The following is a 57533-nucleotide window of genomic DNA, read 5'->3' on the forward strand; positions in this document are numbered from 1 at the left end:
GGCTTCAATCGTTCCGGCGCAGGGGAGGGGTGACGCAGTGGGGGGAGTCCACCACACTGGACTGTGTGTCCCGCATGAGCATGAACCAGGCCTTCGCCCGGCGGTTCAATTCCGGCCCTGACGTTGAGCGCACCGCATTCTTCAGTGATGCCGTCTTCGCCATTGCCATGACCCTGCTCGCCGTGGACATTAAGGCTCCTCAGGTGTCCGGCGATGAGCTGGGCCGGGCCGTCGTCGAGCAGTTTCCGGAATTCGGCGCGTACCTGCTGTCGTTTGTGGTGACCGCTGCCTATTGGCTCAGTCATCATCGCCTCTTCCGGCTGCTCTCCGGATTCACAGTAGTGCTGCAGCGCCTGAACCTGGCCCTGCTGCTGATGGTTGCGCTCATCGGCTACGCCGCGGACATGATTGCCTTTCACGGTAACCAAGTGCTGGGGGTGGTGGTCTACGCGGGAATACTGGGTCTCATTGGAGTGGTCAACACATCGATGTGGATCTACGCCGGCCGCCGGGGGCTGTTTCGGGATGACGTGCATCCCCGGCTTCTGGCCTATGCCCGGACGCGTGTGGCGGTAACGCCGGCAGTGTTCCTGGTGTCCATTCCGATTGCCTTTCTGAGTCCTGCAGCCGCCACCTATTCGTGGGCCGCCATCGTCGTCGTAAACCTGCTGTTCCGGGTGCTTGGAAGCAGAGCCCCCGCACCGGCCGAAATAGCCGGCAACGCCTGACGATTCGTTGGATTAGCCATTCATCGGGTAGTCTTATATCTGCTTCTTCGGGAGCAATGCCTGGAGGATTCGCCTAGCGGCCTATGGCGCACGCCTGGAACGCGTGTTGGGTTAACGCCCTCGGGGGTTCAAATCCCCCATCCTCCGCCACTCAAGCCCCACCAGCCGGAATTATCCGGCCGGTGGGGCTTGTTTCGTTCTAGCGCTGGTACCACGCCCCCGTAGGGACAGGTCCTACTGCCAGGCCTGCTGCGCCGCATCCCCAAGCGCCTTGCAGCCATTGCTGACGAACTGGCGCAGACGGCCGGGAGACGGTGCCCGACGCCGGCTTCAGCACCTCCCTGGAGGAGATGGACGCCGGGATCAGCATCAACAACACAGTCTCCGGCTTTCCCGAAATCCAGGATGCCACCCCGCTCTTTGACTGCAGCGTGGTTCCGGCCGGTCAGCCCCAGCTTCGTAGCCTCACCGCTCACCAACAAGCCCGTCTGCGAAGTGGCGATGGATCTGCGCGTCCACGGGTCCTCAATGCCAGTGCCTGGCCCGGTGCGTCGGGCAGGTATGCGCTGCTGGTATTTATGCCGGACGCTGTTTGCGGGGGAGGCCGACGTCGTCATCGCCGGCGGTACCGCTGCGGCGATCACCTCGCGCAGGTGTTCGCGGAGCTCCTGGGCGGTGCGATGGCCAGCGACGGCTTTCATATAGTGGCACCGGAGCCCAGCGGGCAGTACGCAGCGCATGCCATTACCGGGCACTGCGCCGCTCCGGCGTGCATCCAGCGGCGTGGATCTGATCTCCGCCCACGGCACGCCCATCAGGGCGCCCTAGCCACAGCCGCCATCGGGTCTTTTGTGGCCGGTACCATAGCAACGGCGCTGGTCGCGTTCTTTGCCCCATGGATCGTTGATGTTGCAGTCAAGTTGGGGCCCCAGGATTATCTTGCCCTCATGGTTGTGGCCTTTATGACCGTCAGCGCGCTCGTTGGTAGTTCGCCACTGCGTGGCGTGGTCGCCATGGTTCTCGGCCTGGTCATAGGCATAGTGGGTATTGATTTTCAAAGCGGCCAGTCCAGGCTGACCTTTGGAATGGTACGTCTGCTCGACGGCGTTGACGTTGTCGTATTGATAGTTGCCCTGTTTGCCATTGGGGAAGTTCTCTATGTTGCGGCACATCAGGCGTCGAGCCATTTTGATCTGATTTCCATTCGGAGCCAGAAATGGATGACCCGCCAAGATTGGAAGCGGTCTTGGAAGCCTTGGCTTAGGGGGACTGCCATCGGTTTCCCATTGGGAGTGATCCCGGCCGGTGGTTCCGAGATCCCCACTTTCCTGTCCTACTCCTTGGAAAAGAAGCTTTCAAAGCATCCTGAGGAGTTCGGCAAGGGTGCGATCGAAGGTGTCGCGGGCCCGGAGGCCGCCAACAACTCTAACGTTGCCGGAGCCATGGTCCCGCTGCTGACCCTCGGGATCCCCACGTCAGCTACTGCAGCAGTGATTCTCGTAGCCTTCCAGCAGTACGGAATACAACCTGGTCCGCAGCTGCTCGAGACTCAGCCAGCCTTGGTTTGGGGGTTGATAGCAAGCCTGTTTATTGGGAACTTTATGCTTTTGGTTCTGAACCTGCCCCTTGTTGGTGTGTGGGTGAAGATTTTGCATATTCCCAAACCGTATCTCTACGCCGGGATCGCCACTTTTGCCCTGCTCGGTGCCTATTCCGTAAACGGATCCACCTTTGATGTTGGCTTGATGTTGTTCTTTGGCATCATCGGATATCTGCTTCGTCGGTATGGATTCCCCATCGCTCCTTTGATAGTGGGCGCGATTCTGGGCCCTTTGGCGGAGCTGCAGATGCGCCGGGCTCTCGACATAAGCGCCGGTGACCTTTCGGCGCTGGTATCCACGCCTTTTACTGTCGTGGTCTATGCCGTCCTTGCACTGGTAATCCTTGTACCGATGTTCCTGCGTGCAAGCAGGCGAAGGGCAGCGGGCAGGCCGGGGACAAAGGTCGCTGCGTGAATCTATTGGACCATCAGAGAGCGGCGCCGCCATCCGGTGCCTATGGACGTCTAAGGGATTGGATAATTAGCGGCAAGTTAGCGCCCGAGACTCAGGTTACGGAGCCCGGCTTGGCCCAGATGCTTGGCCTGAGCAGGACCCCCGTAAGGGAGGCTTTGACGATCCTGGTATCGGAGGGCCTCATGACACGGCTTCCCACGGGGCGGGTGATGGTTGCTGCGGTTTCGGTCGAGGAGATCCAGAGAATCTACGACGTGAGGTCCCGTCTTGAGGGACTGATCGCCAGAGATGCGTCGATGCGGATCACTCCGGAGGATCGGTCAGACTTGGAGCGGCAAGTCGTCCTGATGGAGCGTCTGAGTGATGATTACGCGGAAGTAGTAAGAATCGGCAAGAGCTTTCATCAGCAACTGGAATACATCTCCAGAAACCTGGTCTGTTCCAGCTTCCTCCAACAAATAAGGGGACATGTAGACCGGTACAGGGTCTTCACGACCCAAGAGCCAGGCCGTTCCTTTCTAGTGGCTGCAGAGCATAGGGGGGTGTTTGAGGCAGTGGTTTCCGGCACTCCCGAGACTGCGGAATCGGTTATGAGGCTTCACATTGATGAGGCAGGAAAAGCAGCCTCCGATTGGGCGAGAAAATGGTCAGCACCGGAAACATAAATCCACACCAGCTTTGTAGGGAGAGATGTGCAGGCGTCTCCGGGTGCCGCTTACCCGGGACGCCTGCAACTTGTTAAGCAATTGGAGCCAGATCAGTGCCGGTCGAGAGCTTGATCCAGGGGTTCCGAGATTTCGTTGTAGGCACCGGTCTGGAGCTGCACCTCGCGGTCCTTGTGGATCAGTGGGGCGTGTGGATCAGTGGGGCGTGTGCTGGATCTGTAGGTTCTGCGCATCCTGCAGGTTCCGGGGTGTGATTTCTATCCGCCCGACCGGTGGCGGGGGCCGAACGTCCTCATGGCCGGACCGCTAGAGGGGACGGAAGTAGTCCAGGACACCCGCGCTGTCCCAGATCTCGGCGTATTTGGCCTGCAGATCGTAGAGCGATGCATTGTGCACAGTTTCGTCCCGGTCCCCGACGGCGTCGCTCACCACGATGGGAATGAACCCGTGCTGGACAGCATCAACGGCGGTGGCACGGATGCAGCCGCTGGTGCTGGTGCCCACGATCACCAGGGTGTCCACCCCCTGGGCCTGCAGGTCCCGGGCGAGGTCCGTGCCGAAGAACGCGCTGGCATACTGTTTCACCAGCACGGTTTCGCCATCCTCGGGAGCAACTTCAGGCATGATCGAGCCCAGCTCCGAGTCTCCGATCAGCAGCCGCAGCGCAGGGACCTTCAGAATGAACACCCCGCCGTCGGCACCATCGGGGCCGTAGCTGACGCGGGTGTGCAGCACGGGAACTCCGCTGGCCCGTGCCGCGCCAATGACTGCGGCCGCCGTAGTGAGGAACTCCTGATCCGGCAGGCACAGCGGACTTTCCGGCTCGAAGTATGCCCGCATGAGGTCAACGGACACCACGGCCGGCGTGCGGCCGGGGGCCAGGCTCCCGTCGAATCCGTCGGCGAAACCGCTCACAGCATGGCCACCGGGGGAGTCGGAGCCTCCAGCCCTGTTTCAGCGAGGCTGTTGGCCAGCAGATCCGCCAGCTCACCGCCCCGGTTGAACAGCGGCAGCGGTTCCTTCCGGTCCCCGCGCAGCTGGGCGCGCAGATCCTCGGTGGCCCCGGCGTCGAGCGCTCCGTCGGCAGTGCACACCACACCGTAGCGCCGTGCGCCGTCGCCGGTGACCAGCCCGCGCCGCACCTCCTTGGCCACAAGCTCGGGGTCCCGCTCCAGCGGATCCCCCCATCCGCCGCCGCCCCAGGTGACAAAATGCAGCACGTCACCGGGAGCCACTGCAACGTCGTGGACCTTCGACGGCAGCACGGTGGTGGTGCCGTCGGCCTTGTCGATCCATTTCCGCCCGCGCGCACCCGGATCCCCGCCGCGGACGCCCCAGGGGTAGGTGAGCCAGCGGTCGTCATGGATGGCTATGGTGCCCGGCTCCAGGAACCGGTATGCGACGTCGACGCCGTTGCCGCCGCGGTGCAGCCCCGCTCCGCCGGTGTCAGCAATGGTCTCCCAGCGCTCGATGATCAGCGGGTAGTAGGACTCCAGGTACTCGCACGGGATATTCGTGAAGGATGGCCACAGCGAGTGGCCGTCCGGGCCGTCGCCCACCGGGCGGCCGGGGATCCCGCCGAAACCAATGGAGTACAGCTGGAACCACTCACCCTTGTGGTCACCGGAGCTGTAGTTCCCGGAGTACATGAAGTGGGGCGAGGAGGAGAATCCGGCACCGTTGAGCAGGTCCGGGTTGGCCTGGCCCAGGAGCCCGCCAAAGAGATCGAACAGCCGGCCAATTCCGTGGTTCCGGCCGTTCAGCGCCGCCGGATACCGCGGTTTCCAGAACGTGTCCTCGGGGATCTCCACGTCCACCAGCGGGTAGAAGCCGTCATTCCACAGGATCTGCGGGTCCGCGACCGTGATCATGTAGATGCCGAAGAACATCCGGATGAGGTTTTCGTTGATGTAGTAGTTGATTGGCCCCTGCGCCTGCGGGCTGCTGCCGGTCAGGTCGATCAGCACCTTGTCGCCGGTGCGGGTGATCGTCATCTTCAGTTCGTAGGGTCCGAAGCCCCGGCCGTCGTCGTCGATAAAATCGGTGAAGGACAGCGGCTTGCCCTCCTCGAAGACCACGGAGAGGAGGGTTTTCATGGCCCGGTAGTTGCGGTCCAGCAGGGCGTTCAGCGCTGAGGTGTAGGTGTCGACGCCGAAGCGTGCGCACATTTCCTGCACCCGCCGGGCGGCGGTGCTGCAGGCGGCAACCAGTCCGTTGAGGTCAGCGCGGTTCCAGTCCGGTTTGCGGACCTGGTTCAAGATGATTCCCAGCGACGTTTCGTCGCGTTCCCCGCGCCGGTACAGCTTGAACGGCGGAATCACCACGCCTTCTTCGAAGATGGTGCGCGCGTCGGTGGGCATGGAGGCCGGGGTTTTGCCTCCGACGTCGGTCATGTGGCCAAACTGGGAGGACCAGCCCACAATCCTGCCCTCGTAGAAGATGGGCATCACCACCAGCCAGTCATTGGCGTGGCTGATGGCCGCACCGCAGGAGTAGGGGTCCGAAGTCATCAGGACATCGCCCTCCTCGATGGTCCCGTGGAAGTTCTCCAGGAAATCCGGGATGGACAGGCCAAACTGGCCAACGATCATCTTCCCGGACGGGTCCGCGATGAGCGGGAACTCGTCATGCTGTTCGCGGATGCCCGGGCTCAGCGCTGTCCGGAACAGGGTTTCGTCCATTTCGTAGCGGGCGCTGCGCAGGGCGTTTTCAATCAGGTCGAGCGTGACAACGTCCACGTCCACCGGACGCAGCGCCTCGGTGGCGGTCTCCACAAGCTGTGCCATGGGGCTACTCCTTCGAATCTTCGGCGGGGCGGGCATCTTCGGCGGGGCGGATCAGCAGGCTGCCGTGTTCATGCACCGTGGCGGCGTGTCCGGGCAGGACCAGGGTGGTGGAGTCCATCTCGGCGATGACCGCCGGGCCGGGGACTACGTTGCCGGCCAGCAGCCGGTCCCGGTCATAAACGGTGGCTTCAACCGTGTTTCCGTCCACGTAAATGCTGGTCATGGTGCGTTTGGCGGCGGATGGGTCCGGTCCGCCGGTTTCCAGCGTGATCGATGCGACCTCCGGGTGGGGCCCGTTGACAGTGGCCCGGACGGTGACCAGCTCATGTTCGTTATTGAGCAGGAAGGAGAACAGCCTCTCGTGCTCGGCATCGAAGGCCGAGCGGAGACCGGCAAAACCGCCGCCGTCGTCGGCTGCGAACGCCGAGAAATCGATGGGCACGGGAATTTCGAAACCCTGCCCGTGGTAGCGCACGTCAGCGGAGTAGCTGACGGTCAGCTCATCCTCCGCAAGTCCGGCGGCCAGCAGTGTTTCCCGTGCCGTGGCCGCAAGCTCCTGAAGCAGGACCACCAGATCGGCGTCGGCGAAGTCGCTGAACGGGCGCACGAGGGTGCGGCCGGCTTCATCGCGCAGGCTTGTGGTGGCATCGCCGTAGGCGGAGAGCACCCCCGGCGACGGCGGGATGATGACGGGCCATGCTCCGGTCAGTTTTCCCAGCGCGTTGGCGTGCAGCGGACCGGCGCCGCCAAAGGCCACCAGGGCGAAGTCCCGCGGATCAAAACCCTGCTGGGTGGACACGAGCTTCAGCGCGCCGAACATGTTCTCGTTGACGATGTGCACAATGCCTTCGGCGGCACGTTCCACCTCGTTCAGGCCCGTGGCGTCCGCGATGGTTTTCACCGCTGCGGAGGCGGCTTCGGCATCCAGCCCAATCTCGCCGCCGGCGAGCTGCGACGGCAGATAGCCCAGGACCACATTGGCGTCCGTCACTGTGGGTTCGGTTCCGCCGCGGCCGTACGACGCCGGCCCGGGGGCGGCTCCGGCGGACTGCGGGCCGACGCGCAGCGCCTGGGTCAGCGGAGGAACGTGCGCGATGGATCCGCCGCCGGCGCCGATGGTCCTGACATCCACGGATGTTGCGCGGACGGTCAGGTCCCCCACCCGTGTTTCACGGCCGATCCGGGGCTGCAGGTTCTGCACCAGGGCAACGTCGGTGGAGGTGCCGCCCATGTCGAAGGTGAGGAAGTCCCGGTATCCGGCCTGCTCCGCAGCCCATGCCGCCCCGGTCACACCGCCGGCGGGTCCGGAGAGCAGCAGTGACACCGGATTCTCGGCGGCCACCGTTCCGGACACCAATCCTCCGTCGCTGCGCAGGATGGACAGCCGGGCGTCCATGCCGGCGTCGGCCATCTGGGCGTCGAGGTTCCGGACATACCCGGAGACCTGGCCCTGGACGTAGGCGTTGGCCACGGTGGTGATGGCCCGTTCATATTCGCGCAGTTCCGGCAGCACCACCGAGGAGCGGGACACCGGAATCCCCGGCAGTTCCTCAGCGGCAATTTCAGCGATCCGGGTTTCGTGGTCTCCGTTGGCGTAGGCGTTGATCAGGCAGATGCTCAGGGCTTCGATGCCGTTGTTCCGCAGCTTGCCGAGCTGGCGCCTGACGTCATCCTCGTCCAGCGGTGTCAGCACCGAGCCGGTGGTGGTGACCCGTTCGGTCACCTCCACTGTGTCTTCCAGATCCGCCAGCGGCTCGGGTTTGGGCCAGATGATCCAGCCGGCCAGGCCGCCGGGGACAAAGGACCTGGCGATCTGCAGGACCTGCCGGAATCCGCGTGTGGTCACCAGACCCACACGCGATCCCTTCTTTTCCAGAATGGCGTTGGTGGCAACAGTGGTCCCGTGCAGGACGTCGCGGACCGCGGACGGCTCGATGCCTGCTGCCGCGCACACCTGGCGGATGCCGTGCAGCACGCCCAGGGACTGGTCTTCCGGCGTGGAGGAGGTCTTGTACCGATGGGTTTCCCCGGTGTCCTCGTTGACCAGCAAAATGTCGGTGAATGTGCCGCCCACATCCACGCCTAACCGAAACGCCATCACTTCTCCTTGGGGGTGGCGCTGCCCGGGCCCGCGGATCCTGCCGGGTCGGTGCAGCGTGGGAATCGGGCTGGAATGCCGCGGATGGTGCATGCGTCGCATTCGGTGGCATCAGGCTAGGTTGGCTGCTGACCACTGTCAAGAGATTGCATACAACCCAACTTTCCCAAGCCCGGCGTTCCTTGACATTACTTCGCACTACCTGCGAAGTTGTATGCACTACGCGCCGCCTTGGCTGCGCACAACCATCACTCAAAGTGTTCACGGCGCAGCCCAGGAGGATCAGGATGACAGGTTCCGGACAGTCTGCGGGCCCGCTGGCCGGGGTGCGGGTGGTGGAAATGGGCCAGCTGCTGGCCGGCCCGTTCTGCGGACAGCTTCTTGGCGATCTAGGCGCCGACGTCGTCAAAATCGAGGACCCCGCGAAGGGGGACCCGCTGCGCCAGTGGGGCCGGCAGCTGCCCAAGGGCCAGTCACTGTGGTGGTCCGTCGTCGGGCGCAACAAGCGCTCCGTCACCCTGAACCTGCGCGAAGCCGAGGGGCAGGAACTGGCCCGGAAACTGATCGCGGACGCGGACATCCTGGTGGAGAATTTCCGCCCCGGAACCATGGAGCGCTGGGGGATGGGCTTCGAAGACCTGCAGGAAATCAACCCCCGCCTGGTGATGGTCCGGGTCTCCGGATTCGGGCAGGACGGCCCCTACTCGCAGCGCGCGGGATACGGCGCCATCGGCGAAGCCATGGGCGGACTGCGCTATGTGGTGGGGGATCCATCCACGCCGCCCTCGCGGGTGGGCATTTCCATCGGCGACACCCTCGCGGCGATGTTCGCCACCATTGGGGCTTTGGCCGCGCTGCAGGAGCGGCAGGTGAGCGGCCGCGGCCAAATGGTGGATTCGGCCATCTATGAGGCGGTGCTCGGCGTCATGGAATCACTGGTGCCCGAGTGGCAGATAACGGGTTATCAACGGGAACGGACCGGAGCCGTGCTGCCCAACATTGCCCCGAGCAATGTCTACCCCACGAAGGACGGGCAATGGCTGCTGATCGCGGCAAACCAGGACACCGTTTTCGCCCGGCTGGCCAAGGCCATGCAGGCACCCGAACTGGCTGCGGACGGCCGCTATGCCACGCACGGCGCACGCGGTGAACGTCAGGAGGAACTCGACGAACGGATTGCCGCCTTCACCTCCTCTCTGGATGCCGAAGCACTGGAAGCTGTGCTGGAAGAACATGGCGTTCCGTCCGGCCGGATCTTCCGCCCCGTGGACATGTTCACTGATCCGCAGTTCCAGGCCCGCGGCTCCATCACCGAAGTGGACCACCCGGCGCTTGGATCCCTGGCCATGCAGAACGTTTTCCCGCGCCTGAGCCGCACCCGCGGCAGCATCCGCTGGCCCGGCCCGGAACTTGGCGCCCATACCGCTGAAGTCCTCGCCGGCGTCGGAGTGGATCCGGCCGCGCTCCAGGACCTGCGCACCCGGGGTGTGGCATGAGCCTGCCCGGGCTGCCAGCCTCGGTCCGGCTGGTGGAGGTGGGGCTGCGGGACGGACTCCAGTCGGTGCCGGAACCGCTGTCGACGGCGGAGAAAGTGGAACTCGTCCGGCTGCTGATCGACGCCGGCGTGCGGGAAATTGAGGCGGTTTCCTTCGCGCATCCCAAGGTCCTGCCGCAGCTTGCCGACGCGGCGGAGGTGATGGCTGCCCTTCCGCGGATTCCGGGTGTGCGCTACCGTGGCCTGGCGCCGAATTACCGGGGTGCCGAGCGGGCCGTGGACTGTGGGCTGGATGAGCTCGTGGTGGTGGTCTCCGCGGATGAGGACGTCAGCCAGCGCAACCAGCGGCTCTCCGTCACCGAAGCGCTGGCCGGTCTTTCCCGGATTGGGCACCTCGCCGACCGGACCGGACTCCGCCTCGTCACCGCCGTCGCATGCTCCTTTTTTGCCCCGGCGCGGGGCCCTGTTCCCGACGCGGAGAGGCTGCGGGTGGTGCATGCAGCTGTCGACGCCGGTTCGGCGGGCGTATACCTCGCCGGCACGTCCGGACAGGAGGAGCCCGGTGAATTCCATGACGGGGTTGCCGAGGTGCGCACCCTGTATCCGGAGCTGGAGGTTGGCGTCCATCTGCACAACCGCAACGGCTTTGCGCCAGCAAACGCCATCGCGGCGATGCAGGCCGGAGCGGACTGGCTGGAGGGTTCCTTCGCCGGGCTCGGCGGGGACCTGTGGTTCCCCGGGGATCCGTCGGTGCTGGGCAACGCACCGCTGGAGGACCTGGTGCATCTGTGTGACGGGCTGGGTGTTTCCACCGGGATAGACCTGCCGAAGTATCTGCGGGCCGCAGACCGGATTGTTGAGCTGACCGGCCGGCCGTCCGCGTCCTTTGTTTCCCGGGGCGGCACCCGGGCCGACCTGGCGGCTGCGTCCTGGCCCGAGCAGTCGGAACCCGCCTCCGACCGGGGCTAACGTGGTGGGCATGGAACAACCCGAACACCCCGAACATCCCGTGCAGCCGGCTGAACCCGTTGATGACAGTGCCTACGCCAGGATCCGCGGCCTGATTGCCTCCGGTGACCTTGAGCAGGGGTCCTGGCTGCGGGAAACTGCCCTGGCCGAACGGCTTGGTGTCAGCCGCACCCCCATCAGGGAGGCTTTGAACCGGCTGGCCGCCGAGGGCATCGTGGAGATGAGCCGGAACAAGGGCGCCCAAGTGGTGAGCTTCAGCGGCAAGGATGTGGCGGATCTGTATGACGTCCGCGCCGGGTTTGAACCGCATGCGGCGCTGCTGGCGGTGCCCCGGCTCAGCGGCGCCGACGTTGACCGGCTCGCCGTTTTGGCCGCCGAAATGGAGGAGGCGGCCGCCGCCGGATCCTTGGAGATGCTTAGCACCCTGAACAACGAGTTTCACGGCATGTTTGTCCAGCGCTGCGGCAACCGGCACTTCGCCGCCGCGCTGCAGACGCTGATGCGCCCCGCCGTCGTGGCCCACACCTTCAACCGGTACAGTCCGGAAGCGCTGCAGCGCAGCATGTCCCATCATGCCGAGCTGGTGGCTGCGGCACGGGCGGGCGACGGCGAATGGGCCGAAGCGGTGATGCGCACCCACATTCTGGCCGCCCGGAATGCGGCGGGCGCCAGGCAGCCTGCCGTGTCCTAAATCTGTGGGTCCAGGTGCCGGGCCACTCTGCCCGGTGATTGAAGGACGACGCCGGTTACCGCGGCTGGACGCTGATGCGCATCACGGTCTTGCTCTTGCCGATGTGCCGCTCGAAGGTGAACCCGGCCTTCTCGAACATGGCCCTCGTGCCGTTGTGGAGGAACGAGGATGAGGTTCTCTTGCCGGGGGTCAGTTCGTTGGGGAACGAGACCACTTCGCCTCCGCCGGACCGTGCAATCAGGTCGAGCGCACCGTCCAGGGCTTCGCGGGCCACACCGGAACGCCGGTGGTCACGGTCCACGAAGAAGCACGTGATGCGCCACGGCGCAGGCCTGGTTTCGCCGGCGTCGTACTGCTTGCGGTGATAAATCCCGGGCAGCTCGGCCGGGCTGCCGTACTGGCACCATGCGATGGCGTCGTCGCCGTCGAAGACGAGTGCGGCGTGTGCTGCGCCTTCCGCGACGAGCCGCTGCTTGAAGGTGGGCCGGTCGTACTCGTTTTTGACGGTGTCTTTCGTGTCGCCGTGAAAGTACGAGCAATAACAGCCGCCCCAGACCCCGTTGTGCTTCCGTGCGAGGGCAAGCCATGCCGGAAAGGTCTCCGGGGTGAGTGGTTTGATGACGTGTGGCTGTGCCATGCCCGCCTCCAGGGTTTCCGCGGGTTTCAGGCAGCCCGCGTGTGCGGACAGTCAATCCGATGCCGTGCCCGCCTTCAAGGAGAATCAGCAGCTGCTGAACAGCATTACTTGTTTAATGCGGCGTCCAGCGGTTCGGAGATGGCGCTGTAGTCCACGGAATCCAGCATCAGCACCTCGTTGTTTAGCACCAGCGAGGGAGTGCCCGGCAAGTCCAGGTCCTGGGCGTCCCGCAGGTCCCTGGCCACCCGATCCTTGATCGCGTCCGAGTTGTAGTCGGCACGGAACGTCTCAGTATCCAGACCCAGATCCCCCGCATAGGAGACAAAAAGGTCTTCCACGTCTTCCTGGTTCTTCCAGTCCTGCTGGTGTTCGAAGACGACGCCGGCCATCTCCTCCAGCTTGCCCTGCTCTGCCGCGGCTTCCACCGCCCTGGCTGAGGTTTCGGCGTTCTGGTGCCTGGGCAGCGGGTAATTGCGCACCACGATGCGGACCTGATCTCCGTAATCGTCCTTGGCCTGCTGGATCAGATCGTCCATCATGGCGCAGTACGGGCACTGGTAGTCGGTGAAGAGCACCAGGGTGGCCTGCGGATCATCCGGGTCGGTGATGGTTCGAGCGTCCGCGGGTGCCACCTGATCAACGTGGTCAGACGCAACGGCGGTTGCTGCCGGAGCGCTGGTTGAGGTTTCCGGTGCCGGGGCGTCCGAGGACGTCCCGCAGGAAACCACGCCGCCGCTAACAAGCAGGCCGGCGATGAGCAGTGAGGGTAAAACCCTGCGCATAGTCCCCTTCCTGAAGTCGTGAAGCTTCCGAAGTGAAGCGCGCGCAGAGGCACGCTTCGGGTACCGGGTGCAGTTGGCTTACCCTTTAATGGTTTCACCCGGGTCCGGGGGACTGAAAGCGGGGTACGGCGTGATTTTCGTCCGGCAGACCTGTGTCCGGCGCAACGATTACTGCCGGGCGGACAGCCGCGCAATGCGCTCGCGGGCAGACCGTTCGCTGGGGCCCTGCGGCCCCAGCCCCAGCCGGATGACACCCAGCACTGCCTTCACGGGCAGGCGCATCAGGCGCGCTCGGCAGGAGGCACACCGGGGGATGACAACCAGTGCAGCGAGTCGCAGGGAAGGGCAGCAGGCGTTCCTTCCGGAATCAGTGATGTTGATCCGACGCCTACCGACCCGGTCGATGGCCGGGTCGGTAGGCAATTACCAGCGTCTCTGCACTTCCTCGACATGACCGGCGATGTTCGAGAAACGCACCACCCCACCATCCGACAGAGCAACCTCCCCTGAGTACCGCCCAAAGCAGGTGTCCGCCCGGCTCATCACAATCCACCTGTTGAATAGATGATGGAGATGGTGTTCCGGGACAAACTCGATCTTCGTGGTTGGCCCGGTAATCGTCCATGGGCTTAGCCAGTTCTTTGGATCGTATTGCCAATCCAGATGCTCGCTAATCTTATGGAGCCGCCCATCGACCCGGATCCAGTTTTCGGTCGACGGAGTACCATCGGTCCACTTTCCGCCGACTTGAAGGCCAATTTTGCGGCCGTCCTCCGTGTGTCCGCTGCCGGCCCCCCAGTTCCAAAACGTGAAATAGGGCCAGCGGCCACGCCCGCGGTCGTGAACCGCAGAGGACGTTTGCGGGGTAATGGGGTACTCGATGCCGTCCACCGTGGCCATTCCCGAGGCTCTGAGGCAGTTGTCCTTCTTGGTGTACTGGAACAACCGCTCCGTCCAGGGAACCACTACTCCCATCGATTCGTGGCCGGGTTCTGCCTCGATTCGGAGGGACAAACGAATCCGTGAAGAGGTGGCATCCAGCAGGGTATCGAGACCAACAGGGGTCAGAGTAACCTCTACATCCCGTCTGGTTGCATGCATGGGGGCCTTGTCCCGGGGATCACTGATGCCTCTGTGGCGCGGTAGCCAAGTGTTGCCACCCTGCCGGAGCTCAGTGTTCGATGTCTTGTTCCAGAAGGTGACGGATACATTTGCGCGGTAGTCGTGGTGCGAAATGTTGACGGAGAAGATTCCTTCTGGAACCGAGATGGACCAGTATTCAAACCGCTTGTTCCGGCCCCAACCTCGCAGATTGCTGCGATGAAGTGCTGTCCGTGTCCAACCCACCGCCTCTGGGTTAAGCCGACCGTTTGTCATGCATAAATCAACGGGTTGGGTGATTTCTTGTTCTCGGATCTGTTCTCCACCCGGAGAAACTTTTCGAGCCGGTAGCTGTATGAACCTCATCCTTTGGTGGCGCCTTCCGCTAGGCCTCGAATTAGCCACTTCTGGACCAGAAGCGACAGGATGACAACGGGGATGACGGTGACCATGCCGGCCGCCGCTAGAGCGCCCCAATTGGCTCCGCTCTCCGTATCGCCAACCATCCCGGCAATAGCTACGGGGAACGTTGTGGCACTGCGGTTAGTCAGGATGAGCGCAAAAAGCAGTTCTTCCCAGGCAAGGATGATGCTGAAGATAAAAGTAGACAGCAGTCCTGGCAACGAAATGGGCACGATAATCCTGAAAAAGGCGCCCAACCGGGAACATCCATCCAGCATTGCCGATTCCTCCAGCTCTTTGGGGAGAGAGAGGAAGAATCCCCGCATCAGCCACATAACGTAAGGAATGATGAATGAGCAATAGGCAAGAATGAGGACTATGTGGGTATCCGTGACGCCCAGCGACCGTGCGACAAGGAACATCGGCACAGCCAGGGCAATGGGAGGCACTCCCCGGGACACGAGGATGAGCGCACCAATGGTTCCGGCACCGCGGATGTTCAGGCGGGCAAGGGCATAACCTGCCATGGCTCCGGCCAGCAGCGAGAGCACCGAAGCGCCCACGGCCACAATCACGGTGTTCAGCATCTGCCCGGCGAAACCGCCGCGGGTAAGGACATCCACGTACTGCGTCAGAGTTGGCTCAAACAGCACTTTGGGCGGAACTGAAAAAATGTCTCGTTGGAACTTGAACGAGGTCAGGAGCATCCAGACCAGGGGTAGCAGGAACAATATGCAGGTTGCCACGCCGCCCCAGACGCGGAAGCGATGGGCAGCGGCTGAGCGTCGTTTGCGTCGCGGATTGTCGGGTTTTCTCGGCTGCGCCGTGAGAGGCGCTTCCAGTGTTGTCACAGCCGGTCCTCCATTTTCTTGCTGCTCCAAAGGAATACGAACGTCAGCGCCATCGTGATCACCAGGACGATCATTGCCATGGCAGAAGAGGTGCTGAACTGCAGCAGCTGAAAGGCCTGCCGGTAGATATAGAGGTTCACCACGTTGGTGTCCTGCCCGGGCCCGCCGTTGGTGGTGGACAGCACCACGTCGAACATCTTGACGGCACCAAGCCAGCGCACCACAAACGTGGCCGCGATGATCGGCGCCAGCATGGGCAGGGTGATGGATTTGAGTGTGTGCCACCAATTGGCCCCGTCCACGGAGGCAGCTTCGAAGACATCCTTTGGCAGGCTCAACATTGCCGCCGCGGCTATGAGTACAACAAAGGGAACCGAGCGCCAAGTGTCAATGATGACAATGCTTATCATCGCCACACCGGAACTGCCGAACCAGTCAATCGCTGAGACGCCGAACAGCCCCAGAAGCCAGTTCACGATTCCCCACAGGGGATCCAACATGATTTTCCAGACGCCGCCCGATACTACCGGGGCAACCACCATCGGGATCAGGAACAGGCCACGGATAACGCCGCGGCCTCTCCACTCCGCATTGAGCAAAAAAGCGATTCCAAATCCTAATAAAATCTGGAGCGGCAAGGCCATCACCAAATAAATTCCCGTTACGGTCAATGAGTTATGGAACGCTTCATCCCGAAGAACACGGGAGTAATTGTCCGCGCCTACCCATTCGGAGGGAGCGAACGTGCCTAGGTCAAAAGCCGAAAAACTGATTTGGAGTGTGTACAGGAGCGGGTACGCGAGCACCGCCACCAGAAGAAGCGTGGCCGGCAGCAGGAACACCCATCTGCCGGCCACGTCTTTGGCACGGGTGCGGGTCCTCAACCGCCGTGTATCGAGGGACTGGACGGCCATGGCTACTTGCCCAGCAGGTCGCGGATTTGCTCGTCCGCCTTCTCGAGTGCCTCACCTGCGGACTTGTCACCCTGGACGGCCGCACTGGTTTCGTTCGCGAGGATCTCCTGGATGGCGTTGGAATCAACGGCCCGGGGCCGCCACATTTCACCGCTGGCCGCAACATCGAACCCGTCTTGGGTTGCGGCGAAGACGGGGGCAAGCCACTCCTCTTCCGGTTCCGTACTCAGCGTGGATTTACGAGCGGGGAACGAGCCCAGATTGTTAGAGGCCCAAAGTTCGCCTTCTTTGGAACTCATCCACTGCAGGAAGGTCCACGCCGCCTCCGGGTTGTCGCTGTTCTTGAATACCGCACCGCTCCAGATCCCGCGGTGCGCGCCCGGCCCCTCACTACCGGCGGGCATGGTCTGGATCCCCACCCGCTCCGGTGTGAGCGTGGTGACCTCCGGATCCACTGCTGCGCTTCGATACGCACTTCCCCAAGTGAACAGTGTGGCCACCTTCCCCTGCCGGAAGGCATCCAGCGGTTCGGTGTAGTTGTACGTCGATGCTCCTGAAGGCGCATATTTGAGCAGATCAACCTGAGTCTGCAGCGCCTGTTCCCCCTCAGGGGTGTTGAAGGACGGGGTCATGTCTTCGTTGAACAGTTCACCGCCGTTGGAATTGAGCACAGTCTGCCAGAAGGGCGGCGAGAGCACTCCGCGTGCCCACGTCAGGCCGGCGGCCCAAGAATCTACGCTGCCGTCGCCGTCAGTGTCCTGCACCAGCTTCGGGGCCTGGGACATGTACTCCTCCCAGGTGAGGTTGGCTGTCGGTTCGGGCAGCCCCGCCTTCTGATACAGATCTTTGTTGTAAAGCATCAAAAGCAAGTTTGAGCGGAGTGGGACACCGTACTGGCCGTCGTCCCACTCTCCGGCAGCTAGGGGAGCGGTATTGAAGTCATCCCAGTCGTAGTCGTCCTCGGTCCACTCCGCAGCGTCATCTTTCAGCTCGAGCAACAACCCGGAGTCTGCCAGCTGGGGCGTCCACGGATCATCAAGGGTAATCAGGTCATAGTCAGGATCAGGGCTGGTTCCGTTCAACAGGCCCTTGGCGAGCAGGCTGTCGTAGGGCGTTGAATCGATGGTGACGTCGATATAGGGGTACTTCTTGTTGAACTCCGGGACCAGCTGGTCCTGCCACGTCTGAGCAAAGGCATCGTTAGACATCATGGTGATCTGCACATGCTCTTCGGCGGTGCCAAGCCCACCACCGTCCTGTGTCGATGGTGCCGGCCCGCCGCAGGCGGACAGCAGCAGGGCGCCGATTCCTGCAATTCCGGTAAGGGTCGATCGTCTGGGGAACCGTTGGGTTTGTGAATGGTGTGACATCGGGCTTCGTCTCCTCGTCATTGAAATGAAACGTCCGAACATGGGCTGAGTCAGTGTGCATAACAGGTCCGGACGACCTTCCGGTGGGGAAGAAGGGCTGGACTCGAGGCTGCTGTTAGTGACGCGAGCCATAACGCAAGACGGTATTGCAACGTGGAAATAAATACAACACATTTCATGCTTGACATATTGATGACAGCTCAGCGGGAGCCCCATATACCCGTGAATAAGCGGGGTCTACCTCAACCGGCCGTTGAGCCCCGGACAATGAGCCGGTGAGGGGCCGTTAATCCCACCACTTCCCTGGTCGGGTTTTCCATCCGGCCGAGCAGCGTTTCCACGGCCAAAGTGGCAATGCTGCGTAGGTCCGGTGCAATGGTTGACAGTGTCGGAGCTGTGAACGCCCCTTCGGGAGAATCGTCCCAGCCAATCACGGCGATATCCTCCGGGATTCGGATGCCATGTAGCCGAAAGGCATGCATCAACCCGATGGCGAGCAGATCATTGGCGCAGACGATTGCATCGAATTCATGGATGCGCGGGATGAGGTGCTCTGCTCGGGCAAAACCCTCCTCGCGAGAATAATCGCCCTCAGCGGTGACAGCATCAGCGGAAACTGACGCCGGACCCACCACCAGAGCGGGATCCAGAGGGATGCCCGCTGCCTGCAGGGCCTGCTGATAGCCCGCAAAACGGAGGTCTCCGGTGCCCAGTGTGCCTTCTGCCAGGTACCCAAGGAAGCCAATGCGGCGTCGGCCCAGCGACACGACATGCTCCGTAGCGGCACGCGTGGAAGCGATGTTGTCCACTATGACGTGGTCAATATCCGGGTTTGCCGTGTGCTGGCCAAGCAGGACCAACGGGGTGGAGTCCCGGAGGGATACCAATTCGCCCACCGGCACCGACAGCGGGCTGAAGATAATGCCGTCCGTCAGTATGCTCCCGTACCCCCGCGCCACCTGTTTCTCGCGTTCGGGCAGCCCGAGCGTCTCGTCAATGAGGACTACGTAGTTCTCCCTCCCAGCCGCTTCCACTACAGCATGGGCAAGGCTGGCAAAGTAGGGGTTGGCAATGTAGGGCACGGCTAGCGTCAGGAGTTGGCTTTTTCCTCCGCGGAGCTGGCGTGCCGCAACACGCGGCCGATACCCAAGTTCCTTAATGGCTGCTTCGACTTTTTCCTTAGTCTCCGGACGCAGGTAGCGGTGCCCGTGGATTACGTTGGAAACCGTGCGCCACGAAACGCCAGCAAGGGCCGCAACGTCCTTGATGCTCGGACGGCGCTCGGACGAGGGAGCAGAGCTGTCTTCGGTGGCTTCCATGTCCGTCATTCTAAGTGCGGACGGGGGTAGCTACCGTCCTCCGGACAGCCGCGCAATGCGCTCGCGGGCGGACCGTTCGCTGGGGCCCTGCGGCCCCAGCCCCAGCCGGATGACGCCGAGCACTGCCTTCACCGGCAGCCGCATGGGGATCCGGAACGGACCGATCCGCGGTTCCTTCAGGCCCAGCAGCTCCCGGTGCCGCGGCTCCAGCGATGAGACGGCGCCGGCAAAAAGCACCCGGTAGCCCATCAGCTGGGAGCGCGGCAGCGGCGGCCGACGCAGGAACCCCAGCGCCTCCTGAACGTAGGCACTGTCCCGCAGCTCGCCGTCGTACGCTGCCATCTGGGCCCGCAGTTCGGCCTCGGACCGCGGCGGATTATCGATGCGCATCAGTTCCCCGGCCACCGCCCACTCGGACACATAGGCGTCGGGCCCGCCGGGAATCGGACCGCCGAAGCGCTGATGGGAGCTGAGGAACGCATCGGTGAACGCCAGGTGTACCCAGCGGGCGATCTCCGGATCATTCGCCGAGTAGGGGCGTTCGACGCCGGCGGCGTCCTCGTACATGCCGTGCACGCGTTCATGCAGGCGCAGGACCCACTCGGATCCGGAGCGTGCCGCCTTGGTGTCCCCGTAGGTGACCGTGAAGATCCAGCGGATGGTGCCGGCGAGCCGGCCCAGCGGATCCTCCTTGTAATCGGAGAAGTCGTGCACGCCAGCCATGGCACCCGGATGCAGCGCCTGCAGCAGCAGGGCGCGGATGCCGGCGATGACCGGCGTCATGGACCCGTGCACCGCCCACACTGCCGATTCCGTGCCGAAATAGCCGGTGTCATCGCCCTTCGCCAGTTCCAGTTCCCACTGCGGAATTTCGGTGGCGTTGTTGCTGAAGGTGCCGATCAGCTGCCGGCGCCAGGTCTCAAGGATTTTTAGCACTCCACCAGTCTCCATCCCGGATGCCGTTTCCGGCTACCGGCCGGCGATGCCGCAGACAAGGTCGTGGACGGAGTGGCAGCCACGGCCGAGTTACTTCGTGCCGGCGTCGTGCGCAGCACGCTGGGCAAGGACGTCATCCATGTGCAGTTCGGCCCAGGACTTGATGCTGCGCACCAGTCCGTGCAGGGAGATCCCCAGATCGGTGAGCTCGTATGACACGGTTACGGGCACCGTGGCGGTGGCGGTCCGGGTGATGAGGCCGTCCCGTTCCAGGGAGCGCAGGGTCTGCGTGAGCATTTTCTGGCTAACGCCGGAGAGGACGCGGGACAGTTCGGAAAAACGCATTGGCCGCGGATCGCCGGAGCAGTCCGGCCCGCTTCCCAGCGCGGCGATCACCAGTGTGACCCATTTGTCGGAGATTCGGTCCAGCAGTTTCCGGCTGGGGCATGCCGCCAGAAAGGCGTTGTACGCGGACTTCTCCCGCGCACGCTTCTCTGCTGCCGTAATGGTGGGCATGGCGTCTCCTGATCTGTCGGGGGTAGCTGCCGGGGGTGACTAAGGCACTTCAAAGTGCCTACTTCCCCATGGGAAGTAACCCAACCATAGTGGAGTAACGCTCCTCGGAGCACCACCCGAACTCTCCGGCATTTCACGAAGACAAGGCAGCAAATGAACTCTTTGACAACCTCCCTCCCGGGCGGAACCTGGACCCTCGGCGACCTCAACGTATCCCGGTTCGGCTACGGTGCCATGCAGCTGGCCGGTCCCGGGGTCATGGGCCCGCCCGCCGACGTCGACGGCGCCCTGGCCGTCCTCCGCACGGCAGTGGAGCTGGGCATCACCCACATCGACACCGCCGAGGCCTACGGACCCCGCATCACCAATCAGCTTATCCGCGAGGCGCTGCACCCCTACCCCGAAGCACTGCACATCGTGACCAAGGTCGGGGCCGTCCGCGACGGGCAGGGCGGCTGGCCGCCGGCGCGCACGTCGGAGCAGCTGCGCCGCGCCGTGGAGGAGAACCTTGAAACACTCGGGTTGCCGGTGCTCGACGCCGTGAACCTGCGGATGGGCGACAGCAGCGGGCCCGTGGCGGAGTCCCTCGCAGAGGCCTTCGAAACGCTCGTCGAGCTGCAGGAGCAGGGGATGATCCGGCATCTGGGCCTGAGCAACGTGCTGCCGGAGCAGGTGGCGGAGGCGCGGGCCATCGCACCGATTGTGTCAGTGCAGAACATGTACAACCTCGCGTTCCGCTCTGACGACGCACTGATCGACGCCCTGGCGCGGGACGGCATCGCCTACGTTCCGTTCTTCCCGCTGGGCGGCTTCACCCCGCTGCAGTCCAAGGCACTCCTGGCCGTGGCCAACCGCCGGGACTCCACGCCCATGGCCGTCGCCCTGGCCTGGCTGCTGCAGCGTTCCCCGAATATCCTGCTGATCCCCGGCACCTCCTCAGCGGAGCACCTGCGCGAAAACGCCGCCGGCGCCGCACTGATTCTCTCCGCCGCAGACCTCGCCGAACTGGACCGGATCGGCGGGTAGCCGGGAGACGACGACGGCGGCAGCGGCCCGCCGTCGTCACCCGCCGTCGTCTGCCTACCGCAGCAGGATGTTCACCGGCACCGAACCGGAGCCGCGCCGGATGTCCCGTTCCAGCACCCCGGAACGGTTGGCGGCGTCGTCGCGCAGGATCTCGGTAACCGAGCCCAGGAACCGGGACAGGTCCACCTTGTCCTCGGGCGCGGCGAGCAGCAGCTGGAAGCCGAACTCATGCAGCGCATTGATGGACGCCTCCGCGAAGGACAGCGACGACTTCACAAAAGCCTCATCCATCATCACCGTGCCGTAGGTGCTGAAGCCCTGGCTCACGATGCCCAGCTGGTAGGCCAGCGCGGACGCCATGATGAACGCCGTGAAGCGCTGGCCTTCGCCGCCGGACATCAGCGACGCCTGCAGGTTGGTGTAGGCCTGGCCGTTGGCGAGGCGGTGCGTGCAGGTGATGGTCACGTGGGAGCGCACATCCAGGACCTCGGCCCGCCAGCGGCGCTCCTCCGGATCCTTCAGCCGGTCCACCAGGTTCTCCAGCGCGGTGTACCGGGCGTCCATGTCCGCCTTGTTCTGCCGCATCCCCATCATCGGCAGCGCGTTTTTCAGTTCGGTGCGGAACTTGTGCGCGGCGTCGGGAACCGTGGTTTTGACCTCGATCTCCAGATGGCTGTCCACATGGTATTCCACCCGCTGCAGCACCGAGTTCAGCGGCAACAGGCGCGAGGAAATGCTGCGCCGTTCCTCGTCCAGCAGCGCGAGCAGGTCGCTGAACCGCTCGTAGGTGCGGTTGTTGAAGTATTCGCGGAACTCGGTTTCGTGCTGCGGCAGGCCCTCGGAGACGATGCTCTCGAACCGCTCCGCGTAGGCACCGGCGGCGTCCACCGAGGTGCCGAAGTCCGAGCCCCACTTGTCCGTGTACGTCTCGAAGGTCCGCTCCAGCCGGTTCTTCGTTTCCAGCAGCGTCTTTTCCAGCCGGGCGCCCTCGGTGATCAGGGTCCGTTCCACCTCGGCGGCGGCCTCCTGTAGGCGCACGACGTCGGTGATCTCGCCGAAGGGGGCGAAGAGTTCCTCCAGCGCCTCCTGCAGGGACGCATCCAGGGCGCCCAGTGCCTTGGCGGCCAGGGTGTCCCGGCGGCCGGTGGCGGCGGCGAGCTGTTCGCGGGTGCGGGCCAGGTCGCCCTTGAGCACGCCGATCCGTTCGATCGCGGCGGTGGAATCCAGCTCGGCGGTGTCCAGTTCGAAGCGGATCTGGTCCAGGTCCGTGTTGGCGTCCCGGGCCGAGTCCAGCGCGTCGGTGGCGGCAGCGACGGCGTCGCGCTGGGCGGCGGCGGAGAGCTCCTCCCAGGGCCGGGTGTCGGCGGCGACGCGGCGGACGGCGGCGAGCCGGCTGACCAGTTCCGCCTGGGTCTGGGCCTGTGCCTGGGAGCGGGTGTCGGCTTCGGTGTAGCGGTCGCGCAGGGCCAGCAGGTCGTTGCCCAGGGCGGCGACGGTGTCCTTGTTGTCAAAGCCCAGCACGTTGTCCGAGGCCTTGGCGTGCCGGTCATCCTTCTCCGTGGTGGAGGAGTTGCGCTTGACCGCGCCGCCCAGGCTCACGCCGCGGGAGATCCCGGCCAGCTCGTCCGGATCCTCCACGCAGACAAAGTCGTAGTGCGCGGTGATCTTGCGGGCCACCCAGTCGCCCATCTCGGAGTCCTGCGTGACCAGCTTGGTGATCAGGTCCCGCGGTCCGGGCTCGGACGGTCCCTCCACCGGCACGCTGACGTCGATGCAGCGCAGGAAGCCGTTGAGGTTGGTTTCGGAGAGGTAGCGGGTGACGGCGCGCATGTGCTCGCCGGGCACCAGCAGGGCGGTGGCCAGGGAGCGCAGCGTGCGTTCGGCGGCGGGCCGCCACTGCTGCTGTTCCGGTTCCAGGTCGATCAGTTCGGCGGCGAAGGGCAGGTCCGCCTCGTCCAGGCCGGTGGCGGCGCAGATCCGTGCGCGCTGGTCCAGGGATTCCTGCCGGATGTTGGAGGTGCGGCGGCGGAAGGAGCCAATGTCGTTTTCCAGCTTGGCGATCTGCCCCTTGAGCTGCCAGGCCTGGCCGTGCGCGTCGGAGCTGCGTTCGCGGGCGGCCTCCACCTCGGCGGTCAGGGACTTCACAAGTTCGGCGGCGCGGCTGCGGGCGGTGACCAGCCCGGCGGGGGAGAAGTCGACGTCGATGCCGGCGGCGGCGAGTTCCCCGCGGGCGGTTTCCTCCAGCGCCACGCGGGAGTTCAGCTGCACGACGGCGGCGGCCAGTTCGCGTTCGAGCGTGGCGATGGTGCCGCCGCCCTCTTCGCTGTAGCGGGCGGCGAGGGCGTTGACCTTCTGCTTCAGGTCGTCGCGGCGGATTTCCGCGGCGGCCAGTTCGCGGGCGCCGGTCTCCTCCTGGGCGGTGAGCCGGGCGACGTCGCGTTCGTGGCTGGCCAGGGTCAGGCGCTGCCGGTACGCGGGCAGCCCCTCCTTGGTGAGGGCGCGGTTGTGCCGCAGTTCGGCGTCGGCGGTGGTGAAGAGCCGGTGCAGGTCCGGCACGTCGGCCAGGTGGTCGCGCTGCTGGCGGGCGCGTTCGAGCTGCCGGCGGATGCTGCGCAGGTGGCTGAAGTCCTCCACCGCTTCATCGGCGGCGGCCAGGGTCTTGGGGGTGTCCAGCACGTTGGTGCGGAAGAAGTCGTTGACCGTGCCGCCCAGGCCCTTGCCGGTCTGCAGGATGCGCAGCAGGCCAAAGGCCTTCTCGTCCTCCACCCCCAGGGCGGTGCGGAAGCGTTCGGCGAACATCTTGTGTGAATCGAAGACGGCCGCGCCGGGCAGCAGCGCTTCGAGGCTGCCCTTGGTGAAGCGGCCGCGCATCTCGGTTTCCAGGGCGCGGACGTCCAGCGGCCGGTTGTGCACCGCGTAGAACCGGCCAACATGGTGCTCGGTGCCGTTGGCGGGCAGGTCCATCAGGACCGAGAGGCTGGTGATCTGGCCCAGACCGTTGTCGAAGGTCAGGCAGACGGCGGACCAGGTGGCGCCGGGGCGCTGGTAGGCGGTGCCGTCGGCACCCGAGGCGGCGCCGTCGTCGGGCGCTGTGCCGGTTCCGCCGGACGCGGGCTGCCCGGAGCCCTGGGTGCCCAGGCGGCCGCGCATGTAGGAGAACGCGGTGCGCTTTTCCTCGGCCAGGGACCCGCCGTTGTTCTGCGCGGCCTCGTTCATTTTGGGCCGGGCGTCCATGACCTGGAGCATCGCGTCGAAGATGGTGGACTTGCCCACGCCGGAGTCGCCGGTGAGCAGGGTGCCGGCGCGGTCCACGTAGATGGTGTGTGCGCCGTCGAACGTTCCCCAGTTCACGATCTGCACGGAGGAGAGCCGGTTCTGGCCGGGGTTGATCAGGTCGCCCATGGGAAGGGTGGTTTCGATGCTCACGCGATGTCCTCGCCGTCGTTGGCTGATGCCGGTTCGGGCAGTTCGGGGTCGGGCAGTTCGGGCTGTTCGCCGGCGGCGTCCGTCAGGGCCTGCATGAAGGTGACAATGTCGCCGATGTGTTCATACGGCAGTGCCAGCGGCAGGGCGCCGGAGATGACCCAGACGTTCTCCACCTCGGTGGGCAGCAGCAGCCGGCGTTCCTGCACGAGTTTGCGGATGGCGGCGTCGGCCACGTCCTCGACGGACTTGGCGTCGCGCTGGCCGGGATCGACGTAGCCCTCGATGATTTCCAGGATGTCGGTGCGGGCAATCACGGCGTCGTTGCCGGTGCCGGCGTGCCGGTCCAGCAGCAGGCGCATGCGCAGCAGCAGCAGGGTTTCCTCGCGGGTCATTTCGCGCTGGCGCTGCAGGACGGCGGTGTGCGGCTCAGGCATGTCCACCGGGCGCAGCAGGGCAACCTTGCGGTCCTCGTCGATGACCAGGGTCAGGAACAGTTCACTGAGCCGGGTGCGCAGCTCGGCCTGGTTATCCACCACGGTGTTGTAGACGTTGTCGCTGCTGGTGGCATCCAGGTACGGGCCGCGCAGCAGCCGGATCAGGGCCTGGCGCAGTTTCAGCGGCAGGGTTCCGGTGTCGCCGGGGAACAGTTCGGGTCCGTCCACCAGGACGTTCCGTTCCGCGGGGGCCGGCGCGGCGGGGTAACCGTCCGCGTCAAAATCGGTGTCCTCTGCGGGTGCGGGGGCGTCCGCGGAGTCGAGGCTGGTTTCACTCATGGGTGGGAGCTTTCGCGACGGCGACGGCGGGCAGCAGCGCGGTGCGCTCGCTGCCGTCGATCTGGGTAAAGGTGATGGATTCAGGTTGTGCGGCCAGCCCGGCGGGGGTGCTGCCGCCGCGGGAGGCGGGGGAGAAGTCCGCGGAGCCGGCTTCCAGGGCTGCCGAGAGCAGGGCGCGGATGCTGTTCAGGTGCCGGTCCTCGGGGGCGAGTTCGGCGAAGATCTCGCCCACCGTGGCGGTGCCGCGGGTGCCGGCGGCGCGGGTGACGGCGTCGCGCAGGGCCCGGCGGTTGGCGCGCGGGGTGCGGACGGAGCGGTGGATGTCGGATTCAGTGAACGACGGCGGTGCCGGCAGCTTGGGCGGCGGCGCGTGGTCGGCGGGGTTAAAGAGGTGCACCATGCCGAGCGATTCAAAGGCCGCGCCGTGCAGCAGCGGTGCCGGCACGACGGCGGTGCGGCGTTTGCTGCGCGGAGCCTTGTGGATGGCGGTCTCTGCGGTGCGGATCAGCTGGCGCAGCTGGACCGATTCGCGGTACTCGTCGCTTTGGACGTAGGTGTGCATGGATTCGGAGAGCCGGCCGTAGATGCGGTGGATTTCGGTGGCCTGGCCGCGCATGTCGCTGATCAGCCGGTGCAGGCCCTGCCGGTCTTCGGGGCTCAGGTCCTCGGCGAAGTCCCGTTCCAGCACCTCGGCGATGGCGGCGCGGAAGCGGTCCTGCTGCTCTGCGTCATTCAGGAAGGCGGTGAAGCCCTCGTAGGTGCGGCCTTCGCTGGTGTTGCGCAGCTTCCGGTCCGCTTCGAGGATTTCGCCCATGGTCAGGCCCTTGGCGGCGATGGATTCCACCATTTCCTGGCGCAGGGCGTGCAGCATCTTCTCCAGGCCGTCGCGCATCCGCTTGAAGTCCGCCGGCAGGGCGGCGGCGAGGTCGAGGATGTCCTGGGCGGCTTCGACGGCGGTGTCCCCGTCCACCGGGGCCGGTGCCTCGCCGGATTCCAGGTCTCGGATCAGCTCTTCGCGCCGGGCGACCTCTTCTTTAAGGACGGCGATGCGGGCAGCGGGGTCCGGGTTGGTTTCGTGGGCGAGGTTTTCCACCCGGGAGAGCAGGGTGGCCAGCCGGGAGGAGTTCAGGCTGGTCTTGTCCGAGGTGTTGCCGTCCAGATAGGACAGGAACCGCACGGAGGATTCGGTGAGTTCGTAGACGAAGCGGCCGTCCACGCGGGGGCGGGCCAGGAAGCGGCGGGTGACCCAGTCATCGGCGTAGTTCTTGCCGGTCCAGTCCTCGCGCAGGCTGACTCCGGAGATCCGCAGCTGGCGCAGGAAACCGTCCGTCATGTTGTGGAATTCTTCTAGCGGGATCCGCGGCCGGGTGCGCCCGAACGCCTCCCGGAACAGGGCCAGCACCCAGGGGTTGGCCGTGGTCAGTTTCCAGCCCGGGGTGGCTTGGAGCCGCTGCAGTTCCGCCCAGCGGGCAACCGTGTTTTCGATGAAGGACATACTGCGCTTTCCGGCCAGGCGGTGGGGGTAAAACGGGCCTCCTCGATTTTAGCCGGGTGGGAGAGTGCATTGCGTTGGTTTCGAGTGTTGTTGATTTCTACCGACGGCTTGGAGCTACGGTGACGAGTTGAATATGGCCGATCTGACGAAACTCAGACCGTGGGATGGGGCACAGCTAGTAGGTTTAGGGGGGGGCTCGATTCCCTTGACCTGGACACTTGACGAAAACCATAGAGTCCCCAGGGCGCCGATTGCACGCCGAACACCCACGACGTCTGCTTGGCATACTCCATGCGCAGAATTGCCACCCACACATCCCTACGACTCATCTGCTCCATAGGAAACCTCAATCTCATGGGGCGGCGAATTCAGCATCTCTACGTATCTGGTTGCTTGGACAGGAAACTCATCAAGCGCTACCTTGGCTATGCGCCGGATTAGATTCTGAGACTTATCGTTACCAGAAAGTATCATCCTCAAGACCTGGTTAAACCGATTTGATTCGCCCCGCTCATAATCTATGCAGACTGAACGGATGCTGTCATCGTATGCACCGGATACAAGTTCGCTTTCGGATGCATTCATCAGTTGAGCCAGTTCAGCTAGCTGAGCTGCAGGCTTACACTCGCCAGCCTTCGACGCGATATACGCCAGCTCGTATTCTTCTAATTCGTGAACCAATCCGGGTGCATATGTAAAGGCCAATCGATACCGCTTCCAGCCTTCAGCCGAATAGGTCGCACCGCCTGTTACCCATGTTAGCTGGCCTGAGGGCATGATTGGAAATCGCACATTGAGCGCCATACCACCCAATTTCTCTAGCATTCTTGGATAATCAGAACGCTGTACGTTTACGGACTCATTCGAGAACGCCCAACCAGCCCAGGCAGGCACACCATCCGGCAGATCATGGCAGGTCTTTTCCAAGAAAGTTCGGAGCTCATCCCAAGAGTTGCCTTCGAGTGTCGCATTACTACCCAAGTCCTTTGAGCGATCCACACTCATCGATGCAACAAAAGACCCATAATGAAAAGCGGCGGCTATATGCATCCTGCCAGTTGCGGTCTTCAGTAATCGAACTAATTCTCGCAGTTCCGAGTCTACTTTCTCGATGCTTTCGGAAGAATCTGGCATTCTATATGAGAAATTGCATCCGAATAATGAAATTCCTTCTTCGGCTAGTCCGGGCCAAATCGGCAGTGATGCCTCCGGCTCCCTACCAATCGCAGGCCCTACTCGGCGGAGCCCTGCGTCGAAAGGTAAATTCGATAAACGTCTCTCCGCAGAACGCCAGTCATCGGGCGTTCCAAGATTCCCCCGTAGACATTGAGCTGCCAGATTATCCAGAGCTTGATCGATGCTAGCTGCACTAGACCCTTCCACATACCGCACTGCTGCCGTATGGCAGGCAGCCAGCACCCAAGGACCTGTCTGGGCAAAGCGGCGATCAGCAGTATCCAGCGTCTTCATCTCAAGTATTAGCTCGGCCAATTTTTCCATCGACGGGCTCTGGACAAACTTCCCTATATTTGCAAGAAACTTCCACCCAGGGTGATCGAATTTCAGTTCAGCGACAACCGCCCACTCGTCCACTTTTGCTGACAGTGGCATTATGGTGATCCTGAAGAGACTACTCTCAGACCCACCAAGGCTTATTATGTTGCGTTGTCCGATGCGACCCACAGCGCGTAGCGCTATTGTCATCCAATTGGCAGTACTCTTATCATCGCTCTTGGGACCTCGCCAAAAGACAGGTCTCATTTCTGAGAGAACAAGCGAGGGGCTGTATGTTCCGATGTGTTCTTCCAGCGACTCAAGGAGAGCTGGATCGTCTCTCTCGGAAGCAATACGTAGAATTCCCGATCGTGATGCTTCCCCCGCCAGCTCAAATATCGACAAAACATGAGAGCGCCGAACATCCGCATCTGTCAGCATCGGCCAGCTTGCTATGACACGGTTGATCCACCCACTTGGCGTAGTTTCGCCGAGGGACTGAGCGGCTCCTCTAAGTATGGGCGCAACAACGTAGTCCGAGAAACGTGAGAACTCGTCCACTCGCTGCTGTATTGGACCGTCGAGGAGGAGTGCGGCCCGTCGAGCTAGGCGCTTTGCAAACCTAGGCTGCGACTGAGATGCTCCGTCCAACAGTATGTCCAAGGCTAGCAACCCTCCGCTCCTAACAACAGCACCGTCGATATCATCATCGTCCAGCTCATCACATAGTTGAGGAATCTCAGCCTTCAAATGGTCCTTGCTGGTAAATACGTATCCGATAGCGAAAAGAACCACGTTGCGCCAATAGGGGATTCTTGCAAGGTCGCGAATAGTAGGTATTATCTCCGAATCCGGCAAATCTGAGACGTAAGCGCCCGCCATGAACTCTTGGAGGCTGCGTATTTCGAAGCCAATACGTCCCGATGAAACTACGGCGAGGAAGACAAGTCGATCGGTAACCAGCCTCAGAAATTCTTTGGTAAGGAACGCAACTTTAGCCGGTTCGTGATCCATTTCAGTTAGTCGATCACGAACAATCGCGAGAAACTCTTCTCGCGAAATTGTAGCTGACGTGTCGCCAACCCCGGCACTTCGACGTTGTAGCAGATTACCGATATGACGGTGTAAGTATACGACGTCTGTTTCGTAATCTTGCAGGAGCTCCGAAAGCTCGCCACCCTTTTCAAGTTCTCGCTGGTTTATAACATCGTAGTATCGAAGGAATAATTTCCAGCGGTCCTTCGGCACTTGACCAGATGTCTCGATTAGAACCGTCAAAATAGTCACTTGAAGCGGTGAGGAAAATAACTTGGAAGTACTTTCATCAGCACTGGCACGTAGTAGTCCTTTGAACACCGATTCCGCTCGTGTTGAACCGCCTTCCATGCGGACGGATATAAATCCTTTGGCGTAGTCCAAAGCAACGTCCAAGGGCAAGCTGGCAAGTTCCATGTGGGTGTACACCTTAGGATCAAATTCTTCGCTGTATCCTTGCGGTCGCGTTGTCGCCACGATGGTTACATCACCTCCGCATGCGGCAGACTTCAGCCCGAAATCACGTATAGAACGGATTACTTGATCACGGTTGCTGGAATTGGGAACCTCGTCTAATCCGTCAAGAATAAGCAACCACGGGAACGTGCCGAGCCATTCATGTAAGCGATCCACATGGATCACTCGCTCGGAGCTCTTCTCAATGAATTTAGTAATATATTCCAATAGGCCGTTAGATTCACCTGATGCGAGTGAATCCGCCAGGTGAGTCAGGTCGATCCGAAACGGCCAACGTCGGGCCTTCGGCAGCGGAACGGCAATTGTTTCCGCCCTTTTGAGAACCCGGTTAATATCGGGGAGAATATCCTGGTCATGCGCAAGTGTGGAATCAGCTATAAACGATGCCCGATAGATTTGGGCAAGGAATTGCGTTACTGTGCTTTTCCCTTGCCCTGGCCCGCCAATAAGCACACACTTTTTCTTGATCCCCTCTTCAGCATCCGTTGCGGTTGTAAGATAATCAAAACGTTGAATAAGTCCCGCCACTACGTTTAGCTCGATCGCCTCGAATTCGTCGTCGTGAGACACGCTTCCCAGTTGCAATGGTTCGTTTAAGGGCAGGTCTACGAATACATCTGCTACTGCTATACGCCTGTCACCATAAGTGCCAGTTTGCGATAGCTTGAGGTGGAAATCGTCACTGAACTCACTGGCTGCATGAAGGATCAGCGCATCAGCGAAGTTAGCCTCGTCTGCTTGGGAACGATCTAGAAGTTGAGTGATGAGGTCGCCTACGGTGATGAGAGACGAGTACTTGGCCCTGATACCCGGTGCATCGTCCAGCAGTCCGCGAATGTCGTCACGGTCCCACACCCGAAAGTCTCTGAGGGGCAGCTTCAGCTCGGATACTTGTTCATTTATGGTCTCCCTGATGGCATCCTTGCCAGACGGGGAGAGGCGTACGTTAGTTGCGAACAACAGAAAGTCTGGTTGCGGCGTTCTTTTCGTATCTGGCGCTGCCCAGGCGCGGAGTTCGCTCTTTACCTGAGCGGTCAACCACGAAAGGTTTCTGCCTGTGTCCTCATGATGGAGGTGCATTTTAGCTTGAAGCACCGCATATCCGTTCCATCTATCCAGCGATCCAAGCGAAGGGTTGTCGCCCTGCCACGTCGCTTCTCGTCCTCCATCTGGACCGTCTCCGAATACTGAGACTTTTGGACCAACAACCTTCAGGCAGAGTGCCTGAGTCATCTGTTCGAACTGCCGCCAGCTGAGAGCTTCAAGGTTGTAATCCATGTGTCAAACATCTCAGATTAATGACGCTTCTCATAGGTATGACAAGTTTTGATATTAAAGCGTGCCGTTCACAGTGTTTCTCTCATTATTGACCGCGGCTAGAAGCGCGACGACGACCCGCTCGCAGCGGCAACTGTAGACCAAAGATATCCTCCACCGTGACAGCGTCTTCCCTGACGCCGATGGACTGAAAGCGATGGCGAGCACGGGAACCCGGCTGCGGTGCGCGTCGTAGAGCCCGTTGATGAGGTGCATGTTGCCGGAGCCGCAGCTGCCTGCGCACACCGCGAGCTCGCCAGTCAGCGCCGCTTCACCTGCGGCGGCGAATGCCAATTCCTCCTCATGCCGGGTGAGCATTCCACTCGATGCCCTTCTCCCGGCGGATCGCCTCGGTCACCGCATTCCATGACCAGTAGGGCATCCAGATCTTTTTGCGGTCTACGCGCCGCGCACGCTGCTCGCCGGGAACGGCTGCGACCTCATCGACATCGCACGGGCAAACGCGCGGCAGCTGCTCTGAGGGCCCACATACAGGTGGTCCTGTAACGGATGTTAGTGGGATAATGAGAAATCAAGCGGTGGGCATGCAATTCAGTTTCCCTGCGTTGTGACAACGGTCCCGGCGGGGCTTAACTTCCATGTCCCGGAAGTTCTAGGTACGCTTAAGAGTAGAACAAGAGATTACCGGCGAGCATGAAGCTGGCGAGCGGTCACCCATCAAGTGACTAGTTATCCAGCAGTCTGGCAGATTGCCTCATAAGTTCCAAAGTCGTTCGTTCAAGCGCAGCAGGCCCCCACGGGGCCTTTTTTTATGCCCAAAATTAGGAAGGAACCAACATATCCACCCTTTTTGCCAGCCACATCGACACTGCCTATCGCAGAGCCATCACGCCATCAAAAGCAGGCAGTGGCGCCCAGAGCCGGAGTCCATTCGAAGTAGTCATGGACTCAGTAGCTGGACTGCTGTCGGGTCCCCGGTTGTTCACAGCGCGTACGGTCAACGAACTGCGCCGACATATTGCCCGCGCGGAAAACACAGCGGATCCCAGGTCCTCTCTCATCGACGTCTGGGAGGCCCTGCTGCTGGTAGCTGAAATACCCGACCACGATCAGTCCTTGGCAGCTCGCTGACTACTTGTTGTAGCCCCAGCGAAGATGCTGTGTAGCCCCGTCGAGATGCCTCTTCGTCAGCGCCAGCGCTATTGGGAAATCCTGAAGGCCTATCTCGCAGTGTTGGGACGCGCTCCTGGCTGCGAGGAGGCCCTGACACGAATCGACCAGCGCTTCCCCCTGTGGATTGACGCCCTGCACGCAGTTGTGCGGAACGGAGGAATCCAGCCAGTTACCGGTACATCGGAGTATGGGGCAGCCACAGGAACGTCGGCGCAGCCGGAGTGGACCGGGGGAGAAGCGTGTCGCCTAGTACTTCCTGCACCACATATGACAAGGCGCAATACTTCGGAAACACCTCGGACCACTGGAGGAGGCATACCTCCCACCGGTAATAATCAACTGCCCGAAATCCTTCGCCCGCCCCGCCTTCGTCAAGGTGAGGGCATTTTTGTTTAAAGGCCTTTGAAAGGACCCGCTTCATGTCTTTCTCATACCTTCCCTCGGATCCGGCCCTGTTCCTCTGGGCATCCCACCTCGGTCGCACCGGAGGCGACACTGACTCGTCCCGGCTCAATCGCGGAATTGCCGCGGTGTGGCCGCTCATTGAACAGTTCATCGACGGTTACCGACGCGGTGAGGGTCTGCCGATAATGACCATGCTCAGCATCCTGGAAATCTGCCGCTTCGGGCCTGAAGCTCCGCCCTTCTCCGACGGACGCACCAAGCTACTCACCGTCTGGGGATGCCTAGGCAACTTGTACGGTGTTCGCGGAACCCCGCTATCAATCCTGATGGCCCGCGTAGAGCTGATCCTCGCGCTCAATGACCTGCTTGTCACCGATGATTCGCCCCCCCAACGTGGAAATTTATCTCACCCTCTTGGATGCTGAATTGGCATCTATGCAATGGGAGCTTCTGGACCTGTTGCCTGCCGATTGTGCCCTGCAGATTCAACAGATAGATGAAGATTGGCGCGCATCCGCGGTGGAAATGCCCATTAACGAGATTGAGGAGGGCTGGTGAGGGTGGGCTCCGGCTCGGTTTGATTAGCTTGAGGGCGCGTTGCATCCCATAGGATGCGTTAGCGTATCTCCAACAGGTCTCATCAACGAGTATCCGAACGAGCAGCAACGGGGGAGCGGATTGCCTGCGAAGAGCCTGAAGTCGTTACAAAGTGCAGCTTCGGAGAAGCTGGATCGATATACGTCCCCGAAGCTGGGATATGCCTTCCATACCTATGATCGTCGAGGCGAATGGGAAGCCCCTCTTACTCCGTCAGATGTGTTGCTGGCCAATCTCCTGAGCCTACGACTTAGCGCCCGAGATATTATCCCGCTGTTCATGGATGATGACGGACCGGCGCAGCGCCTGCTTCAGGCGCTAAATAGGCACTCACTGAACTGAGTAGTGCTGATGCTTTCGAAACCTACGATGAATTGCCGGACCTTGAATGTGCTGTTCAAAGTCTGGCCGCTGCAAGTATGGCAGCGATACAGGTTAAATGGTGGACTGCGGTGTCGGTTTCCAAAGTCCTTCACCGGCGTCGCCCGCACATCGTTCCCCTGATCGATTCACGGATCAAGAATTTTACGGTGCTAAGCAACCCGAGTCAGTGCGTCAGGCCCTATGGCAGACAGCCGGGAGAACGCAGACTGGATGTGTGACCTTGCTGCGACGAAGTGGACACCGGATGGACACCAGTTGTCGCTCCTACGCCTGGCAGACATTCTGATTTGGACTCCCTGAGCGCAACTAATCGCGGTCGGGGCACGCGGCACGGGCGTCATCGTGTTCGCCCTGTCGCTCCGGTGCCGCCAGCACGGAGTTCAACGCGGTCTTCGGGGCTGATGCCACCACCGACGGGCGTGCGTAAATGCTCGCCCGACGGTGGTGCCACTCCCTCACCTGGTGCGGCGCAACCGCCGCCCGAATGACGAGCCCGGCGCGGTACCGCTGGGATGATGCGTCATCTGACCGATCCCGCCCGCCGCAACGACAGGGACGCGGCGAGGTACGGCCGCCCATCTGGATTCTGTTCGTGGTGTCCTCCTGTGGCTCGTGCGAACAAGCTAGTGAGGCGGAGTTTCGATCCTGTTCCGGAGGATGAACGGGGCGGGGCCGGAGATTCGGCCAGGCGTTACAGCTTGCCCTAGAAGCGCCGGGACTTGACCGCGATCACCGGGGCGTTGGCCTCGAGCAGGATCTGCTGCGCCGCACTGCCGAGCAGGAACTTGCCCACCTTGCTGCGGTGCCTGACGCCGATCACCACGGCCGAGGCGCCAACCTCTTCGGCGGCATCGAGGAAATCTCCCACGGCATCGCGGTCACGGGCATCGGGCATCCGGTAGGTGACCGGAACGCCCTGGAGCTCGCTGCCCTCAGGATCAAGCTGGGTGCCCTCGAGGTTGAAAACCACCAGGTCTTCCTGGCGGCGTCGGGCTTCTTCGAGCGCGGCGGCAAGAGCAGCTTCGCCCTCGGGGGTGCTGGTGCGGGCAACAATGACGGTCATGAATACTCCGAGGTAGGAGGGGGTGCAACAGGACGACGCGTTCACCCTGGGAGCGAATTTGTCCTTCAGGTTCCCCACACCCGATGGAAAAAAGCAAAACAACTGCAGTTTATTAAGGGCGGCCCCCGGGGCGACCCCCTCGATATGATGCATATCACTTAGGGTCATTAGGTGGTCCGCTCAATCCTGAGTGCAGGCCAGCTTTTATGTCTCTACCACCCCCACTAAGGACAGTTGATTTTGTGAGCTCATCACCAGATCGAGCCGGGTCCGGCGCACGTCGCAAGCATCCGATCTTAATGGCCGCCTATGGCATCGTGGCTGTCGCCACGATCGGTCTGGCCAGCTTCTTTTCCATCCAGTCCGCTTCCGGCGGTTCCGACATCCGCGCAAACCTCACCCTGATTGCCCCGGCAGGTGCCGGTGGCGGCTGGGATACGTTCATGCGCGAGCAGCAGCAGGCCATGCGTGCCAACGGTTTGGTGAATAACACCCAGGTGGTCAACATCCCCGGGGCTGCCGGCACCATTGGCCTCGGCAAGCTTTCCACCATGTCCGGCCAGGCCAACAACCTCTTGGTCACGGGTGCCGGGCTGGTCGCCGGAGTGGCGCAGCTGGACTCGGCAGTGACGCACGACGACGTGCGGCCCATCGCCCGCCTGGTGGAGGAGTACGACGTCGTTGTGGTTCCGGCCGATTCCCCGTACCAGACTCTCGAGGAGCTCGTGCAGGCTTGGAAGGCTGATCCGGCGGCGATTGCCTGGACCGGCGGCGGAACGTTTGACCAGTTGGTCATGACCGAACTTGCTCTGGCTGCCGGCGTGGATCCCTCGGACACCACGTACATTCCCAAATCCGGCGGCGGCGAGGCGACTCAGGCCCTCATCACGGACACCGCCAAGGCTGCCACCTCGGGATACAAGGACGTCGAAGACCAGATTGATGCGGGACGGCTGCGCGCCCTCGGGCTGGCTGCCCCGCAGCGGCTCGACGGCGTCGACATCCCTACCTTGACCGAGCAGGGCTACGACGTGGATCTGGCCAACTGGCGAGCCCTCGTGGCACCTCCGGGCATCACCGATGAGGAATTCGCCGAGCTGCGGACCCTGATCGAGGAAACCATCGCGACTCCCGAGTGGCAGGCCGCCGTGGAGCGCAACAAATGGGCCGATGTCTACCTGACCGGGGACGAGTTTGACGAGTTCATGACCTCGGAGCAGCAGCGCATTGGTGAACTAGTGAAGGAGATCGGCTGATGAGCACTTCAGGGCCCTCGTCCGCAGGTACGGCGGAACAGCCGATCGAAAACAGCACCAGCGCTGACGGGCAGCCTCCCGTCCGCACCTCTTGGTGGGACGGCCGCAGCGGGCTGCTCCTCTCCCTCGTCATGGTGGCCTTCAGTACTTATCTGCTGGTCGGAATTCTCACGATGGACGTGGGCGAGGGTGCGGACTTCCCCGGACCGAAGTTTTTCCCCGGCATCTTGATGGTCGCCGGTTATGTCCTGGCTGCCCTGCTGGCGCTGCACTACGTGCGGACTCCGGAGTACCCCACAGAGACGTCCTCGCGGAAGTACCGCACCTTCACGGACTGGTCGGCAGTTCTCTGGACGGCGGGAGGCTTCCTGCTCTTCGCCCTGACTCTGGAAACCCTGGGCTGGATCATTGCCGCCGCCCTCATGTTCTGGTTTGTAGCGAAGGGCTTCGGCAGCCGCCGCCCCATCTTCGACGTCTCACTTGCCCTGCTCATGAGCAGCGCTGTTTACCTGGCATTCTCAATCGGTCTGGGACTTAGCCTCCCGTCCGGCATCCTTGGAGGAGGTTTCTAACGTGGATTCACTCAATCTGTTGATGGAGGGTTTCTCCTCGGCCCTGACCCCGATGAACATGCTATGGGTGCTCGTCGGCTGCCTTCTGGGCACCGCCGTCGGCGTGCTGCCGGGACTGGGCTCTTCGATGGCGGTGGCTTTGCTGCTGCCCGTAACGTTTGCCCTCGACCCCACTGCCGCTTTCATCATGTTCGCCGGCGTGTATTTCGGCGGCATGTTCGGCGACTCCACCATGGCAATCCTCATGAACACCCCGGGCCAGGCTTCGGCCATCGCTTCCACGTTCGAGGGGCACAAAATGGCCAAGGACGGCAGGGCCCCGCAGGCCCTGGCCACCGCGGCGATCGGCGCGTTTATCGGCGGCATGGTGGCCTCCGTCCTCGTCGTGTTCCTAGCTCCCGCCCTGGCTGATTTCTCGGCCAACTTCGGGCCGGCTGAATTCTTTGCGCTGGCCTTGTTCGCTTTTGTTGCCACGTCCTCCGTGGTCTCGGACTCCGCGGTAAAGGGCCTCGCGGCCCTCGTGATCGGTCTGGGCATCGCCACCGTGGGTATCGACCCGTTCTCGGGCGCCGAGCGGTTCAGTTTCGGTGCGCCGCAGATGTTCGACGGCATTTCCCTGATTACCGTGACCGTGGCCATCCTGGCGCTGGGCGAAGTGTTCCATATCGCCTCCCGCATCCGCCGGGATCCGGCCGGCAAGCAAATCGCCTCCGCAGGCCGTCCCTTCCTCTCCCGTGCCGAGCTCAAAGAGGCAGCCCCGGCCTGGGCCCGGGGCACCGCGATCGGCTTGCCGTTTGGCGTCATCCCCGCCGGCGGGTCCGAGATTCCGACGTTCATCTCCTACGACGTGGAACGGCGCATTGACCGCCGCCGCAAGAACCCGAAGTTCGGCAAAGGCGCGATCCGCGGCCTGGCAGCTCCGGAAGCCGCCGGCAACGCCACCACCGGAACCGCCATGGGAGCACTTCTGGCCCTGGGTCTGCCGGTTTCGGCCACGGCAGCGATCATGCTCGCCGCGTTCCAGCAGTACGGCCTGCAGCCGGGTCCGCTGCTGTTCGACCGGTCCCCCGACCTGGTCTGGGCACTGTTGGCGAGCTTCTTCATCGCGATGGTGGTGCTGCTCATCATCAACCTGCCCTTCGCAGGGCTTTGGGCGAAGCTGCTCCTCATCCCGGCCCCTTACCTGTACGCCGGGATTACCGTTTTCTGCGGCCTGGGCGTCTACGCCACTTCCGGGGCGGTGTTCGATCTGCTGATGCTGCTTGGGCTCGGCCTGGTTGGCTTCATCATGCGCCGGCACGGGATGCCCCTGGCCCCGTTGATGATTGGTGTGGTGCTGGGCCCGCTGGCGGAAACGAGCATGCGCGACGCGCTGCTGTCCTCCAACGGCGATTACTCGGTGTTTGTGACCGGGCCGATCCCGCTGGTGCTCTACGGACTGCTGTTCATCGTGCTGGCGGCGACTGTGCGGTCCAAGGTTGTGAACCGGACCCGCCAGGACGTGTAGTTCCGCTCGGAACACTGCCTTCGAAGGGCCTCGCCGATCTGCGGGGCCCTTCGCCGCGTCTTGGCCTAGGTAGCGGCCTCGTGCCGGTGTCGGGCGGTGAGTGCGGTGAGCGGAAACAGGCCACCGGCTTTGCGGTCTGCGCGCTGCCCACGGTGATTGCCGGCAACGGCCGCGAACTCATCGACCTGGCAAAGGTCAACGCTCGTGAACTCTGGTTAGGACGAGTAACAGCTACCCTTGGCCAATGTGCCAGGAGGGCAGGAATAGAAAATCTGCTGGCCAGTGCTCATCATTCGTTATCTGTCCCCGGACGAGCTCGACGAGAATGCTGGGCATCACCTTCTCGAGGATGACCGAACGCGGCAGTTCGTCAGCAGCCCGCCACCCGGCACCACCTCTGAGCTGGTCCCAGCGATTGAGTTTCACACTCTCGACAACTGCATGCACCTCGTCGGGGGTCAGCCAGATGGGCGCCGAGATACGAGGAGGCATCGTTCGCCAGACGTCCAGCTTCGCGTGTGTCGTTTCCCGCTCCGCCAGGATCGCCCGAACCACCCTGACTCGGGCAGACACTACCCGCAGGTAGGTAGAAGCCCACGCGGTTTCAACTTGAGGGGAGAAGAACGCCGAAAGTGCGAGCTGAAGTCGCTGTGCCTTGATCTGGCGTTCGCGCTTCAACTGAGCCGCAAGCACAGTGTCGCCGACCCGCTTCACGTCCTCGTCGAGGGACGGCAGGGAAACGCCAATGTGTGCGGGTCTGTCCTCGAGTACAGCTACGGCTGCTGCACTCACGAGCTCATTTAGTTCGGCGTCATTCGCGAGGGGCGAGTAGCTGGAGTCAAGCTGGAACACAATCCGCTCGGGCTCTGGCTCGGGCGGCGCACCGGGGGCCTCTGACATGGACTGCTCGAGCCGGACAAGGGCCGGAGCAAGGGCGGAATCGAGGTGTGCCTTAAGCGCCTCAATCAGGTTCGGGATCGTTCGAACGGTCTGCAGAGTCTCGCCGGTCGCCTGAGACATTGCGGTGCGGTTCGGCTCCGCGTTAGTCGAGTACCACTTCGAGATGAGGTATGCGATGGACTCGGATACTGCATCAAGGTACGCACGGGTGTCCTCGGATGCGGCATCAACGTCGCGACGGTCACCGGCAGTCATCGCCTGCTCGGCTAGCCGTACGACTGCTTCTGCGCCAATTAGGCTTTCACCCATGACCCGATGCGAGGGCTCGGCGGCCAGTCTGATATACGTGCGAACCAGCACATCTTCGATCCACTGACGGTCCGCGGTAGACACGGCGGTGAACTCTGCTGAGGGTCTGTTAGCTAGCTCATTTTGTGCCGTTCGCACCAATGATTCGACACTCGCGTACCCCAATCCCGTCAGGTCACCAACCGCATCGGCAAGGTCGGCGAGCCGAAAGAGCCGAAGAGCAACCTTCGTTAGTGCCACAGTGGTGGTCGGGGACGAATTCCCGGGTAATGCAGATCGCACTCATCTTCTCCTTCTAGGCGGCTCGTGTCGTGTAACCAGTCAAGACTCACCCAGGTAAGCGCTAATCAACATGAGCAACACGGCCTTTCAACTACGTGTCTTCCGCTAGAAGTTCCCTCACTGCCTTGTCAATGAAAGCGATATTAGCGGCGTGCATTCCGCAGGGTCATGCCGGACTGCAGGGGAACACTATCCATTTCGAAGACTTCGTAATCGCTGCGAATGGTGTAGCAGTCCAGCCTGAAGCAGGCACAGTGTCAAGAGTTGAGCGGGTTCCGGAATTGCCCTCCCCGGCGTGTCCTGTTTACTTATCGAACGTCATTTAGGCGCCGGCAGCACTCGGGCCCATCCGCCGTTGGGCGATTAGCCAGGTTACCGCCCAACACGCGACTGGTATCAGGGCCAGCACCGAAACGGCAGCCAGGGGAACGGCGGCATTTGCGGTCCAGGTGAAGACCGGAATGAGCAGCGACAACGTGAGAGCCAGCGTGCCAATGACGACAAGATACTTTGAAGAGTTTTCCGTTCTTGCAAGATCAGCAACACCGAACGTGCCGGCACACACTGAGGCAAACGCTGTAAAAACTGACAGCGGAATTAATCCGTTCGCGCCAACAAAGACGGAGCCGATCGAGAAAAGTGCAGCCACCAGGATGGTGGTCCCAGTGGAAAGTCCCAGAAATTTCTGACGACTCATGGGTGACGCCTCCTTCGCTGTGATTGCAGTTCTTCGCCTTTTGCCCAAGCCCGTAGATGTCATCTCGGGTTGTAGGCGGCAACGCTAACAAGATTCAAAACTGCGGGCAAAGCGAAAAGGTCCCACCCGCGGACTGGCCCAACTCACCCCGCCCACAGGGGAATCGAACTACCGGTTCATCACGGAGAGCGGCAGGTAGGCACTGACAATCCAGTTGGGTGCGTCAACAACCTCGCTGATCTTCAGGTCCACAACAACCGAGGACAGCAGATACGCCTCGTGGGGTTCAACGCCGTAGGTGAAGCACAGATGGTCGATCATGTGCCGGAGTGCGTCCCGGGCCGCACCCAAAAGATCCGGCCCCACCCCGGTGGTGGCGTAGTACCCCTGGTCCTCGATGCCGGGCCGGAGCGGTCCGGACGTCTGGAACTGCGGTGACGGGATGGACCGTCCCCGGTGCAGCGTCACCTTCAGCGTTCCGCTCAGGGGTGCTTCGATGGCGGTGACGCACACTTCCCCGTCCCCCTGGGCGGCATGGGGATCGCCGAACATGAGACGCGCACCGGGAAGGCTGACCGGCAGGAAGATCTTGGTTCCCACCACCAGGTCGCGGATGTCCATGTTGCCGCCAAAGTTTCCCGGAGGCATCACGGGCAGGGGGTCCTCCGTTGCAGGCGTGCACGCCATCACCCCCAGGAAGGGCCGCAGGGGCACATTCGCGACATCAAGGAACGCGGTGGCGGGACCGGTGGACAGGTCCCATTTGTAAATGAACGCCTCCGTGAAATCATCCGGCAGGAGGCCGGCACCGGGACGGCTGGCCGTGAATCCCCACCCCAGAGGGGTGAACTCCAGCGGCTCGATCTCCAGCACATCACCGGGTTGGGCGCCGTTCACCATGATCGGACCGCGCAGGGGATAGCTTCGGGCGGGATCACGGTCGGGGATGGGATCGCCGTTGCGGTAGTTATCCAGCTGGCCGTCCGCGGCGTCCCTGACCTCAAAGCTGATGGTGTCACCGCTGCTGATCGTCAGGACCGGATCATGCCGGGGAGTCCACAGGCGGTTGTAGACGTCAGGTACGTCGTGGTGCGCCATCAGAGCGCCGCCAGCCCGTTGCGCCCATCGGCGTCCAGATAGCCGCCGTAGGTGGCCGTGATCGAGCGGCCCGCCTGGTCCCCGGCCGCGGCGCTGTTCCCGTCGGCGATGGCGGCGAAGAGCCGGCGGTCGCTGGCTGCGGCGTCGCGCATGGCCGCCTCCGGGTCGGGGGCCGAAGAGATCCGATCATTCATGAGGTCAAGAAGCGCACCGGAGACGGCCTGGCCGCTGGCCTGCAGCAGCTGGTTGCGGCTGGCCTCCCAGACGACGGCGTGAAACTCCAGATCCGCTGCATTGAACAGGTCCATGCGGCCGGCCGCGGATTCCATGCGCTCCACGGCGCCGCGCATAGCCTCGAGCTGCGCGGTGGTGTGCAGGGCTGCCGCGAGCCGGCAGGCGGAGCTTTCCAGGATGATCCGGAACTGGACCAGGTCCGAGAGGGACAGGGAGGCAATTCTTGCCAGCGTGGTGAAGGACTGCTGCAGCGCCTGTCCGGTGAGGGGCAGCACCTCCGGTCCGGAGCGTCCGCCGGGCCGGGACGCGATGAGTCCCCGGCTCTGCAGCACCCGCAGCGCTTCACGCACCGTGGGACGGCTGACCGAGAACTGCACCATCAGCTCGCGCTCACTGGGCAGGTGCTGCCCGGGCGGCACTTCACCGGAAACAATGACCGCTTCGATCTGCTCCACCACGCGTTCATAGGTCAGAACAGGGACTGCCGGGGAGAAACGGACTTTGCTCATACGGCCCTTCACAGTCGAAGTTTTTCTGAATCTACAGGCCCGCTGCGTGCCGGCGGAATACCTGCGCCCAAAACTTTCACTGGTAAGACCAGATAAATAGGTAGACAGGCTGGCACATCATGGGGTTGTCTGGTTCAAAATCGTTGGTCATGCCGGAGGACGGAGATCCCCAATGAATCGTGCATCTTCCCGCACTGCCGCTGCCCTGCTGGCCGCGTCTGCACTGTGCCTGTCTTCCTGTTCAGCCGGTTCGTCCGGGGAGGAGCCGGCCGAGTCCGCCGAGCGCTCCGGCATCACGGTGGCCCTCACCGGCGAGCCCACCAACCTCGACTTCACCACCACCGCCGGCGCCGCCATTCCCCAGGCGCTGATGACCAACGTCTATGAGGGCCTGGTGGAAATTGACCAGGACGGCGCCATCCAGCCGCTGCTCGCCGAGTCCTGGAACATCAGCGAGGACCGCCGCACCTACACCTTCACGCTTCAGCCGGACGTCACCTTCTCCAATGGTGAGCCGTTTACCGCCGACGACGTGAAGTTCAGCCTGGACCGGGTCACCTCCGGGGCCTGGGTGTCCAGCCTGAAGAACAAGATGGCCATTGTGGAGGCGGTCAACGTCCTGGGTGACACCGAAGTGGAGATTGTGCTGAGCAAACCCAGCAACGCCTGGCTGTTTGACCTCGGCACCCCGGTGGGCGCCATGTTCGACGAAAGCGGCGTGGATGACCTGGCCAACACCGCCGTCGGCACCGGGCCCTTCACCATTGAGGCCTGGAACCGCGGGCAGTCCATCGAGATGAAGGCACGCGACGACTACTGGGGCGAAGCACCACAGGTGGAGACCGCAACGCTGCGCTACTTCGCGGACGCCACGGCCACCACCAATGCGCTGCGCTCGGGAGATGTGGACGTGGTCTACAACATGCAGGCACCCGAGCTGCTCTCCACCTTTGAAGGCGACGACGCCTACCAGGTCCTGGACGGCACCTCCAACGGCGAAATTGTCCTGTCCATGAACAACAGGCGGGCACCCTTCGACGATGTCCGCGTGCGCCAGGCGGTCATGCACGCCATCGACCGGCAGGCGGTGCTGGACACCGCATGGAGCGGCTACGGCACCGTGGTGGGAGCAGCCGTACCGCCCACCGACCCGTATTACGAGGACCTGACGGACGTCAACGCCTATGATCCGGACAAGGCCCGTGAGCTGCTGGCCGACGCCGGAGCCGAGGACCTGAACATCACCTTCAGCGTTCCCACCCGCCCGTACGCCACTGCCGTTTCCGAGATTGTGGTCTCCCAGCTGGCGGAAGTGGGCATCAACGCCACCATCGAATCCGCCGAATTCCCCGCCGTCTGGCTGGACAAGGTCTTCACGCAGCATGACTACGACATGTCCGTGGTCCTTGCCGTTGAAAGCCGGGATTTCCTGACCATGTTCAACAACCCGGATTATTACCTGGGATATGACAACTCCAAGATCGCCGAAACGGCAGCCGCCGCGGACGCCGCGGACGAGGCCGGCTATGTGGACGGCATGAAGGACGTGGTCCGCACGGTGACTGAGGACGCGGCCGCCGGAGTCCTGTTCCTCTTTCCGAACATTGTGGTGGCCGACGCCGAAGTCACCGATGTGCCCGCCAACTCCGTCACCGAGGCCCTGGACCTCACCGGAATCGGCTGGAACTGAAACCGGCGGCAGAGCACCCCGCGGAGCCGGCGGCACGGACTGAAAAGAGGCACGCATGGGCATTCGACTGCTGATCAACGCGGCACGGTTTGCCGTCACCTTCATGGTGGCCACGGTGGCGGTCTTCATCTTCATGCGTGCCGTCCCCGGAGACCCGGCGCAGATTGCGCTGGGCGTCAACGCCACTCCGGAGCTGCTGGCCGAAACCCGGGCGGAATTCGGCACTGACCGGCCCCTGCCGGTGCAGTACTTCGACTGGACGCTTGGTCTGTTCCGCGGGGACTTCGGCACCAGCTACGTCACCCGCCGGGACATCACGCCGCTGATCCTGGACCGGGTGCAGGTCAGCCTGATCCTGGTGGGCCTGGCCATGGCCGCCGCCCTGCTGATCGCCGTGCCGCTGGGAACCCTGATGGCGGTGAACCACCGCAGGATCAGCGGAATCCTGCTCAGCGGGCTGAGCCAGGCGGGCGTGGCGGTACCGGGATTCCTGGCGGCCATCCTGCTGGTGGTGGTGTTCGCCGTCGGGCTGGGCTGGTTCCCGGCCAACGGCTGGACACCGCCGGGGGAGGACTTCGGCGACTTCCTCCGCCGGGTCTTCCTGCCCGTGCTGGCACTGGCCTCCGTCCAGGGCGCCATCCTCACCCGGTACGCGCGCTCCGCTGTCCTGGAGATCATGAGCGAGGATTACCTGCGCACCGCCCGCGCCAAAGGACTGGGACGGACCGAAGCACTGGTGAAGCACGGCCTGCGCAACGCCGCCATCCCCGTGCTCACGGTCACCGGGGTGCAGCTGGCAGCGCTGATCATCGGAGCCGTGGTCATTGAACGCGTCTTCGTCATCCCCGGGCTGGGCTCCCTGCTCCTGGATGCGGTGGGCAACCGGGACCTGCTGACCGTGCAGTCCGTGGTGATGGTGCTGGTGGCCATCACCCTCACCATCAACCTGCTGGTGGACGTCCTGTACACCGTGCTGGATCCCCGAATCCGGAAGAAGGCCTGATGAGCGATCCCACCCCGGCTGCCTTCACCGGAGCCGCTCCGGTCCCCGCCGGGCGTCCCGGCCGCGGCAAGCCTTCACCCACTCTGCTGATCGGCGCGGCGCTGGTGGCCGTCGTCGTCGCAGCGGCCCTGCTCTCCTTTTTCTGGACACCCTACGATCCGGTCCGGGCCTCGCCCGGGGACCGGCTGCTCGGCTCCAGCGCGGAGCACCTGATGGGAACGGACCGCTACGGCAGGGACGTTTTTTCGGGCATCCTCTACGGCGCCAGGATCACCCTGCTGGTGGGCCTGATCTCCGTGGGCATCGCGCTTCTCATCGGAACCCCGCTGGGCATTCTGGCCGGTATGCGCGGCGGCGCGGCCGAGGAGATCAGCATGCGCGCCGCAGACATCCTGATGGCGTTCCCCGCGCTGCTGGTGGCCATCATGTTCGGTGCCGTGTTCGGCGCGGGAACGACGACGGCGATGGTCGCCATTGGCATCGGCTCGATCCCGGGCTTCGCCCGGGTGGCGCGCAGCGGCACCCTGCAGGTGATGAGCACCGAGTACGTCCTGTCGGCGCGTGCTTCCAGCCAAAGCGCCCTGCGCATTGCCCGCCGGCACGTGCTGCCGAACATTGCGGGGGTGCTGGTGGTGCAGTGCTCGGTCACCTTTGCGCTGGCCGTCCTGGCGGAAGCCGCACTGTCCTTCCTGGGACTGGGCACACCGCCGCCCGTTCCCTCCTGGGGCCGGATGCTGCAGGAATCCCAGCAGTTCCTGGGCACCTTCCCGGCGCTCGCCGTCTGGCCCGGAGCCGCCATTGCGCTGGCAGTCCTGGGCTTCAACCTGCTGGGCGACGGGCTGCGGGACCGGTTTGACCCCAAGCTCAACGGGGAGGCGGGACGATGAGTGAGCATCTGCTGGAGGTGAAGGACCTCCGGGTGTCCGCCGGAGAGCGCACGCTGGTGGACGGCTTCAACCTGGAACTGGGCACCGGCGAACGGGTGGGATTGATCGGTGAATCCGGATCCGGCAAGTCCATGACGGCCACCGCCCTGATGGGGCTGCTGCCGGAAGGAGTTTCCGCCGCCGGGTCCATCCGCCTGGCCGGAACCGACCACGATCTGGTGGGTGCCCGGGACAGCCGTATGCAGCGGATCCGCGGCAACCGGATGGCCATGGTGTTCCAGGAACCCCTCAGCGCCCTGAACCCGCTCATGCGGGTGGGGCCGCAGGTGGCCGAGGTGATGCTCAAACACCGCACGGTGCCCAACCGGCGCGCGGCTGCGGCGAAAGCCGTGGAGATGCTGGCCTCCGTGCGGCTGCCCGATCCCGCGGAAGCCGCCCGGGCCTTTCCGCATCAGCTCTCCGGCGGGCAGCGGCAGCGCGCCATGCTGGCCATGGCACTGGCCAATGATCCGGCGCTCCTGCTGTGTGATGAGCCCACCGCGGCCCTGGACGTGACGGTCCAGCGCCAGGTGCTGGACCTCATCCTGGAATCCGTGAGCCGGCGCAGCACGGGCCTGCTCTTCATCACCCACGACCTCTCTGTTGTGGCCAGTATCTGTGACCGCGTCCTGGTGATGAACAACGGCCGGGTGGTGGAGGAGGGAACCACCGAACAGGTGCTCACCCGTCCCGCCCACGCCTACACCCGGGGTCTGCTGGCGGCCTCTGACCTGGAGGCAACGGACAGCGGCGGCCGGCTGTTCACAGTGGCCTCGGCTGCGGCTTATGTGCCGCCGAAGATCGTATCCCCGCCGCGCCGGGGGACGACGACGGGGACGACGACGGCGACGCGGGCTGCGCGGCCAACGTTGCCTGACGCTTCTGCCCGCACAGATCATCCAGCCCCGGCCACCCCCGCAGAACAGCCTGACCGTGGGAGGGGCGCCGGCGCCGTCGAGCCGCTGATTAGTGTGCGGGACCTGGTGCGCACCTACCGGCGCGGCCGCACCTCACTGTTTGGTGCGCCTGCCGAGGTGCAGGCGCTGCGGGGCATCTCGTTTGAGGTGGCCGCCGGGCAGCGGTTCGGGGTGGTGGGGGAGTCCGGGTCCGGCAAGTCCACGCTGCTGCGGATCCTGGCCGGGCTGGACCAGCCGACCTCCGGCAGCGTCAAAGTGGCCGGAAACGAGGTGGCCGGGGCGCGGGAAAACGAACTGCGCCAGCTGCGCCGCGAACTGCAGATTGTGTTTCAGGACCCCATGGGATCGCTGGATCCGCGGATGCGGGTGCGGGACATCATCACCGAACCGCTGCTGCTGCCGGGCGAAAGCGCACGCACCGCCCGGCACGCCGAACGGGCGGCCGAAATGCTCCGGGCCGTTGATCTGCCGCCCGAGGCGCTGGACCGCTTTCCGCACCAGTTCTCCGGCGGGCAGCGGCAGCGGATTTCCATCGCCAGGGCGCTGATCGGTGAGCCGCGCATCCTGGTGGCGGACGAGCCGGTGAGCGCCCTGGACGTTTCAGTGCGGGCCCAGGTCCTGAACCTGCTCTCGGACCTGGTGGACCGTTACAACCTGACCCTGGTTTTCGTGTCCCATGACCTGGGCGTGGTCCGGCATCTTTGCGACAACGTGGTGGTCATGAACCAGGGGCTCATTGTGGAGAGCGGCCCCACGGAACAGATATACGAGGACCCGCAGCACGGATATACCCGGACGCTGGTTGCATCGTCGATGTCGCTGCGGTCCGAAATGGCCGGGCGGGCGATGGACAGCAGGGAAGAAGTCACCAGTCAGGGAGAGGGACAATGACCGAGACGGCCAATGAATCACCGCAGCAGGAGAGCACCCCGCGGGGCCGGGGACTCCATGATCTCTCCGCCGCCAAGCTCAGCAGCGCCTATGCCGCCGGCACCCTGACTCCCGTTGAGGTGGCAGAAGCGGTCCTGGAGCGGATCCTGGAGCGGGAGCCGGAGCTGAACGCGTTTTACCGCTGTGATCCGCAGGATGTCCTGCGCCAGGCACGGGACAGCGCCGAACGGTGGCGGACGGGTGCTCCCCGCAGCGCGTACGACGGCGTGCCCTGCACCCTCAAGGAAAACATTTCCCGGGCCGGGATCCCCAAGCCGTCCGGCACCGCCCTGCCCAATCCGCCGGTGCCGGCTGCGAATGCACCCGTCACGGACAGGCTCCTGGAAGCGGGAGTGGTGATCCTTGGTTCCACCACCATGCCGGACTGGGGCATGCTCTCCTCCGGCGTCTCCAGCCTGCACGGGGTGTCCCGCAGCGCCTGGAACCCGGCCTGGACCACGGGCGGGTCCAGTGCAGGTGCCGGCAGCGCGGCGGCCGCCGGATACGGCCCGCTGCACGTGGGCACCGACATTGGCGGATCCATTCGCCTGCCCGGAACCTGGCAGGGACTGGCCACGCTGAAGCCCAGCGCCGGACTGATCCCGCTCGATGCGCCCTACACCGGCCGGGCAGCCGGCCCCCTGGCCCGCACGGTGGCGGACGCCGCCGTCCTGATGGAACTGGTGGCGCGGCCGGACCCCCGGGATTACAGCACCAGGCCGTTCCCGCCCCAGCGGTGGAGCGCCGAGCCGGCGGATCCGGCGCCGCTGCGCGTTGCGCTCCAGCTGGACGCCGGCTGCGGACAGGCGCCCGATCCTGAAGTGCTGGCAGCCGTGCAGGCGGCAGCCGCCCTGTTTGAACAGGCCGGAGCCGTGGTGGAACCGCTGGCACCGTTCATCGACGAGGACATGCTGCGCGGTCTGGACGACTTCTGGCGCACCCGCTCCTACGCGGATCTGGAGGAACTGGCACCCGGGCACCGGGAAATGGTGCTGGACTACATTGTCCGCTGGTGCTCCCGCGGCGCGGACGTTTCGGGCAGCCAGACCATCCGCAATTTCCACAGCATCGCGCGGATGCAGCAGGCGACGGCGCTCGCCGTCGCGCCGTACGACGTCGTCCTCTCGCCGGTGGCCCCCATGGCCGCGTTCCCGGCCGAACAGCCCATGCCCGTGCCCGACCCGGAGCGGACCATGGCCCACATCGGGTTCACCGTGCCGTACAACATGTCCGGGCACCCGGCTGCCACCGTGAACTGCGGATTCACCTCTGACGGCAGGCCCGTTGGCCTGCAGCTGGCCGGAGCGGTGGGCAGCGATGCGAAGCTGCTGCGCGTGGCGGCCTGGTATGAAGCGGCGCGGCCGGAGTCTGCAGCGCCGGACTGGACGGCGCTGGCCTGAAACGGGCCGGGCCCTGTTCCGGCGCCGGCCTGATTCGCGAATCGGTCTGAGCCGGCCTAATTCGAAACCGAACTCAGGCCGGCGGATCGAACCGGCCGTCGACGGCGGTCCAGCCGCCGTCGACCGTCAGCACCGACCCCGTGACAAAGGTGGAGGCGTCCGACGCCAGATACACCACGGCGCCGGCCAGTTCTTCCGGCCGGGACCAGCGGCCCAGGGCGCTTTTCGCCGCGTAGGCTCCGTACCACTCCGGATTGTCCTTGATCTGTGCGGTCAGCGGCGTCTCCACCACACCCGGAGCGATGACGTTGACGCGGACACCCGCGGGGCCAAATTCAGCCGCGGCGGTGCGGGCCAGCTGGACCAGCCCGGCCTTGCTGGCTGCATAGACGCTCTGCCCGGGCTCCACCACCGAGGCACGGATCGAGGAAAATCCGATGATGCTCCCGCCCCCGTTCGCCGCCATCCGCGGGGCGAAGGCCTGCAGCAGTGTGAAGGAAGCACGCAGGTTAAGGTTCATCACCCGGTCGAATTCCTCCAGCGTGTAATCGGCCATCCGTTTGCGGACATTCGTGGCTGCCGTAAACACCAGGGCGGCGCAGTCTGCGTACCGTTCCGCGGCCGCCTGCACAGCGTTGGGGTCCAGCACATCAAGCACCGCCGGTTCCCCGGCGGCGCCGATCAGGTCCGCCGTCTCCGCCGCCGAAACCCCGTCCCGGTCCGCACACACCACCGTGGCGCCGTGGGCCGCCAGGGCCAGGGCTGACTCCCGGCCAATTCCGCTGCCGGCTCCCACCACCAGCACGCGCCGGCCGGCCAAATCGAACAGTTCCGAGTAGTTCGCCATCAGGGTCCTATCGCTGGAGGGAAGGAGAATGTGCGGACAGGGTCAGGGGCGGATCATGGCCATGCGGGTAACGGTAAACTCCTCAATGGCGAACCGCGGCCCCTCCCGGCCGATCCCCGAGTCCTTGACCCCGCCGTACGGCATGATGTCCGAGCGGAACCCGGGGATTTCATTGACCACCACACCGCCGACGTTGAGCTGCTCAATAGCCTGGAACGCGTGCCGAAGCGATGCGGTGTACACCGCGGCCTGCAGGCCGTACCGGGAATCATTCACCGCCGCGATCGCGCCGGCCATCCCGGAAACGCGTTCCAGGCACACCACCGGCCCGAAGATTTCCTCGCTCCACACACTGCAGTCACGCGGCACGTCAGCCAGGACAGTGGGGGAGATGCTCCGGCCTTCGGCGCCGCCGCCGGCAACCAGCCGGGCCCCCGCGGACACCGCCTCCCTGATCCAGTCCAGCACCCGCTCAGCGGCAGCGGTGTTGATGAGCGGCGCCAGGCGGGTGGCTTCGTCGCGGGGATCACCCACCACCACTTCGGGCAACCGTTCGAGGAGCCGCCGTTCAAATTCGTCAGCAATGGACCCGGCCAGGACCACGCGCTGGACCGAAATGCAGGCCTGCCCGTTGGCGTAGAAACCGCCGCGGATGACGGCGTCCACCGCATCCTCCAGGACGGCGTCTTCGGCAACGATCAGCCCGGTGTTGGACCCCAGTTCCAGGACCGTCTTCCGCGGCGCTGCTGCCTTCGCGATCCGGTGGCCAACGGCTGCGGAACCGGTAAAGGAGACGACGGCGACCCTTGGATCCTCCACCAGCGCCGCACCGACGTCGGGCCCTCCGGTGACCAGCTGGACCGCGGCCGGCGTCACGCCGTGCCGGTGGAGGACTGTCCGGATGAGATGGACGGCCCAGAGCGTGGTGAGCGGGGTGTCGGGGGACGGCTTGATGATGACGGGGCAGCCGGCGGCGATCGCCGGGGCCAGCTTGTGGCTGGCCAGCAGCAGCGGGTAGTTGAAGCCGGCAATGCCGACGACGACGCCGGCCGGCCGCCGGGTGAAGTACCCGAGCATCCCCTCGCCCTGGGGCTGCAGATCCAGCGGAACGGTTTCTCCGTGGATGCGTGCCGTCTCCTCCGCAGCGGCAGACCACGTGGCAAGGGTGCGCTGGACTTCCGTGCGGCAGTCCACCAGCGGCTTGCCGGTCTCCAGAACCAGCAGGTCGGCCATCGCCGTTGCTTCCCGGGAGAGCGCGGCATGGATATCCATCAGGAGCGTCCGCCGCGTTCCGGTGCTGAGCCCGGCTGTCACCGCGAAGGCTGCGGCTGCTTCATCCAGAGCCCGCTCTGCATGTTCCACCGAGGCCACCGGCGCCGAAGCCACCTCAGCGCCGTCGTAGGGGAAGGAGATCACCGAAGTGTCCGGGCACGCGGCCCACTCATGGACTCCGGCTCCCAGAGGAAGTCCGTCGGGGTAGGGCGGCGCAAATCTCACGATGGCTCCCGTGCGTGGGGGACTTTGCGGACAATCCAAGCGGTTCCAAGCTAACTGGTCAGGCCAGTACAGTGACGGTATCGGCCCGGAGGTCAGGGGTCAACGGTTTGATAGGTTGTTCGACTACTGACCTGCGCATAGACGGAAGGACGTTATGTCACCCGAAGCAGCACTTCTTGTCATATCCGCCGCGACAGTCATCTTCCTCGGGGTGGTGGTGGTTCTCGTGCGCCGGTTCAACAAATCCAATACCGAAAAGTACCCGCCGGCAACCAAGGGAAAGTGGTTTGAGATCCGGCGCCGGTAGCCGGCTGGAGCCCGGGTTGTGAAGCACCCGGTGGGCCGGTACTTACTCTTGAAATTCCCGGGATTTCCGGAACAATTCGGTTCAATCGCTGCAATGCGCATGGCGGGGAATGCCGGATTCCCTGATCATCCCGGACGTCGGGAGCAGCAAAAAACCCTGCCAACGCAAAATAAAGGCAGCACCGCATAAAGGCAGCACCGCTAGACTGCAATTCTTCCGTAACCCAAGGAGCAACATGTCTAATCCGCTCGACCTCAGCAATGGCCAGCACACAGAGGCGGACAGCCCTCTGGTATTGGAGCCGCCAAAGCCCGTGATTGAGGTGACGGTTCACCGTCCGGAGAAGGTTGGCGGCATGATTCTCGTTGATGCCGAGGCCCAGGAAAAGCACGCCGCAACCGCCAGGAGTTTCCTGGATGACCTGCTGGCTACCCCGCTGCAGAGTCCTGAATTCCAGATGAAGCTGGCGCAGCTGACCCGTCTGGGTGAAGGCACCATGCAGCAGGCCGGCACTGTGTCCAACCGCATGCTGAAAAGGCCGGCAGCGGCGCTCGCCGCCACCGGCGATGACCCCGCCTCGCGGACGGGAAAAAACATCGTGGAACTGCGGCAGATCGTCACGGAGCTGGACCCGAAGCGGCATGATCTGACCGGAACGAAGCGCATCCTGAGGTTCCTCCCCGGGGGCAGCGCCATCCAGCGGTACTTCCTGAAGTATGAGTCCGCCCAGGCGCAGCTCAATGCCATCACCAAAGCACTCAAGGGCGGTCAGGATGACCTGCGGCAGGACAACGCGGCCATCCAGACAGAGCGTGACGCTCTCTGGGAAGCAATGGGCCAGCTCGCGAATTATGCCGTGCTCGCGAACCATCTGGGAGATGGTCTAGAGCAGCGCATCGCGGACCTTCGAAACCAGGGCAAAACGGATGATGCCGGCACGCTGGAAGCTGATGCTCTCTTCTACGTGCGGCAGCGCCATCAGGATCTCTTGACTCAGATGGCAGTATCCATCCAGGGTTATCTGGCTCTCGACGTGGTCCGGAAGAACAATTCGGAGCTGATCAAGGGCGTGGACCGGGCGCTCGGGACTACCCTGGCGGCTTTGCGGGTTGCTGTGATTGTTGCCCAGGCACTGGCGCAGCAAAAGATTGTGCTGGCCCAGATTGATGCCCTCAACTCCACCACGGCAGACATGATTGTCTCCACATCAGAGCTCCTTCGTTCCCAGGGCACCGCCATTCATCAGAATGCGTCCAAGGCGACCCTTGACCCCGCCAAGCTGCAGCAGGCTTTCGACAATGTATTCCAAGCCATGGATGAGGTGGACCGGTACAGGGCAGAAGCGGCCCATTCCATGAAGCAGACAGTGCAGGTGCTTCAGGGGCAGGTCAGCCGTGCCCAGCTGCAGCTGGAACGCAGCCATGCCTCTGATGCTGCCGCCTCCAAGAGACTGAAGGGATAGGGATGTCGCGTCTCACGCTGGGCAACGTCGTCAAAGTCACCCTGGTTGTCCTGTTTTTCTATTTCGTGGTTCTTCTGGTGCTTCTGATTGGAATACGCAGGAAGAATCCGAAAATCATCCTGGAGGGGGCCGTATATGTTGCGCTCTTCATTGCCGCCTTTTCCATTCCCGACGACAGCGGGTTGTCCACAGCGGGGGGCTTCATCGGGCTCGGAGCCATGGCCGTATCAGCAGTGCGGGGCTACATGCTGCGTGACCTGTGGCTGCACCGCCGGGACCGGGGCCGGCAGCGAGGCCTAACGGTTCAGCAGAATGGGCCCGGGCAGCCGAATTGGCCCGCGCAGCAGAATGGGCCCGGGCAACCGAATGGGACCGGGCAACCGCTCAACCAGTCATACCCGGCTGCAGCCGCGCCGGCCGCTCCGGGAGCCGGTGACCTCTCATCCGCTTTGGCATGGGTAGCCGCGCTGGCCAGACAAAACAAGAACCAGCTTCCTGCTGATGCGTACGTGACCGTCCTGGAAACCTGTCAGACGCTGGACGCAGTTATCGACGCGGAAACGCGGCAGCCCTCGGGTGATGCCCGGTTTGAATATGAGCTGACAGCGCTGGTGCGGGAGTACCTGCCGGCCGTTCTCCGCAGCTACCTGGCCATTCCGCCCAGTATGGTGGGCGACCGGCAGTCGAACGGCAGAACCCCCAATGAGGAACTGGTTGAGCAGCTGCAGCTCCTCTCGGGACAGGCAGAGGCGCTGCATTCCAGCCGCCACAGCCACACTTCAGCCGAGCTGACGAATACGGGCAACTTTCTCAGGGAACGGTTCGGCCACCATCAGCGCGGCGGCTTCGACTTCGGCGTGGAGTAAGGCCGGAGGCGCTGGTGGTGGCCGAACAGTAAAGCCGCCGTCAGCTGAAGTCGGCCTTGCGGATCAGCCCGTGCACGCCCACGGTCCGGTCCACCACCTGGGAGACGGCGAAGTCCGCGGCAGCTGAGAGGTACGCGTAGGCCACGGCACGGTCCATGCCCTTCTCCTGCTCGAGGAAGTCCAGCGCGTTGACCACGGCCCGCCGCATGGCCACGTTCAGGTCTCCGCTCACCCCGCCGCCCGCCAGCCCGTCGGGATCCGAAAGCCCGATGGGAATCCAGGCCTCCGGTGTTTCCCCGAACGGATACCGGTGCGCAAGCTTCGGAGCATCGCCGGCGCCGGGCTTGCAGACGGTCAGCCGGAAAGTGCCGCGCAGGGAGCCCTCCATTGCGGTCAGTGCCACCTCGCCGTCACCCATGCCCATGTGCGGATCGCCTACATAGAAGAGGGCGCCGTCGGCCTTCACCGGCAGATAAAAGGTGGAGCCGGGACCCAGATGCCGGATGTCGATGTTGCCGCCGCCGAGGGTGGGCGGCACGGAGTTGGCGTCCGGATCAGTCAGGCCGCTGCTTTCAGCGAAGGCCACACCCATCATGCCCATGAACGGGCGCAGCGGAAAGCGCACCGACATGTCGCCGCTGGTCATCACGCCCTTGCCATCTTCGATCGCGGTGAACACGGAAACGTTGTGATAGTCAGACGGGATGCCTGACGCACGGTTGTCCGTGGCGGCCGGCGGCATGACTTCCTCCAGCGTGATGCCGTCCGGCGCGGCCGGGCCCTTCTGCAGTGCCAGCGATCCCTTGCCGTGCCGGCTGGACACGACGCCGTACGGCACCCGGGGCACGGCAGCGAGGGTTTCGATTTTGAGCACATCGCCGGGCTCGGCCCCCTCCACCGCAACGGGACCGGTCACCACATGCGGTCCGTCGGCGTCGAAGTTCCGCGGTGTGCGGTTGTAGCCGGCGGCAATGTCGACGGCGTCCTGCAGCACCCCGTTCTTCTCCACGCCGTGGCTGCCGAAAAAGGTCAGCGGATCCCGTCCCTGGTCCTCCAGGATTCCCTCATGGGAGAGGGCGTCGATGGTGATGGTCTGCCCGGACTTGATCTGCGCCACCGGCGTGGCATGCACCGTGGGCACGTAGCCCCAGAGCACGTCATCGGGGGTGGAGGCGAGGTAGTGGTCGCCGGGGATGTCGCCGGTGTTCGGCTGCAGAATGCTCCCGGGCACCGCCTTCGAGGCGCCCGCGGTGCCGGCAGTGCCGGCGGCCGATGAACCGGACGGAACCGTTGGAGGAGTCTGGGCGGCATTGGCGCTGCAGCCGGTGGCTACCGCCAGTGCCCCGATCCCCGCCGCGGCTGACAGGAACTTCCTGCGGCCCAGTCCCTTGGTCAGCACCTCGGCGGCCTCGCGCCCCATCAGCATTCTGTTCATCGTGTCCTCCTGTAGCTGGTGTGAACAAGCTAGCCAGCCGGAGTTTCGATCCTGTTTCCGGTGGATGAACGTAAAGGACCCCCCACCGGGCAGGCGCCGGGCGGCCCTTGGCAGGGACGCCGGTGGCAGGGAGTCCGATGACAGGGAGGCACCCTGCGTTGCCGCCTCCCGTACTGTGGAACTACTCGACGGGGGGACACTACATGGCGTGCAACGGCTGCAGGACAGCGACAAAGCCGGGCGTTGATTTCAGCATGGCTTTCCAACCGATTTACGACGCCGTTGCCGGCCGGGTGTGGGGTTACGAGGCCTTGGTGCGGGGAACGTCCGGAGAGGGTGCCCCGGAGGTGCTGTCAAAGGTGGCGCCGGACCAGAGGTACCGCTTTGACCAGGACTGCCGGGTCAAAGCGATTGAGCTGGCATCCCGCCTGTTTCCACCGGGTGAGGACCTCATGCTCTCCATCAACTTCATGCCGAATGCTGTCTATGAACCGGCAGCCTGCCTCCGGGCAACGCTGCAGACAGCCGCCTTCTGCGGTTTTCCGCTGTCCTCGATCATGTTCGAGTTCACGGAAAACGAAGAAGTTTCAGACACCGGACACCTCACAAACATCATCACGGAATACCGCAGGCACGGATTCACCACCGCCCTGGATGACTTTGGCGCCGGGCATGCCGGGCTTGGCCTGCTGGTTGATTTCCAGCCGGACCTGATCAAAATCGACATGCGGCTCATCCGGAACATTGATGAAAGTCCTGCCCGGCGGGCCGTCCTGGCCGGAATTGTGGGAATGGCCGCTGAACTCGGCATTACGTTGCTGGCCGAAGGCATTGAAACCGAAGCGGAATTCCTGGTACTTAAGGCCGCCGGGATCCGGCTGTTCCAAGGGTACTGGTTTGCGAAGCCGGCCTTCGAGGAACTTCCCGAGGTGGAGTGCGGATCTGCCGCCGCCGTCATCCCGGCTCGGGGCGCTCCGCGCTAGTACCGGCCGCGGTTATCCTGGCCGCAAAGCCGGAAAGCGAAGTGACGAGGGCCTCCGGTCCCAAGACAGCGAACGGAGCGTCAAACCGCAGGGCCCAGGACAATAACCCGGCCTCCGACCATGATCCGACGCGCACCCGGCAGGTGCTGCCGGATACCTGCTCCAGTTCGCCGTCGCCCAGCCACGGTGCAATGTCCGTTGCCGGCAGTTCGATGAGGAATTCTCCGTAGCAGGGCCAGCCCCCGCCGTCGTCGGACCCCTTCAGCCGCGCCGCAAGAAAGGTGCCCGCGTCGCCGGTCGGAATCGGCCGCGGCGCAAACACTGTCCCGCCCGGGAACTTGGGCGCCATCCGGTCCAGGCGGTAAATGCGCCAATCCGTCCGGTCCAGGTCCCACCCGATCAGGTACCAGCGGCCGCGGCGGGCGACGACGGCGTGCGGCTCTGCGCGCCGCGGCGGCCGGGATTCGTTCCCGCTGTAGTCGAAACGGAGAAGCTGCCGGTTCCGGGCAGCGGTGCTGACCGTTTCCAGGACCTTCGGATCCACCCGTGCGGACACGCCGGCGTCCGTGAACCGGATGCCGTCAATGCGGTGCCGCAGCCGGGACGGCATCACCTGGCGGACCGTGGTCAGCGCCCGCGCTGCTGCCTCGTCCAGGTCCACTCCGGTGGAGGGCGCGCTCTGCAGGGCGACGGCGATGGCCACCGCCTGCTCGTGGTCGAAAAGCAGCGGCGGAAGTTCCGATCCGGCAGCCAGCCGGTAGCCGCCGTCGGGCCCCTTGACGGCGGTAATGGAGTAGCCGAGCTCGCGCAGCCGGTCCACGTCCCGGCGGACCGTCCGCGGGGTCACCTCCAGCCGCCGGGCCAGCACCTGTCCCGGCCAATCCCGGCGGGACTGCAGCAGGGACAGCAGGGCGAGCATTCGCGATGAGGTTCCGGGCATGGTTCGAGTATGCGCGAAGAAGCGGACACATCCTGTCCTCTACCGGGTTCAGTCTGGTTTCAGGC

At 63.6% G+C, this 57533-nt stretch carries 47 protein-coding genes, 1 tRNA gene and 1 pseudogene; 23 read left to right on the forward strand and 26 right to left on the reverse strand.

Annotated features, from left to right (window positions below):
• From QMA10_RS05520 to QMA10_RS05535, 4 genes are all read left to right on the forward strand, one after another.
• Window positions 1–728: TMEM175 family protein (locus QMA10_RS05520; RefSeq protein WP_290166829.1), on the forward strand; the 728-nt coding region annotated here is incomplete at its 5' end.
• A 62-nt stretch (window positions 729–790) separates the two neighbouring features.
• A tRNA-Ser gene (locus QMA10_RS05525) sits at window positions 791–878 on the forward strand.
• 164 nt (window positions 879–1042) lie between these two features.
• Window positions 1043–2743 carry a tripartite tricarboxylate transporter permease gene (locus tag QMA10_RS05530; protein WP_290166830.1) on the forward strand — a complete coding sequence of 567 codons (1701 nt, stop codon included), beginning with the start codon at window positions 1043–1045 and terminating at the stop codon, window positions 2741–2743.
• Entirely contained in the window at window positions 2740–3408 is a 669-nt protein-coding gene (locus QMA10_RS05535; RefSeq protein WP_290166831.1) for a GntR family transcriptional regulator, read from the forward strand. Before QMA10_RS05530 ends, QMA10_RS05535 begins: the two co-directional genes overlap by 4 nt.
• 306 nt (window positions 3409–3714) lie before the next feature.
• On the opposite strand, the gene QMA10_RS05540 is transcribed toward QMA10_RS05535, so the two are convergent.
• From QMA10_RS05540 to QMA10_RS05550, 3 genes are read right to left on the reverse strand one after another with little or no spacing between them, the layout of a single operon-like run.
• Window positions 3715–4323 (reverse strand): isochorismatase family protein, encoded by a 609-nt coding sequence (locus QMA10_RS05540; RefSeq protein WP_290166832.1) that lies wholly within the window; start codon window positions 4321–4323, stop codon window positions 3715–3717.
• A complete protein-coding gene (locus QMA10_RS05545; protein WP_290166833.1) occupies window positions 4320–6194 on the reverse strand; it encodes a hydantoinase B/oxoprolinase family protein in 1875 nt (624 codons plus the stop codon). Before QMA10_RS05545 ends, QMA10_RS05540 begins: the two co-directional genes overlap by 4 nt.
• A 4-nt stretch (window positions 6195–6198) precedes the next feature.
• Window positions 6199–8292: a hydantoinase/oxoprolinase family protein gene (locus tag QMA10_RS05550; protein ID WP_290166834.1), complete on the reverse strand. Its 2094-nt coding sequence runs from the start codon at window positions 8290–8292 to the stop codon at window positions 6199–6201.
• A gap of 287 nt (window positions 8293–8579) precedes the next feature.
• Between QMA10_RS05550 and QMA10_RS05555 the strand changes: the two genes are divergently transcribed.
• Genes QMA10_RS05555 through QMA10_RS05565 form a run of 3 tightly spaced genes read left to right on the forward strand, consistent with a single transcriptional unit; the run spans window position 8580 to window position 11447 of the window.
• The gene (locus QMA10_RS05555) at window positions 8580–9788 is read left to right on the forward strand and encodes a CoA transferase (RefSeq protein WP_290166835.1); all 1209 of its coding nucleotides are present in this window, start codon (window positions 8580–8582) and stop codon (window positions 9786–9788) included.
• The gene (locus QMA10_RS05560) at window positions 9785–10756 is read left to right on the forward strand and encodes a hydroxymethylglutaryl-CoA lyase (RefSeq protein WP_290166836.1); all 972 of its coding nucleotides are present in this window, start codon (window positions 9785–9787) and stop codon (window positions 10754–10756) included. Before QMA10_RS05555 ends, QMA10_RS05560 begins: the two co-directional genes overlap by 4 nt.
• 10 nt (window positions 10757–10766) lie before the next feature.
• On the forward strand, window positions 10767–11447 hold the full coding sequence (locus QMA10_RS05565; RefSeq protein ID WP_290166837.1) for a GntR family transcriptional regulator: 681 nt from the start codon (window positions 10767–10769) through the stop codon (window positions 11445–11447).
• A 55-nt stretch (window positions 11448–11502) separates the two neighbouring features.
• Here QMA10_RS05565 and QMA10_RS05570 read toward each other — a convergent pair whose 3' ends face one another.
• From QMA10_RS05570 to QMA10_RS05610, 9 genes are all read right to left on the reverse strand, one after another.
• The gene (locus tag QMA10_RS05570; RefSeq protein ID WP_290166838.1) at window positions 11503–12084 is read right to left on the reverse strand and encodes a GNAT family N-acetyltransferase; all 582 of its coding nucleotides are present in this window, start codon (window positions 12082–12084) and stop codon (window positions 11503–11505) included.
• Between the two features lie 104 nt (window positions 12085–12188).
• Window positions 12189–12866, reverse strand: a complete 678-nt coding sequence (locus QMA10_RS05575) for a DsbA family protein (RefSeq protein WP_290166839.1) — start codon at window positions 12864–12866, stop codon at window positions 12189–12191.
• A gap of 423 nt (window positions 12867–13289) precedes the next feature.
• Complete coding sequence (locus QMA10_RS05580) at window positions 13290–14243, reverse strand: DUF2804 domain-containing protein (protein WP_290166840.1); 954 nt, start codon at window positions 14241–14243, stop codon at window positions 13290–13292.
• Window positions 14244–14329: 86 nt separating this feature from the next.
• Window positions 14330–15100, reverse strand: a complete 771-nt coding sequence (locus tag QMA10_RS05585; RefSeq protein ID WP_290166841.1) for a carbohydrate ABC transporter permease — start codon at window positions 15098–15100, stop codon at window positions 14330–14332.
• A 116-nt stretch (window positions 15101–15216) separates the two neighbouring features.
• Window positions 15217–16134, reverse strand: a complete 918-nt coding sequence (locus QMA10_RS05590; protein WP_290166842.1) for a sugar ABC transporter permease — start codon at window positions 16132–16134, stop codon at window positions 15217–15219.
• A gap of 2 nt (window positions 16135–16136) precedes the next feature.
• Window positions 16137–17345, reverse strand: coding sequence for a sugar ABC transporter substrate-binding protein (locus QMA10_RS05595; RefSeq protein ID WP_290166843.1), 1209 nt, complete (start codon window positions 17343–17345; stop codon window positions 16137–16139).
• 401 nt (window positions 17346–17746) lie between these two features.
• Window positions 17747–18823: a LacI family DNA-binding transcriptional regulator gene (locus QMA10_RS05600; protein WP_290166844.1), complete on the reverse strand. Its 1077-nt coding sequence runs from the start codon at window positions 18821–18823 to the stop codon at window positions 17747–17749.
• A 30-nt stretch (window positions 18824–18853) separates the two neighbouring features.
• Complete coding sequence (locus QMA10_RS05605; protein WP_290166845.1) at window positions 18854–19759, reverse strand: oxygenase MpaB family protein; 906 nt, start codon at window positions 19757–19759, stop codon at window positions 18854–18856.
• A gap of 90 nt (window positions 19760–19849) precedes the next feature.
• Window positions 19850–20275 (reverse strand): helix-turn-helix domain-containing protein, encoded by a 426-nt coding sequence (locus QMA10_RS05610; protein WP_290166846.1) that lies wholly within the window; start codon window positions 20273–20275, stop codon window positions 19850–19852.
• 153 nt (window positions 20276–20428) lie between these two features.
• Between QMA10_RS05610 and QMA10_RS05615 the strand changes: the two genes are divergently transcribed.
• Window positions 20429–21301, forward strand: a complete 873-nt coding sequence (locus QMA10_RS05615) for an oxidoreductase (protein ID WP_290166847.1) — start codon at window positions 20429–20431, stop codon at window positions 21299–21301.
• A 54-nt stretch (window positions 21302–21355) separates the two neighbouring features.
• Here the strand turns inward: QMA10_RS05615 and QMA10_RS05620 are convergent, their stop codons facing one another.
• From QMA10_RS05620 to QMA10_RS05640, 5 genes and pseudogenes are all read right to left on the reverse strand, one after another.
• A complete protein-coding gene (locus QMA10_RS05620; protein ID WP_290166848.1) occupies window positions 21356–24727 on the reverse strand; it encodes an ATP-binding protein in 3372 nt (1123 codons plus the stop codon).
• Window positions 24724–25500: a DUF4194 domain-containing protein gene (locus QMA10_RS05625; RefSeq protein ID WP_290166849.1), complete on the reverse strand. Its 777-nt coding sequence runs from the start codon at window positions 25498–25500 to the stop codon at window positions 24724–24726. Before QMA10_RS05625 ends, QMA10_RS05620 begins: the two co-directional genes overlap by 4 nt.
• Entirely contained in the window at window positions 25493–26995 is a 1503-nt protein-coding gene (locus tag QMA10_RS05630) for a DUF3375 domain-containing protein (protein WP_290166850.1), read from the reverse strand. The genes QMA10_RS05625 and QMA10_RS05630 overlap by 8 nt, the downstream gene beginning before the upstream one ends.
• Window positions 26996–27313: 318 nt before the next feature.
• Entirely contained in the window at window positions 27314–31279 is a 3966-nt protein-coding gene (locus tag QMA10_RS05635) for a hypothetical protein (RefSeq protein ID WP_290166851.1), read from the reverse strand.
• Between the two features lie 192 nt (window positions 31280–31471).
• A pseudogene (locus tag QMA10_RS05640) lies at window positions 31472–31700 on the reverse strand (thiamine pyrophosphate-binding protein); the annotation flags it as partial.
• A 521-nt stretch (window positions 31701–32221) separates the two neighbouring features.
• On the opposite strand from QMA10_RS05640, the gene QMA10_RS05645 reads away from it, so the two are divergent.
• From QMA10_RS05645 to QMA10_RS17660, 3 genes are all read left to right on the forward strand, one after another.
• Window positions 32222–32410, forward strand: coding sequence for a hypothetical protein (locus tag QMA10_RS05645; RefSeq protein WP_290166852.1), 189 nt, complete (start codon window positions 32222–32224; stop codon window positions 32408–32410).
• Between the two features lie 461 nt (window positions 32411–32871).
• Entirely contained in the window at window positions 32872–33282 is a 411-nt protein-coding gene (locus QMA10_RS05650; protein WP_290166853.1) for a hypothetical protein, read from the forward strand.
• Window positions 33283–33828: 546 nt separating this feature from the next.
• On the forward strand, window positions 33829–34056 hold the full coding sequence (locus QMA10_RS17660; protein ID WP_356833884.1) for a DUF6308 family protein: 228 nt from the start codon (window positions 33829–33831) through the stop codon (window positions 34054–34056).
• A gap of 485 nt (window positions 34057–34541) precedes the next feature.
• Here QMA10_RS17660 and QMA10_RS05655 read toward each other — a convergent pair whose 3' ends face one another.
• Window positions 34542–34901 (reverse strand): universal stress protein, encoded by a 360-nt coding sequence (locus QMA10_RS05655; protein ID WP_290166854.1) that lies wholly within the window; start codon window positions 34899–34901, stop codon window positions 34542–34544.
• Window positions 34902–35200: 299 nt separating this feature from the next.
• On the opposite strand from QMA10_RS05655, the gene QMA10_RS05660 reads away from it, so the two are divergent.
• From QMA10_RS05660 to QMA10_RS05670, 3 genes are read left to right on the forward strand one after another with little or no spacing between them, the layout of a single operon-like run.
• Window positions 35201–36157 carry a tripartite tricarboxylate transporter substrate-binding protein gene (locus tag QMA10_RS05660; protein ID WP_290166855.1) on the forward strand — a complete coding sequence of 319 codons (957 nt, stop codon included), beginning with the start codon at window positions 35201–35203 and terminating at the stop codon, window positions 36155–36157.
• Complete coding sequence (locus QMA10_RS05665) at window positions 36157–36729, forward strand: tripartite tricarboxylate transporter TctB family protein (RefSeq protein ID WP_290166856.1); 573 nt, start codon at window positions 36157–36159, stop codon at window positions 36727–36729. The genes QMA10_RS05660 and QMA10_RS05665 overlap by 1 nt, the downstream gene beginning before the upstream one ends.
• A gap of 1 nt (window position 36730) precedes the next feature.
• On the forward strand, window positions 36731–38236 hold the full coding sequence (locus QMA10_RS05670; protein WP_290166857.1) for a tripartite tricarboxylate transporter permease: 1506 nt from the start codon (window positions 36731–36733) through the stop codon (window positions 38234–38236).
• A 231-nt stretch (window positions 38237–38467) separates the two neighbouring features.
• On the opposite strand, the gene QMA10_RS05675 is transcribed toward QMA10_RS05670, so the two are convergent.
• The 4 genes from QMA10_RS05675 to QMA10_RS05690 all read right to left on the reverse strand — a co-directional run bounded on the left by QMA10_RS05675 (window position 38468) and on the right by QMA10_RS05690 (window position 42265).
• Complete coding sequence (locus QMA10_RS05675; protein ID WP_290166858.1) at window positions 38468–39529, reverse strand: hypothetical protein; 1062 nt, start codon at window positions 39527–39529, stop codon at window positions 38468–38470.
• A gap of 520 nt (window positions 39530–40049) precedes the next feature.
• Window positions 40050–40424, reverse strand: a complete 375-nt coding sequence (locus QMA10_RS05680) for a hypothetical protein (protein ID WP_290166859.1) — start codon at window positions 40422–40424, stop codon at window positions 40050–40052.
• A 168-nt stretch (window positions 40425–40592) separates the two neighbouring features.
• Window positions 40593–41522 carry an acetamidase/formamidase family protein gene (locus tag QMA10_RS05685; RefSeq protein WP_290166860.1) on the reverse strand — a complete coding sequence of 310 codons (930 nt, stop codon included), beginning with the start codon at window positions 41520–41522 and terminating at the stop codon, window positions 40593–40595.
• Window positions 41522–42265, reverse strand: a complete 744-nt coding sequence (locus QMA10_RS05690; RefSeq protein ID WP_290166861.1) for a FadR/GntR family transcriptional regulator — start codon at window positions 42263–42265, stop codon at window positions 41522–41524. Before QMA10_RS05690 ends, QMA10_RS05685 begins: the two co-directional genes overlap by 1 nt.
• A gap of 172 nt (window positions 42266–42437) precedes the next feature.
• On the opposite strand from QMA10_RS05690, the gene QMA10_RS05695 reads away from it, so the two are divergent.
• The 5 genes from QMA10_RS05695 to QMA10_RS05715 are packed head-to-tail and all read left to right on the forward strand — an operon-like array spanning window position 42438 to window position 49131.
• Entirely contained in the window at window positions 42438–43955 is a 1518-nt protein-coding gene (locus tag QMA10_RS05695) for an ABC transporter substrate-binding protein (protein WP_290166862.1), read from the forward strand.
• 55 nt (window positions 43956–44010) lie between these two features.
• A complete protein-coding gene (locus QMA10_RS05700; protein ID WP_290166863.1) occupies window positions 44011–44958 on the forward strand; it encodes an ABC transporter permease in 948 nt (315 codons plus the stop codon).
• Complete coding sequence (locus tag QMA10_RS05705) at window positions 44958–45845, forward strand: ABC transporter permease (protein WP_290166864.1); 888 nt, start codon at window positions 44958–44960, stop codon at window positions 45843–45845. The genes QMA10_RS05700 and QMA10_RS05705 overlap by 1 nt, the downstream gene beginning before the upstream one ends.
• A complete protein-coding gene (locus QMA10_RS05710) occupies window positions 45842–47692 on the forward strand; it encodes an ABC transporter ATP-binding protein (RefSeq protein ID WP_290166865.1) in 1851 nt (616 codons plus the stop codon). Before QMA10_RS05705 ends, QMA10_RS05710 begins: the two co-directional genes overlap by 4 nt.
• Entirely contained in the window at window positions 47689–49131 is a 1443-nt protein-coding gene (locus QMA10_RS05715; RefSeq protein WP_290166866.1) for an amidase, read from the forward strand. Before QMA10_RS05710 ends, QMA10_RS05715 begins: the two co-directional genes overlap by 4 nt.
• Before the next feature lie 73 nt (window positions 49132–49204).
• Here the strand turns inward: QMA10_RS05715 and QMA10_RS05720 are convergent, their stop codons facing one another.
• Both QMA10_RS05720 and QMA10_RS05725 read right to left on the reverse strand, forming a co-directional pair.
• Window positions 49205–49978: an SDR family oxidoreductase gene (locus QMA10_RS05720; RefSeq protein WP_290166867.1), complete on the reverse strand. Its 774-nt coding sequence runs from the start codon at window positions 49976–49978 to the stop codon at window positions 49205–49207.
• Between the two features lie 42 nt (window positions 49979–50020).
• Window positions 50021–51478: an aldehyde dehydrogenase family protein gene (locus QMA10_RS05725; protein ID WP_290166921.1), complete on the reverse strand. Its 1458-nt coding sequence runs from the start codon at window positions 51476–51478 to the stop codon at window positions 50021–50023.
• 151 nt (window positions 51479–51629) lie between these two features.
• Between QMA10_RS05725 and QMA10_RS05730 the strand changes: the two genes are divergently transcribed.
• From QMA10_RS05730 to QMA10_RS05740, 3 genes are all read left to right on the forward strand, one after another.
• Window positions 51630–51782, forward strand: a complete 153-nt coding sequence (locus tag QMA10_RS05730) for a hypothetical protein (protein WP_290166868.1) — start codon at window positions 51630–51632, stop codon at window positions 51780–51782.
• 235 nt (window positions 51783–52017) lie between these two features.
• On the forward strand, window positions 52018–53244 hold the full coding sequence (locus tag QMA10_RS05735) for a toxic anion resistance protein (RefSeq protein WP_290166869.1): 1227 nt from the start codon (window positions 52018–52020) through the stop codon (window positions 53242–53244).
• A gap of 2 nt (window positions 53245–53246) precedes the next feature.
• On the forward strand, window positions 53247–54110 hold the full coding sequence (locus tag QMA10_RS05740; RefSeq protein WP_290166870.1) for a hypothetical protein: 864 nt from the start codon (window positions 53247–53249) through the stop codon (window positions 54108–54110).
• A 40-nt stretch (window positions 54111–54150) separates the two neighbouring features.
• Here the strand turns inward: QMA10_RS05740 and QMA10_RS05745 are convergent, their stop codons facing one another.
• Complete coding sequence (locus QMA10_RS05745; protein WP_290166871.1) at window positions 54151–55545, reverse strand: acetamidase/formamidase family protein; 1395 nt, start codon at window positions 55543–55545, stop codon at window positions 54151–54153.
• Between the two features lie 254 nt (window positions 55546–55799).
• Between QMA10_RS05745 and QMA10_RS05750 the strand changes: the two genes are divergently transcribed.
• Window positions 55800–56528: an EAL domain-containing protein gene (locus QMA10_RS05750; RefSeq protein ID WP_290166872.1), complete on the forward strand. Its 729-nt coding sequence runs from the start codon at window positions 55800–55802 to the stop codon at window positions 56526–56528.
• Here the strand turns inward: QMA10_RS05750 and QMA10_RS05755 are convergent.
• Window positions 56500–57468 (reverse strand): WYL domain-containing protein, encoded by a 969-nt coding sequence (locus QMA10_RS05755; RefSeq protein ID WP_290166873.1) that lies wholly within the window; start codon window positions 57466–57468, stop codon window positions 56500–56502. The two genes, QMA10_RS05750 and QMA10_RS05755, sit on opposite strands and share 29 nt — an antisense overlap.
• Window positions 57469–57533 lie beyond the last annotated feature (65 nt).

This window comes from Arthrobacter sp. APC 3897, assembly GCF_030407495.1.
Classification (GTDB): domain Bacteria; phylum Actinomycetota; class Actinomycetes; order Actinomycetales; family Micrococcaceae; genus Arthrobacter_B.

Excerpts from the sequence above, each read along its gene's own strand:
- QMA10_RS05545 (WP_290166833.1), bottom strand. The coding sequence starts at position 6,194 with ATGGCACAGCTTGTGGAGACCGCCACCGAGGCGCTGCGTCCGGTGGAC.
- QMA10_RS05550 (WP_290166834.1), bottom strand. The coding sequence starts at position 8,292 with ATGGCGTTTCGGTTAGGCGTGGATGTGGGCGGCACATTCACCGACATT.
- QMA10_RS05555 (WP_290166835.1), top strand. The coding sequence starts at position 8,580 with ATGACAGGTTCCGGACAGTCTGCGGGCCCGCTGGCCGGGGTGCGGGTG.
- QMA10_RS05560 (WP_290166836.1), top strand. The coding sequence starts at position 9,785 with ATGAGCCTGCCCGGGCTGCCAGCCTCGGTCCGGCTGGTGGAGGTGGGG.
- QMA10_RS05565 (WP_290166837.1), top strand. The coding sequence starts at position 10,767 with ATGGAACAACCCGAACACCCCGAACATCCCGTGCAGCCGGCTGAACCC.
- QMA10_RS05570 (WP_290166838.1), bottom strand. The coding sequence starts at position 12,084 with ATGGCACAGCCACACGTCATCAAACCACTCACCCCGGAGACCTTTCCG.
- QMA10_RS05575 (WP_290166839.1), bottom strand. The coding sequence starts at position 12,866 with ATGCGCAGGGTTTTACCCTCACTGCTCATCGCCGGCCTGCTTGTTAGC.
- QMA10_RS05580 (WP_290166840.1), bottom strand. The coding sequence starts at position 14,243 with ATGACAAACGGTCGGCTTAACCCAGAGGCGGTGGGTTGGACACGGACA.
- QMA10_RS05590 (WP_290166842.1), bottom strand. The coding sequence starts at position 16,134 with ATGGCCGTCCAGTCCCTCGATACACGGCGGTTGAGGACCCGCACCCGT.
- QMA10_RS05595 (WP_290166843.1), bottom strand. The coding sequence starts at position 17,345 with ATGATGTCTAACGATGCCTTTGCTCAGACGTGGCAGGACCAGCTGGTC.
- QMA10_RS05600 (WP_290166844.1), bottom strand. The coding sequence starts at position 18,823 with ATGGAAGCCACCGAAGACAGCTCTGCTCCCTCGTCCGAGCGCCGTCCG.
- QMA10_RS05610 (WP_290166846.1), bottom strand. The coding sequence starts at position 20,275 with ATGCCCACCATTACGGCAGCAGAGAAGCGTGCGCGGGAGAAGTCCGCG.
- QMA10_RS05615 (WP_290166847.1), top strand. The coding sequence starts at position 20,429 with ATGAACTCTTTGACAACCTCCCTCCCGGGCGGAACCTGGACCCTCGGC.
- QMA10_RS05625 (WP_290166849.1), bottom strand. The coding sequence starts at position 25,500 with ATGAGTGAAACCAGCCTCGACTCCGCGGACGCCCCCGCACCCGCAGAG.
- QMA10_RS05630 (WP_290166850.1), bottom strand. The coding sequence starts at position 26,995 with ATGTCCTTCATCGAAAACACGGTTGCCCGCTGGGCGGAACTGCAGCGG.
- QMA10_RS05635 (WP_290166851.1), bottom strand. The coding sequence starts at position 31,279 with ATGGATTACAACCTTGAAGCTCTCAGCTGGCGGCAGTTCGAACAGATG.
- QMA10_RS05645 (WP_290166852.1), top strand. The coding sequence starts at position 32,222 with ATGGACTCAGTAGCTGGACTGCTGTCGGGTCCCCGGTTGTTCACAGCG.
- QMA10_RS05650 (WP_290166853.1), top strand. The coding sequence starts at position 32,872 with ATGTCTTTCTCATACCTTCCCTCGGATCCGGCCCTGTTCCTCTGGGCA.
- QMA10_RS05655 (WP_290166854.1), bottom strand. The coding sequence starts at position 34,901 with ATGACCGTCATTGTTGCCCGCACCAGCACCCCCGAGGGCGAAGCTGCT.
- QMA10_RS05660 (WP_290166855.1), top strand. The coding sequence starts at position 35,201 with ATGGCCGCCTATGGCATCGTGGCTGTCGCCACGATCGGTCTGGCCAGC.
- QMA10_RS05665 (WP_290166856.1), top strand. The coding sequence starts at position 36,157 with ATGAGCACTTCAGGGCCCTCGTCCGCAGGTACGGCGGAACAGCCGATC.
- QMA10_RS05680 (WP_290166859.1), bottom strand. The coding sequence starts at position 40,424 with ATGAGTCGTCAGAAATTTCTGGGACTTTCCACTGGGACCACCATCCTG.
- QMA10_RS05685 (WP_290166860.1), bottom strand. The coding sequence starts at position 41,522 with ATGGCGCACCACGACGTACCTGACGTCTACAACCGCCTGTGGACTCCC.
- QMA10_RS05690 (WP_290166861.1), bottom strand. The coding sequence starts at position 42,265 with ATGAGCAAAGTCCGTTTCTCCCCGGCAGTCCCTGTTCTGACCTATGAA.
- QMA10_RS05695 (WP_290166862.1), top strand. The coding sequence starts at position 42,438 with ATGAATCGTGCATCTTCCCGCACTGCCGCTGCCCTGCTGGCCGCGTCT.
- QMA10_RS05700 (WP_290166863.1), top strand. The coding sequence starts at position 44,011 with ATGGGCATTCGACTGCTGATCAACGCGGCACGGTTTGCCGTCACCTTC.
- QMA10_RS05705 (WP_290166864.1), top strand. The coding sequence starts at position 44,958 with ATGAGCGATCCCACCCCGGCTGCCTTCACCGGAGCCGCTCCGGTCCCC.
- QMA10_RS05710 (WP_290166865.1), top strand. The coding sequence starts at position 45,842 with ATGAGTGAGCATCTGCTGGAGGTGAAGGACCTCCGGGTGTCCGCCGGA.
- QMA10_RS05715 (WP_290166866.1), top strand. The coding sequence starts at position 47,689 with ATGACCGAGACGGCCAATGAATCACCGCAGCAGGAGAGCACCCCGCGG.
- QMA10_RS05720 (WP_290166867.1), bottom strand. The coding sequence starts at position 49,978 with ATGGCGAACTACTCGGAACTGTTCGATTTGGCCGGCCGGCGCGTGCTG.
- QMA10_RS05730 (WP_290166868.1), top strand. The coding sequence starts at position 51,630 with ATGTCACCCGAAGCAGCACTTCTTGTCATATCCGCCGCGACAGTCATC.
- QMA10_RS05735 (WP_290166869.1), top strand. The coding sequence starts at position 52,018 with ATGTCTAATCCGCTCGACCTCAGCAATGGCCAGCACACAGAGGCGGAC.
- QMA10_RS05740 (WP_290166870.1), top strand. The coding sequence starts at position 53,247 with ATGTCGCGTCTCACGCTGGGCAACGTCGTCAAAGTCACCCTGGTTGTC.
- QMA10_RS05745 (WP_290166871.1), bottom strand. The coding sequence starts at position 55,545 with ATGAACAGAATGCTGATGGGGCGCGAGGCCGCCGAGGTGCTGACCAAG.
- QMA10_RS05750 (WP_290166872.1), top strand. The coding sequence starts at position 55,800 with ATGGCTTTCCAACCGATTTACGACGCCGTTGCCGGCCGGGTGTGGGGT.
- QMA10_RS05755 (WP_290166873.1), bottom strand. The coding sequence starts at position 57,468 with ATGCCCGGAACCTCATCGCGAATGCTCGCCCTGCTGTCCCTGCTGCAG.